This window comes from Exiguobacterium sp. s35 (assembly GCF_018617535.1).
Taxonomy (GTDB): domain Bacteria; phylum Bacillota; class Bacilli; order Exiguobacteriales; family Exiguobacteriaceae; genus Exiguobacterium; species Exiguobacterium aestuarii.
Map to the genome: position 1 here is coordinate 172,581 of NZ_JACSKI010000003.1, position 40,656 is coordinate 213,236.

Genomic DNA, 40,656 nt, shown 5'->3' on the forward strand with positions numbered 1-40,656 from the left:
AATTACAAGTATTTCCTTATGAAATACAGTTTAACAGCTAAATTGTCAAAAGTTCAGCAGAATAAAGAAATATTTTTTGAGAGCTGCAAAGATTAGTGGAAACCTTAAAGTATTTTTTGTTGTAGATTTTTTTTGCACACCTCTCTCCCCACTCTCCTACCCCCTGTTCCCCCTTGGGGAGGGAGGGTCTGTCTCAAAAGGTTGTACTAAAGAGACAACAGAATCTAGGCTGAGTGGAGACACAACAATCAGTGTTCAAGCAGTCTCAAAATCTTGTCTCTTTAAATAAACAGAACACAAAAAGAAAAACAGACAGAGTGCTGAGACTCTGCCTGTGATTATTCTTTATTCAATTCAGCAAGCAGATCAGTAAGTGATTTGTCCTCAACAGTCTGATTAACTTCTTGGACATCTTTAAGTCTGCCTTGGTTCTTCAACACTAACTCAATAGCTTTTAGTTTGTTCCCAGCATTTACTTTGTTGCTGTTGATAACCTTGTTATTTCTAAGGCTGTTTACAGTAAAGTGCAAAGTAGAAACCAATTCACTCAGGGGCTATGAAGTGAGGCGAGGTTTGGAACTGACTTAACCTGCATCTGTTTAAAATGATGTCCCCAGTAACTACTCTTGCATCAACCAATATAGGGTAATTCAATAATTTTTATATGGTACATACTCCTGATTTCTTGGGATTTTCGAACTATTTCCACATAATCAAACTCTTAATTTTTGGCTATATAAAGCCATTTACCAGCACTTTACTTCAATAAAGCAAAATACAGAAAATCCAAGTCCTACTTTGATTATTGTCTTTTTCAGATAGGTTCAGTTTAAATTCTTATCTAATTTACAACAGTCAGGCAGGTGAATAACTATAGTTTATTACAACTTCCAAGGGCATCTCACACCTTCTTAAACCTTCTATAATTCAATGTTATACATCAAGTATCATCTTCATTTGGACAGCCTTATATCGCCTTCTACAGCCTTATAATTTGGTATGGTGATAGCCCTCTTCAGACACAAAAACCCCCCTCCTTTATCCCAATGAACAAAACAGGACAAGGAAGGGGGGCAGAACAAACTAGACTTGGGGAGAACTGACTGTCTAACAAAAGTTAGTTGTAAGGGCATCTATATTAAAATGTTTAATCAGTTACCTGCTCATTCTTATAGGAATCTGAAACAAAAATATTCAAGTGGACATTATGATAGTGATCTGCCAACAGTTTCATGATGTAACAAGTGTCCTAAATATCTTTGGGTAGGATTTAGTCATGAGAAAAGCCCCCCACTCAATTCTAAAGAATAGAGCAGGGGAGAGACAAAATTGTGTAAGGAGATTTAATTAATCTCTTTGTTATTTTTGTTGTTTATAAATATATATATATATTTAACAATGTATATATTATTAGGGGCTTTAGCCCATGAGCTTTAGCTCATCATTGTTTTTAACTGTATCATGATTCTGGAAACAGAATAGACTTATCCTTTATTTACATACCTATTTTTATTTATTTCTTTTTATATCTTTTATCTTTTTAAAACTGTTATTAACTGTTTTTCTCATATATATGTCTGGCTAAAAGGGTGCTATTAAAGTAAATCAAAGTTTAAAATTTTGTTACATTTTTTATAAAGGCTTACAAATGGCTTATTAAAGCCAATTTCAGTGTGTTGATACTTTGCCACTGATGACACCAAAATACTTTAAAGATTTTTGTAAAATTCTTAGTTAAATGGTTCGACTGTATCATATTGATACATAATCTATTTACAGTATCATTTTGAGACATACAGGATTGCAAATGATTCTTAAGTGATTTTATTCGAATGGTTACAATGTAACTTTTACAGAGCGAATCTTTTACTCCATTCTACTCATCCCATCAATTCTTCTCCCTAAAAAAATTTGAGGTAATTTGCACAAGAAAATGAATTAAAGCACTTGATATCCCTGCTCTTAGCTAATCTAGTAACTGCTAAAAAAGACCCTCACATTGAGGGGGGAGGATTTAGCCTTAGAATCTTTTTGGAGGGAACTATAAATGAAAGAAAAATTAGTTGAAGAAGTAGAAGTGAAATTAGAGGCTCTTGAGGCTGTAGCAAAAGCTATTCAAACGCAGGAAGAGGAAATTGAACAGTTGGTCCAACAAGGCAAACAAGAACTTGCAGAACTATCTGCTGAATGGCATAGTCAACAAAATCTTTTAGACAATGCGCCTGATTTAACAACTGCAAGAGAGATTCAAGCTGTTAAAGAAAGCATTGAAAAAGACATTTCACTGTTGAAATCAATCAATGATAATAAGATTAGGACTGCTGTAAATGGTATTGATGATTTAACAGAGGATTTTAGAAATGCTTTTTACTTAGTCCAAAAAGCATATACAGCACTTGATACAGAAGTTTCCCAGACTATTAACCTTAGGACACTTAAAGAGACAGAAGAATTAATGAAGCAGATTAGTAGCAGGGCTGGCAATGTACTAAGGGATTTCAATAGGACACTTATTAGGCAGGGAATCATTAAACAAGGGGAGGTACTCTATAAAGGGTTGCATCTATCACAAGCTCCTTTAAATGCTTATTCTAGCTATCAGAAAGTAATCAGCAGACTCAAAACAATGGTTTAAGAGATATTAATTATTCTTTTAAGGAGGGCTTAGCAGCTCTCCTTTTTGTTTTACATATAAAACTCAAAAAAAGGAGAAGTTATGGTGGAAGATAAGGATATTATTGTGAATGATATTGAATACAACAGAAATATGAATATTGAATTTGATAAGTGGATGGTTTCAAGGGGTGGAGCAGAGAAATATCCTCAAGAACTTTATACTTTACTCAGGGATAGAGTTGGAAGCCCAGTGAGTGGCTTTAACATTGGTGCAGTTATGTACATGCATGAACATGGAATGAAGTTTAATCAGATCAATAAATTAATCCCTGGAATCCCATTGTCAGTTTATAAGAGCATTGTATCAGGCAGGATTAATCTAGAGACTGTACACTTGTATAAGTGGTTAAGAGAGAATTATCCTGAGCAGATTGAGGCTTTGTACAAAATGTATACACACTAAATTAGTTAATCATAGTGCAAAGAAAAAAGCAGTGACTTTTAATAATAGGAGTTACTGCTCATTACTATTCATCCTTTCATAATGCTCAATATAGCTATTTAAAATTTCAATTACCTCAATACCATCATTGATTTCTGTTACAGCACGGCTTTTTGATATGGAATTCAAAGAATTAACAAGAGATATTTTTGTGTAGAATTCTTTGACCCTGTGTAAGGAACTTTGATTTCCCATTACTTCTAACGCATCACTGTGCTTGAACCATTTATTCATATGTATATTAGAAGTAATTTTTAATTCTAAAAAATTTAATGCCCCAAGATTTCTTTCTTCTATTGTGTGAAGCATTCTCTTCAATTGTTCTACATTATGGATGGTTTCTGTTTTTATGGATTTAAGAGCAACTAAATGTCCATTTATTTCTTTTTCATAATCCATTCTTCTTTGTTCTTTGAACTGTCTGCTAATGGTGTAGTGAGAACCAACTAAAGTGAACCCGCCTCCAATAATAGCTCCAAGAATTCCTGAAAGTATTTCGGCTGAATATGTCATGAAAACTCTCTCCTTTTTAGATAACAACTGTAGTTAACAATACCTTAATTAGTCACATGAGGTTTCAAATAAACCAGAGAAAGTTTAGGGATTAAAGAAGTGATCCTTCTCAAAGTTTTAGGTAAGTGAGGTTTGCCTTACAGTAAGATTGCTGAATTGTTGGGAGAAGAACAGCCTGAGAAGATTCAGATCATAAATGGAGTTACTGTAGTGGAAGAAGGGGAACTGAATATTAAGAAGTTTATCCAGTTGGCAGAGAGGCTATAAATGGCTTCACTGCCTTATTTTTTAGGCTTTTCTAATGACATGATATTCCTGTCATCGGATACATAGGGTGCACCTCGTGACGTTGGCAACCGAGTGAGACGATTTCTTCATGAATTTCTTTTAAATGCGGAATTGTCCGTTTGTTAATCATTGTTTCTGCTGACACGATGATCCCTTCAGCGGTAAGGGCGCGGGCGTTATCTTTCATCGTTTGGAGCATTTTTAACCGGGCCTGTTCACTCGGTTTCCGGTCCATCATTGCAAATCCACCTTCAAGGAAATCGGCATCGGTGCCCCAGTTATGCGAAATGTGCAAAACGTCCAAGTAAGGGGTAATAAGATGATAGCGAGATAACGGTAGCGTCAAGTTCGAGTTGATTTGCGTACGTGCCCCACGTTCTTTCGCATAACGCAACAACGGGACGACATAGTTGCGAACCGACTTCATCGATAACATCGGCTCGCCACCTGTAATCGAGAAAGCGCGTAAATGTTCAATTTCATCTAACCGTTGAATCAACAGTTCGAGCGGTACTTCCGGCTCTTCCGTTTGGTCGAGCATATAACCGACTGCACAGTGCTCGCAGCGCATGTTACACAATTTTGTTGTGGTTACTTCGACGTTGGATAAGACGAGTCGACCATGTTCAACTTGGTCGAGATAGGCTTCCCAAGGGTCGAAGGTTGGGGAGATGTTTTGCATGTGGATTCCACCTTTTCATCAAGTTACACGAAATAGTATGCTATAATAGCAACTCTTTGTCACGAACCAAAGGAGCGATTACAAGATGGGTAAATCACGTACAGATACCGCCGGAAAGATGAACGTCCTAAAATCGAGAACGGAATTGCTATGTCTATCGGTCAATACGCTAGATGAGCATACGACACCTGAAGATTTACATCGCCTGTTAGCCGACATTGATTCGTTGCGCGCCAAAGTTGTGCGTTACGCCAAAGACCTAGAACAATCGTCTCGAAAGGATGAATCAGATTGAAATTAATTACAGGAGATTTTAAAGATGTCACAGTCGAACGACTTGGCATCAATGGAGAAGGCATTGCGACAATCAATCGCATGGTTATCTTCATTCCGAACTTATTGCCGGGAGAACGAGCAAAAGTTGAAATCACGCGTGTCGAAAAAAACTACGCGGAGGCACGTGTCGTCAAACGCGATAATGACTCAAAAGATCGCGTTAAAGCACCTTGTCCGATTTACGATGAGTGTGGTGGATGTCAAATCCAACATATGAGTTCACGTCTGCAGATGGAGTATAAGGAAGAAATCGTTCGAAACGCTTTCCGTCAAAAGACAAAACTCAACGTGGACAAATCGGATATCCGTCCGACAATCGGTATGGATGATCCGTGGTATTACCGCAATAAATCACAGTTCCCGCTCGGTACACGCCGTGGGAAAATCGTGTCCGGTCTTTACAAGCCGAATTCGAACCATCTCGTACCAATCGAGCACTGTATGGTTCAACAACGTGACACGACAAACATCAACAATGCGATTGTCCGTATTTTAAACGAACTCGACATTCCCGTCTACGATGCACGTCGTGACACAGGTTATGCTCGGACGGTCGTCGTTCGCTCAGGTTACAAAACGAATGATGTACAAGTCGTTTTGGTCGTCGGACATGAAGATGTTCCGGACTTGGATGAATTAAGTGACCGAATCATGGAATTGCCAAACGTCGTCTCATTCCATATCAACATCAACGCGAATCGTTCAGGTGTGATTTTTGGTTATCGGACAGTCCATATCGCAGGACAAGAGAAGATGGATGAACAACTTGATGATGTGCATTATCATCTATCACCACGTGCATTCTTCCAATTGAACCCGGCGCAAACTGAAAAAATGTATCGCGAAGTCGTTGAAGCGGCAGGGCTCACGGGTGAAGAACGTGTCATCGATGCTTATGCAGGTGTTGGTTCAATCGGTCTTTGGTTGGCACCTTATGCAAAAGAAATTCGCGGGATGGAAGTCGTACCGGAAGCGGTCGAAGATGCGAATGATCATATGCGTGAAAATGGCTATAACCATGTCACGTATGTCGAAGGACGTGCCGAGCACTGGATCCCACGTTGGGTGAAAGATGGCTGGATTCCAGATGTCGTGGTCGTCGATCCGCCACGAACAGGGATGGATCATCAATTGATCAACTCGATTATCTCATCGAAAACGAAACGAATCGTTTACGTATCATGTAACCCGCAAACGCTCGCGCGAGATGCCGATCAGTTGATGAAAGCGGGATATAAGGTCAATTACGTTCAACCGTATGATATGTTCCCGCAGACGTCTCACGTTGAATCGGTCGTCGTGTTCGAGAAAAAGAAAAAGAAAAAATATTGACGAGTCCGTGAAAAGACTTGTCGAGTAAGCGTTTTCACGTTATAGTTCAGATGTCAGACTTCTTCTCAAATTTAGAAGTGGAGGAACATCCAATGATTTCACAAGAACGCGTACAAGAACTCGTGCATAAAGCCATTGAAGCGCGCAAACGCGCCTATACACCGTATTCAAAATTTAACGTCGGAGCCGTTGTCATCGATACTTCTGGTAAAGAGATTACTGGATGTAACGTAGAGAACGCCTCGTACGGACTTTCGATGTGTGCCGAACGGACAGCCATCTTCAAAGCTGTCTCGGAAGGTAGTGACTCGATTGAAACGGTCGTTGTCGTCGGCGACACAGAAGGTCCGATTTCACCGTGTGGAGCGTGCCGTCAAGTCATCGCCGAATTCGCAGGAGAGGACTTTACCTTAATCCTTGCGAACTTGAACGGTGATACAAAAGTGATGACAAAAGAAGAAATGTTGCCTTACGGATTTTCACCAAAGGACTTAACGTAAAAGCTGCGGACGATTGTCCGCAGCTTGTTTATTCGTCTTTATATTTCTTTTCACTCACCGAATTATCTTTGGAGTGACGTTTGTTCTTCTCATCCTTCACCCGCTCATTCAATTCCTCGACGGGAATCGGGTCGACGGTTTGCATGCCGTCCTCGTCAAAAATACTCTCTTTGTCCGTATCGACAGCGTCCGGGTTATCAAACGGACGTTTCGACGTAGGTCGTTTCTTTTCCATCCAATCACCTCCTTCTCACTACAGATTCCACTCCTTGAAAAGTTGTAAACGTTTTCGGTTTGGGTTTTAAGATGATGAAATAGTGGAATGAAGACTTCATAGTGAAGGAGGGGACAGAATGGATCGTAAAGTATTGATGGGGATTGTACTCGGTGTCGCAGGCGCAGCACTTATCGCACCGAAAGTGGCGGCACTGCTTTCGCAACGTGAGGAAGAAGACACGTGGCAGAAGATGGACGAGCGGGAAAGTGTAGATGCGAATCAGGATGAAGCGGAGCAAGGTCTCACGCAACTCGATTCGAGTCACCGTGCCGAATGGCAAGCGAACGGATACCCGCAGACGCATGCAGAACGAGAGCGACTCGAGCAAGAGTCGGTCGATCAATATAAAGGAAAAGACATTTAAAAGGCAGCCTCGCAGCTGCCTTTTTACATATCGAACGCTTCTTCTGGTAAGAGAGGTAAGCCGACCGTAACCGTCGTCCCTTGCCCAACTTCTGAGCTGAAGTGAAGCGATCCTTCATGTCGTTCGATAATATGTTTCGCGATGGCGAGCCCGAGACCGGTACCGCCATCTTTTCGTGTCCGTGATTTATTGACACGATAGAAACGCTCCGTCAATTTATCCAGATCTTCTTTCGGAATGCCTCGACCTTCATCGCGTATTTCTGTGATCGCATAGTTTGTCTCGGCGAATGTCTTCACATAAATCGTTTTGCCCGCCTCGGTGTAGCGGAGTGCATTATCGAGAAGGTTACCGATGACTTGTTCGAGTCGGTCATGGTCGCCAAGAATGATCAAGTCGAAGTCTAAATCGGATTCGATTGTCACTCCTTTTGCCCGGGCAATCGGTTCGAGTCGATAAAGGACATCTTCAAGCACTTGCGAATACACGACGGGTTCTTTCGTCATCGGATACGAATCGCGCTCTAGCTGTGCGAGATCGAGTAAGTCCGTGACAAGACGTTGAAGTCGATTCGTCTCGTTTTCGATGATGTCATAATACTGTGCTCGAGTTTTTTCATCCAACGTGTCATCTTGAAGCATCTCCGTGTACCCGCGAATGTATGAAAGTGGGGTACGGAGTTCGTGACTGACGTTCGCGAGAAACTCTTTTCGCTGTTCTTCGACGAGTCCGAGCGACTCTGCCATCGAGTTGAGCGTGTCCGCCAACTCGCCGATCTCATCATCATACACAATCGGGATGCGGTGTGAGAAGTCACCTTGCGCATACACTTGTGAGGCGCGTTTCATCTGGATGAGCGGCTGGATGATCGTATCGATAATCTGTTTACCGAAAAGGAGCAAGTTCACGATCATGAGGACGAGTAAGAACGTGATCATGAGCCGAATCGGTTGGAACGGTTCGCTGATTTTACTGAGTTCCATATAGAGGATGAGCGCATTATCGAGCTCCCCATCGCGTATGAGCGGGAAGGCGGTCATTAAAATATCGACGTCCTCGGTCGGATGCTTCCGTGTGACAGAAATTGCATATCCATCTTGGAGACGCTCGAGATCTTGTTGCCGTAGGAACGTCTTACCGGAGCCGAGTGTATCTTCTCGAACGGAGGAAAGGAATACTTTCGTTTCGGTCAGTTCGTTCGTATACGTCATACTGTCAGCAAAAGCGTCAGAGAAACCGTCGGCCTTATAGATTGTGACGAGTTTCTCTCCGCGGTTGATGAGCAGTTCTTCTTGCGTTTGGATATAGAATTTGTCGTACAAATAGAACGTCATGATCAGAAACACGAACGCTGAGAAGAGGCTGGCTGTCCAGATGGTAATCCAAATCCGCTTCCGGATCGTGTATCGCTTCATACGTTTGCCTCGAACTTATATCCGATGCCCCAAACAGTTTGAATGTAACCTCCAGCCTCCCCGAGTTTCAGACGTAGCGTCTTAATGTGCGTGTCGACCGTGCGGAGGTTACCGTGGTATTCGGTTCCCCAAATTTGATCGAGCAACTGTTCACGAGAGAACACTTTTTCGTCGTTCGTGATGAAGAGGTAGAGTAAGTCGAACTCTTTTCGTGTCAGGTTGACGGTTTTTCCTTTAACGCTGACGGCGCGACCTTCGATATCGATGGAAAGAATGCCGACATCAAACGTAGCTTCTTGTTCTTTTGAAAAACTATGTGTGCGACGGAGTGTCGCTTCGATACGGGCAAGTAACTCGCGTGGGCTAAACGGCTTCGTGATGTAGTCGTCTGCTCCGATTTTTAGACCGTGAATGCGGTCAAGTTCTTCAGAGCGTGCCGTCAACAGAATGATCGGAACGTTCGAAAACTCACGGATGCGCATGCAGGCCGTCAGTCCATCGAGCTCCGGCATCATCACGTCGAGTAAGACGAGATGGAACGTTTCTTTTTTTAAGCGTTCAATCGCTTCGAGACCGTTTGAGGCGGTGACCGTCTCATACCCTTCTTTTTCTAAATTTGATACAAGTAAATCTCGCATTTGTTCTTCGTCATCAGTTACGAGGATACGAAACATTGATTCTGACATATGTCATTCTCCTTTACGAAACGGTTAACGAGAGTTGTGATGAATCCCTCATACCTTTATCATACCTATCTCTTCGAATTAGAACAGATTTATTCGGCTCCGACAAGTTACCTCCATCAAATCCACACAAAAACGCCACAAAAAAGCCAATTCTTTGACAGAATTGGCTCATGCTTCGAGTTGTGCCTCGTAAGGGACTTCGTATTCCGGGATGTGAAGAGCGTGCAAGTAAAGTTGGAAGCTCGATTTGGATACTTCGTATAATACATATTCCACATCACCTTGGTTGATTTCAGCGAGCAGTTCAGAACGAAGCTCATTCGCGCAAAACGCGTACGGGAGCTTCTCTGCTGCAGCAATCGATCGTTCATTCGACTTACGAATCTTTAAGAACACACTTTCAATATCAAGCTCGAAGAACAGTTCTGAGAAGAACGCCTCTTTCGCAACTTGATTATAACCTTTGCCGTGATACGGCTTGCCAAGCCACGTGCCGAGGAATCCATAGCCGGATTCGACATCGAACAAGCTGATCGTCCCAATCGGGGTGCCATACTCGTTCGTGATGGTACGTGAGATGATATTTCCTTGCTCTTCTAGCTCGATGATTTGCTTCGTGCTAAATAAAAACTCGTCAAAGTGGACCGTCTTTTGACGGACATACGGAAAGACATCTGGGTGTTGCATCAGTTCGAACAACTCCGCGCAGTCGGTGAGCTCACGAAATTTGAGCACCTTTACATTCCTCCTCCTATTTCAGACCGCTGAAGAATAGTCGTAACGAAAGCATACTTCTGGCTTCGCTGTTCGAACCGCCTTGGCTGCTTTATGAAGTTACAAGATAATTTTATATAGTATTTTTAAAAAAGCAAGTAAATTATGCGTAAAATGCTTATGAAAAATAATGAAAATTATTCGACCTCATGATGCGTTTCCGCACGGTCTGTTTTATAGACAACTTCACCATTAACAATCGTCATAATCGGCTTCGCTAAATAGTCGAGCGGGAAGTGATTCCAGAGCACGAGATCGGCGTCTTTTCCGACTTCTAGCGAGCCGATGCGGTCGTCAACACCGAGTGATTCAGCAGGGTTGATGGTGATCCCTCGTAGCGCAATATCGACAGGTAACCCTTCGCGTGCAGCAAGACCAGCACATAAATTTAAATACTGCACCGGCGTGTACGGATGATCGGTTGTAATGGAAACAATCATGTCGTGCTCATGGAGGATGCGGTACGTTTCCCACGTCTTATTTTGAAGTTCGATTTTCGACTTTCGCGTAAAGGTCGGTCCGACGGTGACATGTTTCACACCGAGCTCTTGTAACTTTTCTGCGACGAGGTGACCTTCCGTACAATGTTCGATGCGGTAGTCGAGGTCGAACTCTTTTGCAAAACGGACGACCGAAAGAATATCGTCTGCACGGTGCGCATGAACACGAATCGGCATGTCGCGGTCTAGGGCGAGTTGGATCATCTGACTCCCGAACGTGCCGATCGTCTTCGTTGAACCGACCGTACGAAATGCTTCACGGAGCAAGCCCATGATTCCCATCCGCGTCAGGTCGCCCGTTTTCCCCATACTATGAATTCGTTTCGGGTTTTCGCCGAGTGCCATCTTCAGTCCCGCATGACGGCGGACAATCATATCATCAATATAGCGGCCGTGCGTTTTGATGACACTTGTCACACCGCCGATGACGTTCATACTCCCGGGCATAACCTGGACAGCGGTCACGCCAGCCATCAATGCTTCCTGGAACCCTTCATCGAGTGGGTAGACACCGTCGATGGCACGAGCATGAGGTGTCATCGCTTCGACCGTTTCGTTGGCGTCGTTCCCGACAGAGCCTGTCCCCTCGTCGTATAGACCGAGATGGGTATGCGCGTCGATGAAACCAGGGAATAAAAAGTTTCCTTCCGCTTCGATGACATTCTCGTTGTCTATGGGGTCGAGTAATTCGGCCATTTCGACAATCTTTCCATCACGGACACGGACGTCTCCGTAAAAATGGGGGGCGGTAATCGGATAAATATGGGCGTTTCGAATAAGTAAGTGACTCACGATTCATTCTCCTTAAGCATCTTGTAATAGGTTTTTTAATGCGGGTTCTAATGTGTCATATCGGAAATCAAAGCCATGTTGGAGCGCTTTGGTCGGTACGACTTTTGCTCCTTCTAAAACGATGACACTCTTTTCACCGAGTGCGAGTTTCATCATTGGGGCGGGTGCCGGGATCCAGTGAGGACGATGCATCACCTTCGCGATCGTCTTCCCGAACTCATTCATCGTCACCGGTGTAGGGGCGGTTCCGTTTACAGGACCTTCGATTGTATCCGTTTCGATGATATGCACGAACAACCGCACGAGATCATCTAAATGAATCCATGGAACCCACTGCTTTCCGGATCCAATTTTACCACCGACTCCGAATTGATAGGGGAGTTTCATTAATGGGAACGCACCGCCATCATTGGATAAGACGACGCCTGTACGCATTGTCACGAGACGAACGCCCAAATCGCGAATCGGTTCAGCTTCTTGTTCCCAGAGTACACAAACATTCCCGAGGAAATTGGTTCGTGTCGGTAATGGGGTTTCTTCTGAATACGTGATGGAACGGTCTTCCCCGTATATGCCGATTGCCGAGCCGCTGATGACGACTTGAGGTTTATGTTTTAACTGTTGAATGATCCGGACGACTTCCTTTGTCCCTTCGATTCGACTTTGGAGGATGGCTTGCTTCTGTTTATGGGTCCAGCGTCCGTCGTTGATGGACGCACCTGCCAAATGGATGAATGCGTCTGTTCCTTCGAGCTCTTCTTCTGGCTTGCTATTTGGCGTTAGCCATTCGATGAACGACACCCCGCGATGGCGGGGACGTGGATGTCTTGTCAAGACGACGACTTGGTGACCGGCGTCAGCCAGTGCGCGGACGAGCGGTTGACCGATCAACCCGGTTCCACCGGTGATTGCGATTTTCATGAAATTCCCTCCGATATCATGTGTTGTTTCTAAAATGGGTATAAGTCAGTATATCCAGATGAATACCCTTTCTTCTAACTTATCAAAAATCCTTTCCGATTCCTGAACGTGATATGTTAGAAACATGAAATGGAGGGGAGTCGTTGTGAAAATTGCGAAGTTCACGACCCAACAAAAGAATAAAGACCGATTGAACGTCTTCATCGAACGCGAAGGGAAAGAAGAGTTCGCATTCGCCATCGATGTTGACGTGTTTATCAAGTACGGGCTTACAAAAGGGATGGAGCTCGAAGACGACTTTGTGCAGGATGTGCTCGAGGCGGAAGAGGCACAGAAGGCCTATAAACTAGCCGTCAATTATTTATCGTACCGAATGCGTGCGATTTCAGAGGTGCAGGACTATCTCATGAAGAAGGAGTTAAGCGAAACTGCCATCAAACATGCCATCACGCGACTGAAAGAGCAGCGTTACTTGAATGATGCGGAATTTGCGAAAGCTTATGTCCAAACCAAATTCAATACGAGTCCAAGTGGACCGATCAAAATCAAACGTGAGCTCGAACAGCTCCGCATTCCACCGGACGTTGTTGAATCCGTATTAGCATCAATCACTCACGAAGAACTCGTCGAAAAGGCTGGAAAGTTCGTAAAACGGAAACAATTGGAAACAAATCGTCGTTCTGCCACAGAAGTGCAACAAAGAATTCAACAAACCCTGATGCAAAGGGGGTTTACCTTTGATATTATTTCAGAGGCGATTCAAACTTTTTGGGAAGAAGAGGACGAAGATGTCGAGATTGCAGCATGTCTGAAGCAGGCTGAAAAGTTGAATCGGAAATTCAGCGGGTATGATCCGTTCGAGCGCAAGCAGCGCATGAAGATGCAGCTTCGGCGCAAAGGATTTCCGTATGATGTGATTGAACGTACGTTAGAGAGACTCGTTGAAGAAGAATCGTGATGGGACATCTGTTTACGGTAGGGGAAAACACGAAAAGGTGGGTCTACATTGACGATTTTAGAATGGATTACAGCACTGACACCGATTGTGGCCGTGCTCATCTTATTGGTAATTATGCGTTTACCTGCATCAGTAGCCATGCCCTTGTCACTCGTGACGACGGCGATTTTAGCGTTCTTCGTCTGGCAATTGGATGCAACTCGAATCATGGCGGCGACATTACAAGGACTCGTCATCGCCGTCACGACCGTATGGATCGTCTATGGTGCGATCGGAATGATGAATACGATGAAAGAAGGCGGCGGAATGAATGCAATCCGCTCTGGATTCGTCAACATCACACCCGATCCGCGTATTCAAGTCCTGATTGTCGGTTGGTTGTTCGTTTCATTCATTGAAGGGGCTTCAGGGTTTGGTACACCGGCGACGGTTGCGGCACCGCTTTTGATCGCCCTCGGTTTTCCGCCGATTGCTGCTGTCGTGATCGCACTGTCTGCGGACGTATCAGCTGTCACGTTTGGAGCGGTCGGGACACCGGCGCTCATCGGGATTGGGAATGGTCTTTCGCTAGACGTGAACCAACCTGAGTCAATTGCCTTTTTGACGGAAGTCGTCTTGCAAACCGTATTGATCGATATGGTTGTCGGTCTATTCATCCCGTTCATTTTGATTTTGATGCTGACGCGCTTCTTCAGCAAGGAGAAGTCAATCAAACCGGCGCTCGAAGTATTTCCGATTGCAATCGTGGCAGCGCTATTATATAGCGTACCAGCTTACATTTGGACACTCGTCCTTGGATTTGAATTTGGAGGAATGCTCGGTGGACTAACGGGTCTCGTCATTCTCGTAGCCATGGCGCGTAAAGGGATTCTCATGCCGAAACGCGTATGGACATTCGATGGATATATGGACGAACTGGAACCATCCACTGAAAAAGTAACGTTAACATCGAACAAGCGTGAACTACCGCAGTGGAAAGCGTGGGCGCCTTATCTCATCTTGACAATTTTCTTAGTCCTCACCCGTACGGTTCCGTTTTTGAATGAACTGTCTCGGAGCGTTCGGATCAACCTGCCGAACATTTTGGGCGTAGAAGGAATCTCGACGTCTTGGGAGCCGTTCTACTCACCGGGCTTCATGTTCATCTTGACGATCATCGCAACATTCTTCCTGCACAACATGAGTTGGTCGCAGGTGACGTCAGTCTTTAAAGCGACGACGTTTGGAATCGTCGGGACAGTCATCACATTAGCAGCATCTGTTCCGATGGTGCGTATTTTCATCCACTCTGAAAATGGGGGAGCTGGACTCGCATCGATGCCGGTCGAGCTCGCGACAGCAGCTGCTGACACGTTCGGAGGGGTATGGCCACTTGTCGCACCGTGGATTGGGGCACTCGGTGCCTTCGTCTCAGGTTCGGCGACCTTCTCAAATATGATGTTTTCAAGTTTAACGACAAACGTAGCGGATTCGGTCGGACTTAACGAGACGCTCGCCTTATCGATGCAGATGGCAGGGGCGAATGCGGGGAACATGATCTGTGTGTTGAACGTCGTGGCGGTTGCTTCCGTTGCGGGACTGCTCGGTAAAGAAGGAACCATCATTCGATACACGCTCATGCCGATGATTTATTACGTCACGGCAACAGGGGTCATTGGTCTCATTTTGGGCATGTTTTTCTTAAACTAAATCAAGTTACAATTTTTTTACAAAATAATATTGACAATTTTCAGAACAGTCTGCTAAGGTTTGAGTAGATTTTAAAACTACGAAACGAGAGGAGCCAGAATGATGAACAACATTGCACTCACTAACACACTCAAAACATCATATGGCTACTCGTATTTAACTGCGTGACTTTGGCAGCTGGATAGGGGTAGTGTCCTTTCCCTGACCATGCAAAAGATTGAAGACTACTTCAAGCGCGCTTCATTTGATTGGTTGCACAATCAGGTGGAGTGCGCTTTTTTGCGTGCTTAGGTGGATTGGACGGAAGGGGGAAATCAGTCATGAAGCTGATTAAACAATTAGATTGGTTTATTAAAAAACAGAAGCGGACGTATTTGATTGCCATCATCTTACTCATCATCACGGGAGTTGTAGATATGCTGCCACCGTGGATTATTGGACAGGCGATCGATGCGATTCGTGAAGGAAGTTTGACGACAGAACGATTGATTCTCATTGTGTCATCACTTTTAGGCATCATGGTGTTGTCTTATGTGATGTCGTACTTGTGGATCGCCCGACTATTTGGGACAGCCTTTTTACTTGAAAAGAAATTGAGAGGTCGTTTTTTCGGTCACCTCCTCAAACAAACGCCACGCTTTTATCAACAACATCGTACGGGGGACTTGATGGCACTCGCGACGAATGACTTGAAGGCGGTTGAGCGGACAGCAGGATTTGGGGTTATGACATTGGTCGACTCGTTCAACATGACGCTCATTGCGTTGACAATCATGGGTGTATTCATCGATTGGAAGTTGACACTTGCTGCACTTTTGCCGATGCCGATTCTCGCCTGGTCGATGAATAAACTCGGAAGTCAAATTCATACACGCTTCACGGCGGCCCAAGACTCGTTCGGGGTAATGAACGACCAAGTTGTCGAGTCAATTTCAGGTCTCCGGGTCGTCCGTTCATTCGTTCAAGAAGAGGCGGACACGAAAAAGTTTGATGACATCACAGACGATGTCATGGCGAAAAACATGCACGTCGCAAAAATCGATGTATTGTTTGAACCGGTCATCAAACTCCTTGTCGGACTCAGTTATTTGATTGGGCTATCGTTCGGGACGTATCTCGTCTTTACGAACGACATCACGCTCGGTCAACTTGTCTCGTTCAACATTTATTTAGGAATGCTCATTTGGCCGATGTATGCGTTCGGTGAGCTTATCAACGTCGTACAACGGGGAACGGCGAGTCTCGAACGGATTGAATCGACGATGAACGAAGCTCCGGACGTTGCCTCTACTGGGACGGTCCAGATCGACGTTCCGGAGAAAATCACATTTAAATCGCTCTCATTCCGTTATCCGAATGCGAATCGTGATTCGTTAGAGGACATCGTCCTGCACGTTTCGCGTGGCGAGACGATTGGGGTCGTCGGACCGACCGGGGCCGGGAAGACGACGTTATTGCGTCAGTTACTTCGGGAGTATCCGATTGATGATTCACTTCTCGTGAACGGCGTGCCGATTTCGGACATCAAACTCGAAACCGTTCGTGGCTGGAGTGGTTATGTGTCACAAGAACATCTTCTCTTCTCGAAAACGGTTCGCGATAACATTCGTTTCGGAGTGGATGATGTCTCGAATGAGGCGCTAGAGACGGCGATTCGTCTCGCGGCGTTTGATACAGATATTGAACATTTAGAGAATGGTTTAGATACGGTAGTCGGAGAACAGGGTGTCATGCTGTCAGGCGGACAGAAACAACGTCTGTCGATTGCACGAGCGTTGTTGAAGAATCCTGAGATTCTACTCCTTGACGATTCGCTCTCAGCGGTCGATGCGAAGACAGAATCACGCATCATCGATTCCGTTCGTACGAGCCGCGAAGCGAAAACGACATTCATCGTCGCACACCGTCTTTCTGCGGTGGCGCACGCTGATCAAATCCTCGTCCTTCAAGACGGGCGTGTCACAGAACGTGGCACACATGACCAACTGATGGAACGCCACGGTTGGTACTATGAACAATTTATTCGACAAGGAGAGTCGGAGTAATCCGGGAAAGGGGGAATCTCTCATGATCGATCAATATGAATTAGATCCAGTCCGTCGGAAGAAAACGATCCGTTCACTCGTTGGGTACGCCAAACAAGTGAAACGCTCGATCTTCCTCGGATTGACATTACTCTTTTTAGCGGTCGGTGCAGAACTTGCCGGACCGTATATCGCCAAAATCATTATCGATGAGCATATCGTCGCCATCGAACGTGATTGGGTTCAAGTCGAGTCTGGCGGTAGCGTTTCCTTTAATGGAAACTCGTACGAGAAAGAAACGAGGCTTGATGGGCAAGACGTGGTTCAGCCTGTCTCCATCGTGCAGACGACGGACGGATACTATCTCGTCCCTGATGCTGTGATGAGCGGTGGAATCCGAGACGTCGAAGGAGACGTGTTGACGATCACAAGAGGTGATGAGACGGCGACATATGAAAATATCGTCTCGCTCTCGTCGACCGACGTGTTCCAGTTTTATCAAACAGATTTACGAGCAGTGCTCATGCTGTCTGGTCTCTATGTCGTCCTATTGCTACTCGCAGCCGGATTGAACTGGGGACAACAAATGCTCTTGCAACGCTCGGCGCACAGTATCGTGAAAACGATGCGCCTTGACGTGATGAAGCATCTACAAACGATCCCGGTACGCTATTTTGACCAGACGCCAATCGGGAAAATTGTCAGTCGTGTCACGAACGACACGGAGACGATTCGAGACCTGTATTTAGGGGTGCTTGCCCGCGTCTTCCAAAGCGTCGTCATGATGATTGGGGTACTGATTGCGATGTTCTTCCTAGACGTACGTCTAGGCTTCGTCTCACTCATCATCATCCCGGTCGTCATCGTCTGGATCAAATTGTTCCAGCGCTTCTCGACGAAAAATAACTTCCGCGTCCGTGCGCTCGTCGCGGATATGAATGCACAGTTGAATGAAAGCATTCAGACGATGCCGATCATTCAATCGTACGTCCGCGAAGATCTCGTTTACGACGAGTTTAATGAGAAGAACAGTGACAACTTCCAAACGAGACGAAAACTATTGAAATTGGATGCATTGATGAGTCATAACTTGGTCAACTTCTTCCGAAACATGGCGCTCGCCTTACTCATCTGGTTTGTCGGGGCACAAACACTCGGTGGGGGAAGCATCCTGACACTCGGGATCTTGTATGCCTATATCGATTACGTCTCGCGTATTTTTGAGCCAGTGACACAAATCATGAACCAGTTATCACCGCTTCAACAAGCGCTCGTATCGGCCGACCGGATGTTCCAGTTGCTCGATGAAAAAGGAGAGCCGGTCTCATCGGAGCGTATTCCACGATTTAAAGGGGAAGTTGTCTTTGATGATGTGACATTCAGTTATGAAGCAGGGAAACCGGTATTGCAACAGATTGAACTACACGCGGCTCCAGGCGAGACGATTGCCCTTGTTGGACATACGGGCAGTGGGAAGAGTTCGATCATGAACTTGCTCATGCGTTTTTATGACCCATCGAAAGGCGTTCTCCGCATCGATGGAATGGACGTGACGAAACTGCCGACTCAGGCAGTACGAGACCACCTCGGAATCGTCTTACAAGACCCGTTCCTGTTCACTGGAACGATTCGAACAAACATCACACTTGGAGATGAATCCATTACAGATGACCAAGTATGGAAAGCACTGACAGCCGTAGGGGCGGACCGTTTCGTGAAGCAGTTGCCAAAAGGAATCGATGAACCAGTAATTGAACGCGGTGCTTCCCTTTCGAGTGGGGAACGACAATTGATCAGCTTCGCTCGCGCTCTCGTCTTTGACCCGGCCATCCTCGTCCTCGATGAGGCGACAGCGAGTGTCGACTCAGAGACCGAGGCACTGATTCAAGAGGCACTCAAAACACTCACGTTCGGTCGAACGACGTTTGTCATCGCCCACCGACTCTCTACGATTCGTGAAGCGGACCAGATTCTCGTTCTCGACCACGGTCGGATCATCGAGCGCGGGAATCATCAGTCGCTCATCGAATTCGGTGGCGTCTATGCCCGAATGCACGAATTACAAAGTAAGCAACAAGCGATCAGTTAAGGAGGTCACATGGAAATTACGGGGAAATATAACCGCGCCAAAGTATTCAATGAACGGATCGATGACATGACGCGGAATCAGATTCAAACCCTTCTCGACCAACCGTTCACAGAAGGGGCATCGATTCGCATCATGCCAGATATGCACGCTGGGAAAGGGTCGGTCGTTGGAACGACAATGACGATTCACGATAAAGTCGTACCGAACTTGGTCGGTGTCGATTTAGGATGTGGGATGCTTTGTACTGAAATCAAAGCCAAACGAATCGACTTTCAGCGACTCGATGACGTGATCCGTGAACTTGTACCGAGCGGGATGAACATTCGCGAGACGGTTCATCCGTACGCGTCTGAACTTCCGCTTGAAGCGGTTCGAGCGCCGTATAAACTCGACCGCGCCTTGCGCTCGGTCGGGTCGCTCGGCTCGGGGAACCATTTCATTGAAGTGAACCGGGATGACCAGGGACGTACGTTTCTCGTCATTCATTCGGGTTCGCGTCATCTCGGGGTACAGATTGCCGACCATTATCAAGAGCGCGCGATCCAACACATGATGGAAACGAACGATGTAAAAGAAGCAATCGAGCATTTGAAGATCGCTGGACGGCAGCAAGACATCTCGACGTATCTGGAAGCGGAACGTGAAGCGCGGAAACCATTTAGAGACCTGGCTTATGTCGAAGGGGAGGACATGAACGATTACATGCACGATGTGCGAATCGCCCAACAATACGCAGCGGCTAACCGTCGAGCGATGACAGATGTGATCGTGGAAGCTATGAAGTGGAACGTCGTCGATCAATTCGACACCGTTCACAACTATATCGACCATGACGCGATGATTCTGCGTAAAGGAGCCATCTCTGCGCAAGAAGGAGAGCGTGTCATCATTCCGATGAACATGCGAGACGGTTCGCTCATCTGTACCGGGAAAGGGAACCCGGACTGGAACTTCTCTGGTCCTCACGGAGCAGGTCGGATCATGTCCCGTTCAGCCGCGCGCAAACGCGTCGACTTCAAAGAATTCAAACGTACGATGGAAGGCGTATGGTCGACATCGGTTCGACCGTCTACCGTGGATGAGTCACCATTCGTCTACAAATCGATGAAAGAGATTGTCCGTTACATCGAACCGGCGGTCAGCATCGATCAAGTCATCAAACCGTTGTACAACTTCAAGGCGAACTGAGTGAATTTCACTCAGTCTCGCCTTTTTCTTTTTTTCGCAAAATCTGATACGCTTACATCGAGGTGAACGAAATGGAAAAGCGGTTAAGTGATTTATCGAAATATGAGTTAGAGCAAGAGATTCAAGCCTTACATGAGAGAAAGCGGAAGGCTGAACAGATGGGCATGGTCAGCGAAATCGAAGTTGTCCTTCGACGGATTGCGATTGCCGAAAGCTATTTGGTCGACCCGACATCGTTTCGTCCCGGTGAAACATATGTCGTCAACTACAACGACCAACCGTTCCGCTTAAAATTCGTCAACGGTGTCATGGGTTGGGGTACGTTTGAAGGGGACATGACAGAACGCGCCATCCCGCTCTCTGAACTGTCGGAGGTGAAACGATGAACCGAAACGAACAATATGAGCGACTTGCGGCCATTCTAAAAGAGAAGAATGACGTGCTAAACGATTCGGAAGCGATCACATGGGTCGAAGTGCTATGGGAAGACTTTGAGACGTCACTCGCCAAGGCAGGCGAACCGTATCCTGGGGAAGCGAAGGCGTTCCAATACGTCATTCAACAGATTGATGCATACGGCGCACAGCTTCATTTGTTCCAAACGAAGAACGAGAAGTTTAAGCACTTGATGTCAAAACGAAATTTACATTGAATCACGTCCGTTGTGGCGTGATTTTTTATTTGCAATTCTCATTCAGTTCGTTATAATGAAGGTCGCTAATAGTTTGCTTGTAAGTATAGTATAGATAAACTTTCTTTAGTTGAACTCATGTTTCACTAAACTAGAAGGAGGCGTTCAGTCGTTGGAAGTAGGTCAAAACATTAAGCGACTCCGGATTAAAAAAGGATTGACCCAAGAGGAGTTAGCGGAGCGTACGGATTTGAGTAAAGGATACATCTCTCAAATCGAACGTGATTTAAGCTCTCCTTCATTAGAGACGTTATTTGATTTGTTGAGCGTCCTTGGAAGTTCACCAAAAGAGTTCTTCGATGAAGACTTGAATCAAAAAGTCGTATACACCGTCGATGACCGCACCACGTATACGGATGAAGAACGAAAATATCGAACGGAGTGGCTTATTCCGGAATCGAATGAGAAAGAAATGGAGCCAATTCTCGTCACCTTTTGCAAGAATGGAGAATTCAAACAATATGAACCGTCCCGTTCAGAGACATTGGTATACGTCTTGTCCGGCAAAGTGGCTCTGAAGTTAGGTCATCACACCTATTTTGCCAAGGCGGGAGAAACAATGTATTATGTCGCCTCGGATTCACACCAACTCGTCAACGATCACGATGGCGAAAGTGAATGTCTCATCGTAGCGACCCATTCATATTTATAAGTCAATAGAGGAGGAAACAGCATGAATGCAGAGACAATTATTCGTTTTGACCACGTGTCAAAGCGTTACGACGACACTGTCGTCCTAGAAGATATCAGTTTTGAGATTGAGCGTGGGAAGTTTTATACGCTTCTCGGTCCATCGGGATGTGGGAAGACGACAATCCTACGTCTCATCGCCGGATTTACCGACGCGACTGAAGGTGATATTCACTTCAGTGGGAAGCGAATCAACGATGTACCCGCCAACAAACGACAAGTGAACACCGTGTTTCAAGATTATGCGCTGTTTCCTCATTTGAACGTATTTGAAAATGTCGCGTTTGGTCTCCGCATTAAAAAGTTGAAAGAAGCAGACATTAAAGCAAAAGTGGAGCAAGCTCTCAAGTTTGTTAACTTAGAAGGATACGGCTCGCGCGAAATCGATGAGATGTCAGGTGGACAACGTCAACGTGTCGCCATCGCCCGTGCGATTGTGAACGAGCCAGAGGTCATCCTCCTCGATGAACCGTTGTCTGCCTTAGATTTGAAACTACGTACAGAAATGCAATATGAATTACGTGAGTTGCAACAACGTCTCGGCATCACCTTCATCTTCGTCACACACGACCAGGAAGAGGCGCTCGCGATGTCCGATGAGATTTTCGTCATGAACAACGGGAAAATTGTTCAGAGTGGGACGCCGACTGATATTTACGACGAACCGATTAACCGCTTCGTCGCAGACTTCATCGGAGAATCGAATATCGTACCGGGTGTCATGCCAGAAGACAATGTCGTCACGTTCGCTGGCAAAACGTTCGATTGCGTCGACCAAGGGTTTGACCGTAACGAAAAAGTCGAGGTTATCATTCGTCCGGAAGACTTGGAGATGACATCCATCGATTCTGCGAAATTGATTGTCGATGTTGATTCACAACTGTTCCGCGGCGTTCACTATGAGATTTGCTGTTACGACCAAGAAGGGAACGAGTGGCTCGTTCACTCGACGAAGAAGTCGACCGTCGGATCAAAAATCGGATTGACGTTTGACGAGGAAGCGATTCACGTCATGCGATTAGGAGAGACAGAAGAAGAGTTCGACCGTCGTCTCGAATCCTATGAGGAGGTCCCTCATGAATCAAACTAACCAGACCGCAAAGACGGTATATTTGACGACATATTGGATTTGGATTGCCTTATTCGTCGTCGCGCCACTCGTCCTCGTCGTCTATTACTCGTTTTTTGATATCGACGGGAACTTGAGTTTAGAAAACTATCAGACGTTCTTCTCTTCGACATACTTGTCGATGACGTTATCATCATTTTGGTACGCGTTCCTGATTACGTTCTTCTCGCTACTCGTCGGGTATCCGACGGCGTATTTGTTGACGAAGACGAGGCATAAGCAACTTTGGCTTTTGCTCATCTTGCTTCCGTCATGGATTAACTTGTTATTAAAAGCGTACGCATTCCTTGGGATTTTTGGAACGTACGGCATCACGAATCAGTTTTTAGAGGCGATCGGGATTGGAACGAAACAGATTCTCTTCACGGACTTCAGTTTCGTCTTCGTCTCGGTATACATTTTCATTCCGTTCATGATTTTGCCGATTTACAACGCGATTGAAAAATTACCACCATCTCTCGTCTATGCATCACGCGACTTAGGTGCATCGAACTGGACGACGTTCCGACGTGTCATCTTCCCGTTGACGCTTGACGGTGTCAAGTCAGGGATTCAAATTGTCTTTATTCCGGCGTTGTCACTCTTCATGATCACACGCCTGATCGCAGGAAACCGTGTCATCACGCTCGGTACAGCGATTGAACAACAATTCCTCGTTACGCAAAACTGGGGGATGGGATCTACGATTGCCGTCTTCTTGATTTTGGCGATGGTTCTCGTCATGGTCATCACGCGTGACTGGGGTGCGAAAGGAGCGGTCCGTCGATGAAACGTAAACGATTCAAACTATCAAACCTATACTTGGCGGCCGTGTTCTTCATTTTATACGCGCCAATCTTATATCTCGTCTTCTACTCGTTCAACAGTGGCGGGACAATGAGTAACTTCGAAGGATTCACCCTTGAGTGGTATAAGTCACTCTTCACGGACACGCGACTTCTTGTCATCGTCTTGAACACGATCGTCATCGCCCTATTATCGGCGACAATTTCGACCGTGCTCGGTGTCATCGGGGCGCTCGCCATCTATACGGCGAAACAAAAGTATACGAAGACATCCCTGTTGTCTTTGAACAACGTCTTGATTGTCAGTCCGGACGTTATCATCGGGGCATCGTTCTTGATTCTCTTCACGATGCTCGGGATTCAGTTAGGCTTCTATTCGGTTCTCTTGTCGCACATCGCGTTCTCGGTTCCGATTGTCGTCATCTTGGTGTTGCCGAAACTTCAAGAGATGAGCCCGACGCTGATCGATGCGTCGCGTGATTTAGGGGCAAGTACATGGGATGTGTTGACGAAAGTCATTCTCCCTTATATCACACCAGGTGTGTTCGCCGGATTCTTCACAGCACTCACGTATTCATTAGATGACTTTGCAGTCACGTTCTTCGTGACAGGGAACGGGTTCACGACACTTGCAGTAGAAGTCTACTCGCGGGCTCGTCAAGGAATCTCGCTTGAAATCAATGCGTTATCTGCGATTTTGTTCGTCTTCACCCTCATCCTTGTCATTGGATATTATGTGTTGGCGCAACGAGGAGCAAAGGAGGTTAGACGATGAAAAAATTAATCATCATGCTGGCTGTTCCGTTGATTGTCAGCTTCGGTCTCCTTCTTTGGATTCAGCAATTGAATGCTGCGCAAGGGTTTGGTGGCGACAATACGCTTGTCGTCTATAACTGGGGAGACTATATCGATGAGGATTTGATTGGTGAGTTCGAAGAACAGAGTGGACTAAAAGTTGTCTATCAGACGTTCGATTCGAACGAGGCGATGCTCACGAAAATTGAGCAAGGGGGTACAGCGTTCGATGTAGCTGTCCCTTCAGACTATGCGATTAGTAAGATGATTGAAGAGGATTTGTTGCTTCCAATCGACTACGAGAAGCTTGAGAATTTCGATAACATCGATCCACGCTTTCTCGACAAATCGTTCGACCCAGGTAACAAGTACTCGGTTCCTTACTTCTGGGGAACGGTTGGGATTGTCTATAATCCCGAAATGGTCGATGGTGAAATCACATCGTGGAACGACTTGTGGGAGATGCCGCTTGAAAATGACATCCTTCTTGCAGACGGAACACGAGAAGTGATGGGCTTCGGCTTGAACTCGCTCGGCTATTCGCTCAATACGACGAACAAAGATGAGTTGATTGAAGCGGAACAAAAGCTAGAGACGCTTTGGCCAAACATCAAAGCAATCGTCGGGGATGAAATTAAAATGTTGATGGCAAACCGTGAAGCAGCAGCGGCTGTCGTTTGGTCTGGAGATGCGTCGGAAATCATGTACGAAAATGAAGAACTAACGTATGTCATTCCGGAAGAAGGAACGAATCTTTGGTTCGATAACCTCGTCATTCCAAGTACGGCACAAAATGTGGACGGTGCGCATCAATTCATCGACTTCATGCTAGATGCCGAGATTGCAGCGCGAAATACGGACTATGTCGGCTATTCGACTCCGAACGAAGCAGCACTCGAGTTTTTAGATGAAGAAGTAACGTCAGATGAGCGGTTCTACCCATCTCGCGAAGTGACGCAAGAACTTGAAGTGTATGAAAACTTAGGGAAGCGGATGAACGCTTACTATAACGAATTGTATTTACGCTTTAAAATGCAGAGCAAATAATAAAACATATTATTATTGTTTGAGAGTTAGAAATATAAAAGCGATTGATTCGGTGCTCGTTCCAAATCAATCGCTTTTTTCAACTAGAACGAAATAGGTGTTCACATCATGGATAAAGTTCATTCTCTTCTATAAAATCTAAAAACGTATCTTGCAACTCATTTTCTGTGTCCTGAGAGTCTAGCGACAGACTCAGTTCGAGTTCACTATCGTTTAAAGTAGAGCTGCCATCGATAATACCTAGCATATGAGAAACCGTTTCAATCATAGTCTGTTCTATTATTTTTAACAAAGTCTCTTGACCTTCGCTATCGGATCCCTGATATAGACCGAGTGCTTGTTTCCAATATCCATCCATGTCCGAAGTGATTTCTGATGTTGTGTATATTTCTTTGGATTCAGCCAAACTTTCTTTAATAACCGTCTCATAAATCGCTTTCACGAACTCAATATTTTTTTCTGTCATCGTTTATTCCTCCTATTTTCTTGTATGCAAAATCATCTATGATCTGTTCGTTTAAAAAAGCTTTTTGATGTTTGATATGAATGACTTCAACTATTAGTATCTCATCGATTATTTGATTAAAGAAATAAATTTTAAATATTCTCTTCTTTCGAGATAAGGGTTGATCCTTCTAAAAAATATAGGTTGATTCAATGTTTTCAATTACGAAGTAACGTGACAAGTCATTTATTTATTTTTCGTGATTTAGGATAATCGTTTTTTAATCAGAAAGGACCCATCGAAATGGGTCCTTTCTGTCATGCTTCATGTTTTAACGTGTCACGCTCTTCTTCTGTAAAGACTCGAGAACGTCCTAAAAATCGTTTTCCTTCGACACCTTCGAGGGAAAACATACCGCCTCGACCATCGACCACATCGATAATGAGTTGTGTATGTTTCCAATAATCATATTGTTTCTCGTGGATATAGAATGGGGTGTCGCCGATTTCACCAAGGAGCACATCATGATCGCCCACCATGAACTCGTCGCGTGGAAAGCACATGGGTGAACTTCCATCACAGCATCCTCCCGATTGATGAAACAGAAGTGGACCGTGTTTCGATTTTAGACGTTCAATCAGTTCGAGCGCGGCGGGGGTGGCCTCGACTCGTTTCACCATCTTAGAAGAACCCGAGCTTCTGTTCGCTGTAGCTGACGAGCATGTTTTTCGTCCGTTGATAATGACCAAGCATCATCTTATGGTTCTCGCGTCCAATCCCAGACATTTTATAGCCGCCGAACGCAGCGTGTGCCGGGTATGAATGGTAGCAGTTGATCCAGACGCGGCCTGCTTGGATTTCACGACCGAACCGATAGGCACGGTTCATGTCACGTGTCCAAACACCTGCTCCAAGTCCATAGAGCGTATCGTTCGCGATGGCGAGTGCTTCCGCATCATCTTTGAACGTCGTCACCGATAAGACCGGTCCGAAAATCTCTTCTTGGAAGATGCGCATCTTGTTATGACCTTTAAAGATGGTCGGTTGAATGTAATACCCATCCGCAAGGTCTCCATCCATCATGTTACGTTCTCCACCGATGAGACACTCCGCGCCTTCTTCTTTCCCGATTTCAAGGTAAGAGAGGATTTTCTCCATTTGTTCGTTCGATGCTTGTGCACCCATCATGACGTCCGAATCGAGCGGATTGCCGAGTTTAATCGCTTTGACGCGCTCGAGCACACGCTCCATGAATTTGTCATAGATGGATTCTTGGATCAATGCACGAGACGGACACGTACACACTTCACCTTGGTTTAAGGCGAACATGACGAGGCCTTCAATCGCTTTATCGAAGAAATCATCATCGGCTTCCATGATATCTGCGAAGAAGATGTTTGGAGATTTCCCACCAAGCTCGAGTGTGACCGGGATGATGTTTTGTGAAGCGTACTGCATGATCAAGCGACCCGTTGTTGTCTCGCCTGTGAAGGCGACTTTATCGACACGATCACTCGATGCGAGCGGTTTACCTGCCTCAAGACCGAAACCGTTTACGATGTTCACGACACCTGGTGGCAATAAATCTTCAATCAGTTCCATAAGGACCATGATCGAAGAAGGTGTTTGTTCGGCTGGTTTTAAGACGACACAGTTTCCAGCTGCGAGTGCCGGAGCGAGTTTCCATACCGCCATCAAGATTGGGAAGTTCCACGGAATGATTTGAGCGACGACGCCGAGCGGCTCATGGAAGTGATAGGCGACTGTATCGTTGTCGAGTTCACTGATTCCGCCTTCCTGTGAACGAATCACACCGGCGAAGTAACGGAAGTGATCAATCGCGAGCGGAAGGTCGGCATTGAGCGTTTCCCGAACTGCTTTACCATTCTCCCATGTTTCTGCATATGCGAGCATCTCTAAATTTTCTTCCATGCGATCTGCAATTTTATTTAAGATGATAGAACGTTCCGCGACGGACGTTTTGCCCCAATCGTCTTTTGCTGCATGTGCAGCATCCAATGCGAGTTCAATATCCTCTTTCGTTGAGCGGGCGACTTCACATAATACTTTCCCATTTACAGGAGATGTGTTTTCAAAGTATTCCCCACCAGCCGGTGCGGTCCATTTTCCGTTAATGAAATTCTCGTAACGGTCCTTAAACTGTACTTTCGTTCCTGCTGAGTTCGGTACTTCATAAATCATGTTCGTTCCTCCCTTTTCATACGAGATAGAGGAGTTATGTATGCGCTTACATTTTTCGGTAAGCGAACGACTCCCTTTTTTCATCGTAACGGTATGTTGTGATAAAAGTCAAAATTTTTTGACAATAATTTGTCAATCTTTTGTAAAAACGTTTTGAAGTCAAGATTTGTGGTAATCAGTACATTGTGTACATTATTCAATTACGCATAAGGAGTGAATCAAGATGGCAAAGACATATCAAGTTGACCCAGCGCATAGTTCCATCACATTTACTGTCAAGCATATGATGATTTCAAAAGTGAAAGGTGAATTTAAAGAATTCGATATCGAAGCAAACGGTGATCCGAACGACTTGGCAAATGCGAGCGTAAAAGTGACGATTCAGGCGGCGTCCGTGGATACGAATAATTCAGATCGAGACAACCATCTCCGCTCAGGAGACTTCTTCAATGCGGAAGAATATCCACATATCGTGTTTCAATCGACATCATTCCACTCCAAAGGGGGCGGAGAGTTCGAATTGACAGGAGATTTAACGATTCGAGGAACGACTCGGGAAGAAACGTTCGAAGTGGAGTATGAGGGAAGCGCAAAAGATCCATGGGGAAACATGAAGCATGCTTTCTCTGGAGAAGGCTCTCTCAACCGAGAAGATTATGGATTGACGTGGAACCAAGCGCTCGAAGCGGGGGGCGTCCTCGTCGACAAGAAAGTCAAATTCGAGTTCGAGCTTCAATTTACAGAATCCGAGGCATAAGAAAAGTCGCTCGTGAGAGCGACTTTTTATTGTTCATACACTAATTTTTTCTGAAGACTGTCTTCGCTGAATACCCATCCAGTGAATGAAGACAAGACTTCATTCGACTGCTCGTCTACGATGACGACAGCGACGAACGGATACATATTTTTCGAGAAATACCGTAAGTTCGTGAAACGGTATTCAATCATTCCGTTATGGCGTGTCACAGTATACGTGTGAATTTTGGAAAACTCGAGGAACGCCTGTAAATCTGCATTTTTCCGAGCTTCGACGAAATGAAGGTCTTCTTCCCCTGGCATCGGTTTATCGCGGAAGCGACCACACTCGATGACTTTCCCTTTCTTCACTTTCACCGCTCCGAGCCCATCGCGGAAACGAACAGCAACGTGCCAGTCATCCCAACCGATTCCTGGTGAGATGAATAATTCGTGTGCACCAGCAAAGTGTCGTGCCACAGTGGCGAGCGCACGGTTACGCAATTTAAACTGAATTGCATAGTAACTAATGACAAGCGCAATAAGCAATGCAAAAATAGGGACAGTCGCACCGGTAATCATCCATAATGCATATGCACCGTAATAAGCGGAGAACAAGTACGGATCAAACGTTCCGATGACACCCCAGCCGATCCATTTCTTCGAAAACGGCTGTAGCGCTTGCGTCCCGTAAGCATTGAACAAGTCGACCGTGACATGTAACAAGACGGCGATTTGAGCCATTACCCATAGGGAGGCGGGATTGACGCCAAGAACCGTACCGATGACGGCGCTGACGATAATCGGCCAAGCAAGAAGTGCGGTGATTCCGTGTGAACGACCGCGATGCTGGCGTAAATACGTACTATTTCCTTTTAACTTAAAGACGGTGTCGAAGTCTGGTGCATGCGAGCCGACGAGAGCCGTGGCTGTCATGGCCAGAAACATCTGTGCATCACCTGACACCTCCGGGCTGAGCGTCGCGATGGCACTTAAACCAAGTCCCATACCAATGTGTGTCGCAGTATCCAATGTGCTTCAGCACCTCCATCAATAAACACAATATAACGTCATCTATTCCTATTTATCATACAATATTTTTAAAACGAGGGGAAACACAATGCTTAATCTTGATAAATTGTTCACAAATTATAATATTCATCAATTCAATGAGGAATTGGTTACATGGTTCAATCGTGAAAAACGTGATTTACCTTGGCGTCATGCGAAAAATCCATATCGCGTCTGGGTGAGTGAGGTCATGTTACAACAGACGCGAGTCGATACCGTCATCCCTTATTACAACCGCTTTATGGAACGATTCCCGACGCTTGAGGCGCTCGCTTCTGCTGAAACAGACGAAGTCGTCAAATATTGGGAAGGGCTCGGTTATTACTCACGCATCCGAAACTTACATGAAGCGGTCAAAGAAGTCGCTTCCGTGTACGATGGGATTGTCCCAGAAGAAAAAGAACGATTTGAAAAATTAAAAGGAGTCGGTCCGTATACGACGGGAGCGGTGCTGTCGATCGCGTACAATCAACCGGAGCCAGCAGTCGATGGAAACGTCATGCGCGTGATGTCACGTCAATTCGGAATCTATGACGACATCGCTGTACCGAAGACGCGTAAACTGTTTGAACAGGTTGTTCGGCGCTTGATGGACCCGCGCCATGCGTCTGATTTTAATGAAGGCGTCATGGAGTTAGGGGCAACGGTCTGTACACCGAAAAATCCGATGTGCTCGCTCTGTCCTGTTCAAGACACCTGTTACGCATATGCCCATCATGTACAAGATGAGCTGCCGGTCAAAACGAAAAAAGGGGCAGCACGTGTCGAAATGTATGATGCGTTATGCATCGAGAAAGACGGGAAAGTTGCCTATGAACAGCGACCGGAAAAAGGATTACTTGCTGGGATGTGGCAATACCCGCTTACCGAACGAGGAACGGGGGAACAGGTAAACGGAACTTATCTCGGGCAAGTGAAACACGTCTTCTCCCATATCGTCTGGTATATCGATTTATATCGAGTCGATACGCTCCCGAACGATGATGTCGTCTGGTTAGATGCTTCGGAGCGAGAAGTGAAGACGGTTTCTGTGGCTCAACAAAAACTAGAGCGATTGGCAGGTGGTGAAAGTGAGACGATTTGATGTAGAATCGACATACGATACGACGGTCGATACGCTATGGGATTTATTGCAGGATGCTTCGCTTTTAACGAAACTGACGAAGTTTCCCAAAGTACGTCTAGTGGGGGATGGTGCCTCGGTCGAAGGTAATGAAGTGAAGTTGTTCGTCGGAGTCGGTCCTATCGAGCTGCCGTGGAATAGTGCCATTACGATTTCAGGAAGACAGGCATTCTGCGATCAAGGGAAGAGATTGCCGTTTCCGTTTAAACGGTTTACGCACGTGCACCGGGTCGAGTCACGTGACGGAAAAGCGGTTATGATTGACGAAGTGACGTTTGATAGCTATGTTCCGAACATACTCGTCGAATATTTCGTGCTTCGTCCAATGTTTCAGGAACGGGCACGAGCCTTCCAAAAAACACTAAATTCATGAAAATAAGAGATTTCCTTTTTCATTGGTTCTGAAAGTCGCTATAATTAAATATGAGAATTGTATAGCATCATAGCGGAAAGGAGGAGCTTATGAGCTTATTTCCCAAAGCAGGTAGCAAAATCGAGATACAGAGCTACAAGCACAACGGAACTTTGCATCGCGTTTGGGAAGAAACGCTCGTCCTTCAGTCGTCAAAAACGGATATGATCGGATTCAATGACCGCATCATGGTCAGCGAGTCAGACGGTCGGCAATGGAGAACGCGAGAGCCGGCAATTTGCTACTTTTCATCTGAGTATTGGTTCAATGTCATCTGTATGATTCGCGAAGACGGGATTTACTACTATTGTAATCTAGGTTCGCCGACTACATTTGATGGGGATGAACGTGCCATCAAATACATCGATTACGATTTGGACATCAAGGTGTTCCCGGATATGTCGTATACGATTTTAGATGAAGATGAATATGAGCGGCATCGTCGCGAGATGAATTATCCGAAAGCGATTGATCGAATCTTGAAGCAGAACGTGCAAGAGCTGATCAACTGGATTCGAGGACGGAAAGGGCCGTTCAACCCAACATTCGTCGATGAATGGTATCGCGAATACGAAGCACGTTATCGGAGATGATTCCTCATCTCCGCTTTTTTTCTTAAAGAAGGAGGCACTATGGGTAGTATTAAACGTTATATGCAATTTGTTAAGCCGTATAAAAAACAAATTGCCCTAACGATTTTCGTCGGGATTTTAAAGTTTTCAATCCCGCTCGGATTACCGTTACTGTATAGATATGTCATCGATAATTATTTGGTAGAAGACGCGCCGAAACAGGACTACACGACACTCGTCTGGCTGTTCAGCATCGTGTTCTTCATTTTCCTAGTCTTCAAGCCGCCGATTGAATACTTGCGTCAATATTTGGCACAGTGGGCCGCAACACGTGTCTTGTTCGATGTGCGGAACCGACTGTTCGACCACGTCCAAAAGTTGTCGCTTCGCTATTATTCAAACAATAAGACGGGTCAAATTATTTCTCGGATCATCAACGACGTGGAACAGACGAAAGACTTCGTCATCACCGGTCTGATGAATATATGGCTAGACATGGTCACCATCCTCATCGCCATTGGGATCATGTATACGATTGACCCACAACTCACATTGATTGCCGTGTTACCACTTCCGTTTTATGCAATCGCAGTCCGTTATTTTTACGGACGGTTGCGTCGTTTGACGCGCGAGCGGTCAGCGGCGCTTGCTGACCTTCAAGGTCATTTGACAGAGCGTGTGAACGGCATGGCGGTCATTCGGAGTTTTGCGTTAGAACCGTACGAAAACAAGGCGTTCGAACAACAGAACGGTGGATTCTTAAATGCGGCACTTAAACATACGAGTTGGAATGCCAAGACGTATGTCGTCGTATCGACGATCACCGATATCGCACCGATTCTAATCTTCACGACGGCATCATGGCTCGTCCTTCAAGAGGCGGTATCGCTCGGTACGCTCGTCGCGTTCATCGCTTATATCGATCGTCTTTACGCACCGCTCGGTCGACTCGTCAACTCAGCGACGACACTCACGCAATCGGTCGCTTCGATGGACCGTGTCTTTGAGTTTTTAGATGAGACGTATGATATCGAGGAGAAACCGAACGGATTCGTTCCATTATCGACAGCGGGTAAAATCGACCTTGAGCATGTGAGTTTTTCTTATGAACAGGATGGGACACGGGCGTTGAACGACGTGAACCTTCAAATTCGCTCTGGGGAACGCGTGGCGTTCGTCGGGATGTCCGGTGGTGGAAAGTCGACACTCGTCAGCTTGATTCCACGTTTCTATGACGTGACGGATGGAAGCATCAAAATCGACGGGGTCGATGTGCGCGATTTCAAATTACGTGCACTTCGTGATCAAATCGGAATGGTGATGCAGGACTCGGTCCTCTTCAGTGAATCGGTCGCGATGAACATCCGCATGGGGAAACCGGATGCGACGGACGAAGAAGTCATTGCAGCGGCGAAGGCAGCAAACGCTCATGAATTTATTTCTAAGTTGCAAGAGGGATATGCGACGCCGGTCGGGGAAAAGGGTGTCAAACTCTCTGGAGGACAAAAGCAACGACTCGCGATCGCGCGTGTGTTCTTAAAAAATCCTCCGATTCTGATTTTAGATGAAGCGACGAGTGCGCTTGATTTAGAGAGTGAAGCGATGATTCAAGACTCGCTTGCTCGTCTGACGAAGGGGCGGACGACGTTAATCGTTGCTCATCGCTTGTCGACCATCACCGACGCCGATCAAATCGTTGTCGTCGAGAACGGTCAAATCATGGAGACGGGGACGCACGAAGAACTGATGCGTCGTCGTGGAGCGTATTACGACCTGTATATGATTCAAGATTTAGCTGTAGTGGAATAACGAAAAAGTCCAGTCCTTGTGGGCTCGACTTTTTTAGCGGTCTAAAAATCGTTTACGAACATCCGGGGAAGGGAGCGTGCACACTTCCTTCTTCCCGAATAGACGTGTCCGATGTTTGGCGAAGAAATCATAGCCGCGATCACGAATCAGTTTAGGTACGAATCGGATGAACCGGAGCAGGCGCCAACGGCCATCAAGGTGCTCGGCAATCCGAATCGCTGCATCTGATTTCAAGTAAGGAACACCTTCTTCAATGTAGACGATACTGTCGACTGATTCTGGAATCCGGTGTCGTGTTCTATACAACTGCCCGACCTCGCTTTGAAGTGATGCGAAGTGGATCGAGGCATGTCGGTCATGACGAATAATGAACTGGACACTGGCGTCGCAGAAGTTACAGTCTCCATCGAATAACACAATCGCAGGCAAGTGCTTCGCCTCCTTCATCGTACTGTTTTACCGTTTTGTCTTCATGGTAAACCTCAAGCCGCAAGTTGGCGAGCTGCTTGCATCTTGTAGAGGGAAACATAATACAAATATGCACCAAGTGCCCCGAAGATAAAGATATACCCACTCATCAAAACAGGACCGATGAAAGCACCGACGACAATGCCGGCCGCCGCCACGAGTTTGGCTCCATGGAACGTCAGTCCACCGAATGCGAGATACGAAGCACGCCGCTCAGGATCGAGCAAATCGACTTGTTTCACTTGTCGAATCGGAGAGTAGAGAAGCTCACCAATTGTAAAGACAATTGCGAGCGCGGCGAGAACGATAAATGAGTTCATCGATGTGATGGCGGCATAAGCCGTCACGTATAACGATAATCCGACGAAAAAGACGGCCTTCTCTTTAAACCGCTTGACGAATGCGGTGACGGCGAACGTGATGGCAACGACGAGCAATGTGTTTTCAAGTTGCATAAACGCCATCATGCGAACACCATCAAATGGTATTCTGAGAATTTGTCGACTTTCAAATGACTCGGCTAAATGGACACCGATGTAATTCGCCATATGGAACTCGGTCGAAAAGACGAGCATACTTCCGAGGACGAACGTGATCCAACGACGATCGCGCAACGCAATTTTATAGTTTTCGATGACTCCGTGAATCGGGTTTGATGGAGTTGAGCGGTTACCCTTATACGTATCGACCAAATAGCGTTGAAGTACGATAGTTGTAATCGTGAGCACGATTGTCATACCGATAAAGAGGCCGAACCGATGATCTCGATAAAAGGCACCCCCAAGCATGACACCTCCGGCAATCGCCAAATTGACGAGCCAATAGTCATACACATAGATGGCTTTTCGATTCGACTCTTCCATCGAATCGATGACGATGGCTTCGAGTGCCGGATAGTTCAAACCGTTCGACACAGCGTGTCCGAAGTAAAGGATGGCAACGACGAGTGCCCAGTTGTTCGATGGGTGAATGGCAACAGTCATGCCAAGGAAGCAGATGATTTGAATCACCTGACCAATTTGTAAGACAACCTTCCGATTGAACCGATCGGAAAAGTACCCACCAAATAGACCGGTCAAGTAACCGACGATCACGAATGAGGTCATGATGATTCCAGCGGACACTTTGCCTAATTCCTCCGAGAAATAGAGCGCCATGAATGGGAAGATGGCGGAGCCGACGATTCGAATGCAAAATCCGCAAATAAGCCTTAAGCGGACGTTTAATGGAAAATCCTTAAATTTCATAATGTGAGCACCTCCTTGGTTCTACTGTAATGGGGGACGATGCAAGATAAAAAGAGACACTTTTGATGAAGATGTCCCCTTTTAGACAATAAAAAAGAGATGCTCGCGCATCTCATTCTTACAGTTGGGCAAACGAGCGATTGACCGCTTCGATTGTCTCGTCGATATCTTGTTCGCTATGCTCTGTTGTCAGGAACCAAGCTTCATATTTCGATGGAGCCAGGTTCACACCGTTTTCAAGCATCAACTTGAAGAATCGTCCGAATGTCTCACCGTCCGACTTTTCTGCACCATCGTAATCAGTGACGATTTCATCCGTGAAGTAAACGGTGAGTGCACCCTTCAAGCGGTTGATTGTGATCGTCACGTCATGTTTCTCTGCCGCTTCACGAATTCCTGCCTCAAGTCGTGCACCAAGCGTATCTAATTTTTCATAAACACCAGGTTGCTCGAGTACTTCGAGACAAGCGATTCCTGTCGCCATCGAGGCAGGGTTTCCTGCCATTGTGCCTGCTTGATACGCAGGTCCGAGTGGTGCGACCGTCTCCATGATTTCAGCTTTTCCGCCATAAGCGCCGATTGGTAGACCACCACCGATAATCTTTCCGAGTGCCGTCATATCCGGTTCGATGCCATACACTTGCTGTGCACTTCCGTATGTGAAGCGGAATGCAGTGATGACTTCATCATAGATGACGAGAGCGCCATGTTCATGCGTGATGTCATTGACGGCCTGAAGGAAGCCTGGCTTCGGTTCTACAATCCCGAAGTTCCCGACAATCGGTTCGACGAGGACACATGCGACCTGGTCTCCCCATTCTTTCATCATCTCACGGTACGCTTCGACGTCGTTGAACGGGACGGTGATGACTTCTTTAGCTGTGGCTTTTGTCACACCTGCCGAGTCAGGAGAACCGAGTGTTGCCGGACCACTACCTGCTGCAATCAGCATGAGATCCGAATGTCCATGGTAACAGCCACTGAATTTCACGACGAGTTCACGACCGGTGTAAGCACGGGCGACTCGGACTGTCGTCATAACAGCTTCCGTTCCGGAGTTGGTGAAGCGTACTTTATCCATAGAAGGAATAGCTTGTTTTAATTTCTTCGCAAACTCGACTTCAAGGCGGTGGGGTGTCCCGTAAAGTAAGCCTTTAGAAGAAGCGTTCATGAGTGCTTCATGAATGTGAGGGTGGGCATGGCCGGTAATGATTGGGCCGTATGCCGCCAAATAATCGATGTAGCGATTGCCGTCTACATCATAGAAATAGGCACCTTCGCCACGTTCCATATAAACAGGAGCGCCGCCGCCAACCGCTTTGAATGAGCGAGATGGGCTGTTGACACCTCCGACGATGTGAGTGATTGCATCTTGATATAATGCATCGGATGACTGACGATTTGATGAAGTAGTCATATGTATTGCCTCCTTATTCAAATTCGCACTTATTGTATCATAGCCGTCAACCGCATAAGCTCAGTGTTTGACGAGTAGTTGAGAAATCAGTACACTATTTATAAAGATTACTATGTAAGAAATAAGTTAATGTTCAAAACTATTTCGCATGAATTTTATAGAAGAAATGAGGGATTGACGTGGGAAGCGAAATGCTTGACCATGCTGTTCAGTCGCTCCGGGAACATGGAGTCAGAATGACGCCTCAGCGCCAGGCCATTTTGGAGTACCTCGTCACGGAGCATAGTCACCCAACAGCGGATGACATTTATAAGGCACTTGCCGCACGGTTTCCAAACATGAGTGTGGCTACTGTATACAACAACTTGCGCGTCTTTAAAGAAGTAGGGCTTGTTCAAGAGATGAATTACGGAGACGCCTCAAGTCGCTTTGACTTTGTGACGTCGAAGCACTATCACATCATTTGTGACACGTGTGGAAAAGTCGTCGACTTCAACTACCCGGTATTAGATGAAATCGAATCGGTTGCATCTCAATTGACTGGATTCAAAGTTGATCGTCACCGTCTTGAAGTGTATGGAACGTGCCCATCTTGCCAATCTGAACAATCGCAGACACATTAAAAACCACATCCGAGCTCTCGGATGTGGTTTTTTGTGTCAGTCGGTTTGTTGTGACTGACGTTTGTTGTATTTTTCATCGAACTCTTTACCTTCGAGTGAGCGGTCAATCGTTAGTGGTTCGTCACAATGCATACATAAGTCGACGCGCCCGAGCATCTTCGTTTCTTTTTCGCAGTTCGGGCAGGTCACGATAATCGCTTTCGTAGATGCCATACCTACAATGAAGTAAAGGGCAGAGCTTGCGAGTACCATAACAAATCCTAGAAGCATGAAGATGATCATCAGCCACGTGATGGATTTTGCGAGAAGTCCGAGATACATGACGCCGATCCCGCCGAAGATTAAGAGTAATGCTATATTACGTGCGCGGTTGATTTTGTTCCCCTGTTTTTTCATGAGTGAATCCCTCCAATAGTCTGTCTCTATCATAGCTCATCTTCAAACGAGTGAGAAGTTCCTGCACTTTTTCGGCAGGAGTTTTTTGAAAAGAGGGCGAATCTTGTTCGTATCGAAAATGACAATCGTCATATATAGTCAACTTACGATTGGGAGAGAAGGGGTCCAGATGACGATGGAATATGCGACTCGCACTATTTATTCAGAATATGCTGCACTAAAAACGACACTCGGTATTATTGAAGTGAAGAAGAAACGAGCACGTGATCCTTTGACGGATCAGTCAGACCGTCTGCTCATTGTAATTGAAGCGAGACAGGAACCGTTTTGGACGGTGAAGCATTATCAGGTTGGTCAAGAAAGAATCGTCTTGCACGTCGTGAGTGATTCGATGATGGACAGATGGATTGTTTTAAATGAGAACCGACGCGCCATTCATTGGATTGAGGATGGGATTGTTCTATTTGAGCGGAATGAATACATCTTAGAATTACGACAACGGAATCGTAATTTGACGAATAGAGAGCAACGCCTACAATTATCACTTTCATTTGCGAAACTATTGCGCCGTTTTGAAGATGGTCGGTATTTATTTTTAGAAGGGGAATTCCAAGACGCCTTTACCCAGATTCACCATGCGCTTACACACTTGGCGCGGCTATCGATTCTCGAAGCGGGGATTCATCCTGAAATCGTGATGTGGGAACAAGTTCGGGCAATCGACCTTGAGATTTATAAGTTGCATGAAGAACTGGTTGGAGGACAGGAGACGCTCGAACAACGAATCCACCTTGTTGTGATTGGAATGGAACACTTGATTCAATCAAAAGTGTTGCCGGGAACACTTTTGTTACTTCAGACGATGCAAGAGAAAGAAGGAGCTTGGACATTCTCGGAATTGATGGATCACCCGAACTTAAATGAACTTCGTGTCGACCTCGGAAGTATCATCGGATTTTTAGTGAAAAAAGGATATGTTCGTACGGTCACGAGACCGACAAAGGGAGTTGGAGTAGAAGCAGTACTTTATGAGATTGCCTAATCCCTACACGAAAGCATGATGAGGAGACGATACGTCGCATGAAATTTTTGAAGTTTAGCATCGGAACGATTTTTATTCTATTTGTCACGTTTATGATTTCCGTTGTTGTCGCTCTCTTTACGATGGGAGAACCAATCACGCAAGGACGCCCCATTCTTTGGACGATTTGGTATATAGCGGCTCTGTTGATTGTATGTATGGGGCTTTATGATTTTTCGCCTCTCTCAAATCGGAAAGTGAAACGGATACTTGGTTTGGGAGCTTTGTCAGGCGTGATGGTATTCGCTTCTGTCAAAGGGTACTACATGTATCAGGATTACTTAAAAATTGAAGAGCGTGGTGTAGAGTTGATCGATTATCAGCCATTTACAAATTCGGAGCGATTGGCAAAATTGAATCATCAAACATCGGTTTCGTTCGTAAATGGTGTGCCGCGATTGGACGGCGCGACAGCCCTCTATCCAATGTATGCTTCATTTGTAGAAGCGGTATATCCGAACTCCGGAACATATGACCCATATAATGATCAGGCGAGTAAAGTCGTCTCGACGACAACGCCAGAAGCGTACAGTCGATTGATGAATGATCAAACTGACTTGATTTTTGTAGCGGGTCCGTCCGATCGTCAATTGCAAGTCGCAAAGCAAAAGGACGTATCTCTACATATGACACCGATTGGTAGAGAAGCATTTGTTTTCTTCGTTCATGAAGATAATCCGATCGAGTCTTTGACGATGGAACAAGTCCGTGGAATTTATGCGGGGGACATTCGCAATTGGCAAGAGGTCGGTGGTCACTCTGAAACCATTCGTGCTTTTCAACGACCAGAAGATAGCGGTAGTCAAACGGCATTGCAAAAGATGATGGGTGAACGAAAACTGATGGAGGCGCCAGTCGAAGATGTTCCTGAAGGAATGGGCGGAATCATTCAACAAACTTCATCGTATCGAAACCATAAAAATGCAATTGGATTCTCATTCCGATACTATGCGACAGAAATGGTCAATGATCATAAGATCAAGTTACTTCGTATAGAAGGAATCGAACCGACCGTTGAAACGATTCAAGATGGATCATATCCATTGACCTCTGAATTCTACGCGGTCACGACTAAAGAAAAAGCAGAACAATTTGCTGAATTTCTAGAATGGCTAGGAAGCGAGGATGGGCAGACTTTGGTCGAAAAGACCGGTTACGTCCGTCTCAAATAAATTAGGTGATAGAGGTCTACTTTTCGTCATATAAACGGAAAGTAGATTTTTTTTAAAATTTTATCGTTTTTTGTATTGACGAAGTGGTAAATAGAGATTATAGTTATAAACGTTGTCACGGCAAAAGATTATTTCAGAAAAACAATTTGTGAAAAAAGTTGTTGACGGAAATGGTTGAAACGTGATAGATTAATGAAGTCGCCAAGAGCGACAGACGAACTTTGAAAACTGAACGATGAGGCAAAAATAAGTTTTACAATTTTTGAATGAAGCGCAAGCTTCGTCAATTTAAGAGCTATA

Annotated in this window: 41 protein-coding genes and 1 pseudogene; 26 read left to right on the forward strand and 16 right to left on the reverse strand. The window is 45.7% G+C overall.

Features of this window, described 5'->3' with window-relative positions; translation table 11 throughout:
* Positions 1-2,047 precede the first annotated feature (2,047 nt).
* Both KNO75_RS12920 and KNO75_RS12925 read left to right on the forward strand, forming a co-directional pair.
* A complete protein-coding gene (locus KNO75_RS12920) occupies positions 2,048-2,635 on the forward strand; it encodes a WXG100 family type VII secretion target (RefSeq protein ID WP_214822206.1) in 588 nt (195 codons plus the stop codon).
* A gap of 84 nt (positions 2,636-2,719) precedes the next feature.
* Complete coding sequence (locus KNO75_RS12925) at positions 2,720-3,079, forward strand: hypothetical protein (protein WP_214822208.1); 360 nt, start codon at positions 2,720-2,722, stop codon at positions 3,077-3,079.
* A gap of 51 nt (positions 3,080-3,130) precedes the next feature.
* Here KNO75_RS12925 and KNO75_RS12930 read toward each other — a convergent pair whose 3' ends face one another.
* On the reverse strand, positions 3,131-3,631 hold the full coding sequence (locus tag KNO75_RS12930) for a hypothetical protein (RefSeq protein ID WP_214822211.1): 501 nt from the start codon (positions 3,629-3,631) through the stop codon (positions 3,131-3,133).
* Positions 3,632-3,953: 322 nt separating this feature from the next.
* Positions 3,954-4,601 (reverse strand): annotated as a pseudogene (yfkAB, locus tag KNO75_RS12935) (radical SAM/CxCxxxxC motif protein YfkAB); the annotation flags it as partial.
* An 85-nt stretch (positions 4,602-4,686) separates the two neighbouring features.
* Here yfkAB and KNO75_RS12940 point away from each other — a divergent pair.
* From KNO75_RS12940 to KNO75_RS12950, 3 genes are read left to right on the forward strand one after another with little or no spacing between them, the layout of a single operon-like run.
* Positions 4,687-4,896: a hypothetical protein gene (locus KNO75_RS12940; RefSeq protein ID WP_015880867.1), complete on the forward strand. Its 210-nt coding sequence runs from the start codon at positions 4,687-4,689 to the stop codon at positions 4,894-4,896.
* Positions 4,893-6,269: a 23S rRNA (uracil(1939)-C(5))-methyltransferase RlmD gene (gene rlmD / locus KNO75_RS12945; protein WP_214822212.1), complete on the forward strand. Its 1,377-nt coding sequence runs from the start codon at positions 4,893-4,895 to the stop codon at positions 6,267-6,269. Before KNO75_RS12940 ends, rlmD begins: the two co-directional genes overlap by 4 nt.
* A 50-nt stretch (positions 6,270-6,319) precedes the next feature.
* Positions 6,320-6,769 carry a cytidine deaminase gene (locus KNO75_RS12950; RefSeq protein WP_214822214.1) on the forward strand — a complete coding sequence of 150 codons (450 nt, stop codon included), beginning with the start codon at positions 6,320-6,322 and terminating at the stop codon, positions 6,767-6,769.
* A 28-nt stretch (positions 6,770-6,797) separates the two neighbouring features.
* Here the strand turns inward: KNO75_RS12950 and KNO75_RS12955 are convergent, their stop codons facing one another.
* Positions 6,798-7,004 carry a hypothetical protein gene (locus tag KNO75_RS12955; RefSeq protein ID WP_214822223.1) on the reverse strand — a complete coding sequence of 69 codons (207 nt, stop codon included), beginning with the start codon at positions 7,002-7,004 and terminating at the stop codon, positions 6,798-6,800.
* Between the two features lie 118 nt (positions 7,005-7,122).
* On the opposite strand from KNO75_RS12955, the gene KNO75_RS12960 reads away from it, so the two are divergent.
* Positions 7,123-7,410: a hypothetical protein gene (locus tag KNO75_RS12960; RefSeq protein WP_214822225.1), complete on the forward strand. Its 288-nt coding sequence runs from the start codon at positions 7,123-7,125 to the stop codon at positions 7,408-7,410.
* 23 nt (positions 7,411-7,433) lie between these two features.
* On the opposite strand, the gene KNO75_RS12965 is transcribed toward KNO75_RS12960, so the two are convergent.
* The 5 genes from KNO75_RS12965 to KNO75_RS12985 form a co-directional block, all read right to left on the reverse strand.
* Positions 7,434-8,825: a sensor histidine kinase gene (locus KNO75_RS12965; RefSeq protein ID WP_214747166.1), complete on the reverse strand. Its 1,392-nt coding sequence runs from the start codon at positions 8,823-8,825 to the stop codon at positions 7,434-7,436.
* On the reverse strand, positions 8,822-9,511 hold the full coding sequence (locus KNO75_RS12970) for a response regulator transcription factor (RefSeq protein ID WP_214822227.1): 690 nt from the start codon (positions 9,509-9,511) through the stop codon (positions 8,822-8,824). Before KNO75_RS12970 ends, KNO75_RS12965 begins: the two co-directional genes overlap by 4 nt.
* A 168-nt stretch (positions 9,512-9,679) precedes the next feature.
* Positions 9,680-10,246, reverse strand: coding sequence for a GNAT family N-acetyltransferase (locus tag KNO75_RS12975; RefSeq protein WP_074033096.1), 567 nt, complete (start codon positions 10,244-10,246; stop codon positions 9,680-9,682).
* A gap of 176 nt (positions 10,247-10,422) precedes the next feature.
* The gene (locus KNO75_RS12980) at positions 10,423-11,577 is read right to left on the reverse strand and encodes an amidohydrolase (RefSeq protein WP_214822229.1); all 1,155 of its coding nucleotides are present in this window, start codon (positions 11,575-11,577) and stop codon (positions 10,423-10,425) included.
* A 12-nt stretch (positions 11,578-11,589) separates the two neighbouring features.
* Positions 11,590-12,498, reverse strand: a complete 909-nt coding sequence (locus KNO75_RS12985) for a TIGR01777 family oxidoreductase (protein WP_214822231.1) — start codon at positions 12,496-12,498, stop codon at positions 11,590-11,592.
* 145 nt (positions 12,499-12,643) lie between these two features.
* On the opposite strand from KNO75_RS12985, the gene recX reads away from it, so the two are divergent.
* The 12 genes from recX to KNO75_RS13045 all read left to right on the forward strand — a co-directional run bounded on the left by recX (position 12,644) and on the right by KNO75_RS13045 (position 25,583).
* Entirely contained in the window at positions 12,644-13,456 is an 813-nt protein-coding gene (gene recX / locus KNO75_RS12990) for a recombination regulator RecX (protein WP_214822233.1), read from the forward strand.
* 48 nt (positions 13,457-13,504) lie between these two features.
* Complete coding sequence (locus KNO75_RS12995; protein WP_214822235.1) at positions 13,505-15,145, forward strand: L-lactate permease; 1,641 nt, start codon at positions 13,505-13,507, stop codon at positions 15,143-15,145.
* 320 nt (positions 15,146-15,465) lie between these two features.
* On the forward strand, positions 15,466-17,190 hold the full coding sequence (locus KNO75_RS13000; protein ID WP_214822237.1) for an ABC transporter ATP-binding protein: 1,725 nt from the start codon (positions 15,466-15,468) through the stop codon (positions 17,188-17,190).
* A gap of 22 nt (positions 17,191-17,212) precedes the next feature.
* The gene (locus KNO75_RS13005; protein ID WP_214822238.1) at positions 17,213-19,258 is read left to right on the forward strand and encodes an ABC transporter ATP-binding protein; all 2,046 of its coding nucleotides are present in this window, start codon (positions 17,213-17,215) and stop codon (positions 19,256-19,258) included.
* A 9-nt stretch (positions 19,259-19,267) separates the two neighbouring features.
* A complete protein-coding gene (locus tag KNO75_RS13010; protein WP_214822240.1) occupies positions 19,268-20,446 on the forward strand; it encodes an RtcB family protein in 1,179 nt (392 codons plus the stop codon).
* A 71-nt stretch (positions 20,447-20,517) separates the two neighbouring features.
* Entirely contained in the window at positions 20,518-20,832 is a 315-nt protein-coding gene (locus tag KNO75_RS13015) for a YfhH family protein (RefSeq protein ID WP_074033104.1), read from the forward strand.
* A complete protein-coding gene (locus tag KNO75_RS13020) occupies positions 20,829-21,098 on the forward strand; it encodes a YfhJ family protein (RefSeq protein ID WP_074033105.1) in 270 nt (89 codons plus the stop codon). The genes KNO75_RS13015 and KNO75_RS13020 overlap by 4 nt, the downstream gene beginning before the upstream one ends.
* A 151-nt stretch (positions 21,099-21,249) precedes the next feature.
* Complete coding sequence (locus tag KNO75_RS13025; protein ID WP_074033106.1) at positions 21,250-21,789, forward strand: helix-turn-helix domain-containing protein; 540 nt, start codon at positions 21,250-21,252, stop codon at positions 21,787-21,789.
* Positions 21,790-21,810: 21 nt separating this feature from the next.
* Complete coding sequence (locus KNO75_RS13030; protein ID WP_214785666.1) at positions 21,811-22,917, forward strand: ABC transporter ATP-binding protein; 1,107 nt, start codon at positions 21,811-21,813, stop codon at positions 22,915-22,917.
* Positions 22,904-23,725 carry an ABC transporter permease gene (locus tag KNO75_RS13035; protein WP_214822242.1) on the forward strand — a complete coding sequence of 274 codons (822 nt, stop codon included), beginning with the start codon at positions 22,904-22,906 and terminating at the stop codon, positions 23,723-23,725. The genes KNO75_RS13030 and KNO75_RS13035 overlap by 14 nt, the downstream gene beginning before the upstream one ends.
* Positions 23,722-24,516, forward strand: coding sequence for an ABC transporter permease (locus tag KNO75_RS13040; RefSeq protein WP_074033109.1), 795 nt, complete (start codon positions 23,722-23,724; stop codon positions 24,514-24,516). Before KNO75_RS13035 ends, KNO75_RS13040 begins: the two co-directional genes overlap by 4 nt.
* Positions 24,513-25,583, forward strand: coding sequence for an ABC transporter substrate-binding protein (locus KNO75_RS13045; protein WP_214822244.1), 1,071 nt, complete (start codon positions 24,513-24,515; stop codon positions 25,581-25,583). The genes KNO75_RS13040 and KNO75_RS13045 overlap by 4 nt, the downstream gene beginning before the upstream one ends.
* Positions 25,584-25,689: 106 nt before the next feature.
* Here KNO75_RS13045 and KNO75_RS13050 read toward each other — a convergent pair whose 3' ends face one another.
* The 3 genes from KNO75_RS13050 to adh all read right to left on the reverse strand — a co-directional run bounded on the left by KNO75_RS13050 (position 25,690) and on the right by adh (position 28,230).
* A complete protein-coding gene (locus KNO75_RS13050; protein WP_214822246.1) occupies positions 25,690-26,049 on the reverse strand; it encodes a transposase in 360 nt (119 codons plus the stop codon).
* 296 nt (positions 26,050-26,345) lie between these two features.
* Complete coding sequence (locus tag KNO75_RS13055; protein WP_214822248.1) at positions 26,346-26,708, reverse strand: DUF779 domain-containing protein; 363 nt, start codon at positions 26,706-26,708, stop codon at positions 26,346-26,348.
* Between the two features lies 1 nt (position 26,709).
* Positions 26,710-28,230, reverse strand: a complete 1,521-nt coding sequence (gene adh, locus KNO75_RS13060; RefSeq protein ID WP_214822250.1) for an aldehyde dehydrogenase — start codon at positions 28,228-28,230, stop codon at positions 26,710-26,712.
* Positions 28,231-28,453: 223 nt separating this feature from the next.
* On the opposite strand from adh, the gene KNO75_RS13065 reads away from it, so the two are divergent.
* On the forward strand, positions 28,454-28,987 hold the full coding sequence (locus tag KNO75_RS13065) for a YceI family protein (RefSeq protein WP_214790487.1): 534 nt from the start codon (positions 28,454-28,456) through the stop codon (positions 28,985-28,987).
* A 26-nt stretch (positions 28,988-29,013) separates the two neighbouring features.
* Here the strand turns inward: KNO75_RS13065 and KNO75_RS13070 are convergent, their stop codons facing one another.
* Positions 29,014-29,997 carry a metal-dependent hydrolase gene (locus tag KNO75_RS13070; RefSeq protein WP_026826711.1) on the reverse strand — a complete coding sequence of 328 codons (984 nt, stop codon included), beginning with the start codon at positions 29,995-29,997 and terminating at the stop codon, positions 29,014-29,016.
* A gap of 88 nt (positions 29,998-30,085) precedes the next feature.
* Here KNO75_RS13070 and mutY point away from each other — a divergent pair, with 88 nt between their 5' ends.
* The 4 genes from mutY to KNO75_RS13090 all read left to right on the forward strand — a co-directional run bounded on the left by mutY (position 30,086) and on the right by KNO75_RS13090 (position 33,952).
* A complete protein-coding gene (gene mutY, locus KNO75_RS13075; RefSeq protein ID WP_214796454.1) occupies positions 30,086-31,120 on the forward strand; it encodes an A/G-specific adenine glycosylase in 1,035 nt (344 codons plus the stop codon).
* Positions 31,107-31,532, forward strand: a complete 426-nt coding sequence (locus tag KNO75_RS13080; protein ID WP_214790484.1) for a hypothetical protein — start codon at positions 31,107-31,109, stop codon at positions 31,530-31,532. Before mutY ends, KNO75_RS13080 begins: the two co-directional genes overlap by 14 nt.
* Before the next feature lie 89 nt (positions 31,533-31,621).
* The gene (gene ntdP, locus KNO75_RS13085; protein WP_015880896.1) at positions 31,622-32,164 is read left to right on the forward strand and encodes a nucleoside tri-diphosphate phosphatase; all 543 of its coding nucleotides are present in this window, start codon (positions 31,622-31,624) and stop codon (positions 32,162-32,164) included.
* A 39-nt stretch (positions 32,165-32,203) separates the two neighbouring features.
* The gene (locus KNO75_RS13090; protein WP_214822252.1) at positions 32,204-33,952 is read left to right on the forward strand and encodes an ABC transporter ATP-binding protein; all 1,749 of its coding nucleotides are present in this window, start codon (positions 32,204-32,206) and stop codon (positions 33,950-33,952) included.
* A 33-nt stretch (positions 33,953-33,985) separates the two neighbouring features.
* Here the strand turns inward: KNO75_RS13090 and KNO75_RS13095 are convergent, their stop codons facing one another.
* The 3 genes from KNO75_RS13095 to KNO75_RS13105 form a co-directional block, all read right to left on the reverse strand.
* Positions 33,986-34,381 (reverse strand): thiol-disulfide oxidoreductase DCC family protein, encoded by a 396-nt coding sequence (locus KNO75_RS13095; RefSeq protein ID WP_214796458.1) that lies wholly within the window; start codon positions 34,379-34,381, stop codon positions 33,986-33,988.
* 53 nt (positions 34,382-34,434) lie between these two features.
* The gene (locus KNO75_RS13100; RefSeq protein WP_214822254.1) at positions 34,435-35,667 is read right to left on the reverse strand and encodes an MFS transporter; all 1,233 of its coding nucleotides are present in this window, start codon (positions 35,665-35,667) and stop codon (positions 34,435-34,437) included.
* A gap of 118 nt (positions 35,668-35,785) precedes the next feature.
* A complete protein-coding gene (locus KNO75_RS13105) occupies positions 35,786-37,084 on the reverse strand; it encodes a glutamate-1-semialdehyde 2,1-aminomutase (RefSeq protein ID WP_214822256.1) in 1,299 nt (432 codons plus the stop codon).
* Between the two features lie 191 nt (positions 37,085-37,275).
* On the opposite strand from KNO75_RS13105, the gene perR reads away from it, so the two are divergent.
* Positions 37,276-37,707 (forward strand): peroxide-responsive transcriptional repressor PerR, encoded by a 432-nt coding sequence (gene perR, locus KNO75_RS13110; protein WP_031421138.1) that lies wholly within the window; start codon positions 37,276-37,278, stop codon positions 37,705-37,707.
* A gap of 36 nt (positions 37,708-37,743) precedes the next feature.
* Here the strand turns inward: perR and KNO75_RS13115 are convergent, their stop codons facing one another.
* Positions 37,744-38,103 carry a YgzB family protein gene (locus tag KNO75_RS13115; protein WP_214822258.1) on the reverse strand — a complete coding sequence of 120 codons (360 nt, stop codon included), beginning with the start codon at positions 38,101-38,103 and terminating at the stop codon, positions 37,744-37,746.
* Positions 38,104-38,206: 103 nt separating this feature from the next.
* Here KNO75_RS13115 and KNO75_RS13120 point away from each other — a divergent pair, with 103 nt between their 5' ends.
* Together KNO75_RS13120 and KNO75_RS13125 are read left to right on the forward strand one after the other, a co-directional pair.
* Positions 38,207-39,145, forward strand: coding sequence for a nucleotidyltransferase-like protein (locus KNO75_RS13120; protein WP_251126198.1), 939 nt, complete (start codon positions 38,207-38,209; stop codon positions 39,143-39,145).
* A gap of 38 nt (positions 39,146-39,183) precedes the next feature.
* The gene (locus tag KNO75_RS13125) at positions 39,184-40,356 is read left to right on the forward strand and encodes a substrate-binding domain-containing protein (protein ID WP_214822260.1); all 1,173 of its coding nucleotides are present in this window, start codon (positions 39,184-39,186) and stop codon (positions 40,354-40,356) included.
* Positions 40,357-40,656: the final 300 nt, after the last annotated feature.

What these genes read in the sequence shown, in the direction of transcription:
- KNO75_RS13100 (WP_214822254.1), bottom strand. Translation starts at nt 35,667, where the DNA reads ATGAAATTTAAGGATTTTCCATTAAACGTCCGCTTAAGGCTTATTTGC.
- KNO75_RS13030 (WP_214785666.1), top strand. Translation starts at nt 21,811, where the DNA reads ATGAATGCAGAGACAATTATTCGTTTTGACCACGTGTCAAAGCGTTAC.
- KNO75_RS13010 (WP_214822240.1), top strand. Translation starts at nt 19,268, where the DNA reads ATGGAAATTACGGGGAAATATAACCGCGCCAAAGTATTCAATGAACGG.
- KNO75_RS13015 (WP_074033104.1), top strand. Translation starts at nt 20,518, where the DNA reads ATGGAAAAGCGGTTAAGTGATTTATCGAAATATGAGTTAGAGCAAGAG.
- KNO75_RS13005 (WP_214822238.1), top strand. Translation starts at nt 17,213, where the DNA reads ATGATCGATCAATATGAATTAGATCCAGTCCGTCGGAAGAAAACGATC.
- KNO75_RS13040 (WP_074033109.1), top strand. Translation starts at nt 23,722, where the DNA reads ATGAAACGTAAACGATTCAAACTATCAAACCTATACTTGGCGGCCGTG.
- KNO75_RS13065 (WP_214790487.1), top strand. Translation starts at nt 28,454, where the DNA reads ATGGCAAAGACATATCAAGTTGACCCAGCGCATAGTTCCATCACATTT.
- KNO75_RS13090 (WP_214822252.1), top strand. Translation starts at nt 32,204, where the DNA reads ATGGGTAGTATTAAACGTTATATGCAATTTGTTAAGCCGTATAAAAAA.
- KNO75_RS13020 (WP_074033105.1), top strand. Translation starts at nt 20,829, where the DNA reads ATGAACCGAAACGAACAATATGAGCGACTTGCGGCCATTCTAAAAGAG.
- KNO75_RS12970 (WP_214822227.1), bottom strand. Translation starts at nt 9,511, where the DNA reads ATGTCAGAATCAATGTTTCGTATCCTCGTAACTGATGACGAAGAACAA.
- KNO75_RS12985 (WP_214822231.1), bottom strand. Translation starts at nt 12,498, where the DNA reads ATGAAAATCGCAATCACCGGTGGAACCGGGTTGATCGGTCAACCGCTC.
- KNO75_RS13035 (WP_214822242.1), top strand. Translation starts at nt 22,904, where the DNA reads ATGAATCAAACTAACCAGACCGCAAAGACGGTATATTTGACGACATAT.
- KNO75_RS13055 (WP_214822248.1), bottom strand. Translation starts at nt 26,708, where the DNA reads ATGGTGAAACGAGTCGAGGCCACCCCCGCCGCGCTCGAACTGATTGAA.
- KNO75_RS12930 (WP_214822211.1), bottom strand. Translation starts at nt 3,631, where the DNA reads ATGACATATTCAGCCGAAATACTTTCAGGAATTCTTGGAGCTATTATT.
- KNO75_RS12950 (WP_214822214.1), top strand. Translation starts at nt 6,320, where the DNA reads ATGTCAGACTTCTTCTCAAATTTAGAAGTGGAGGAACATCCAATGATT.
- KNO75_RS12965 (WP_214747166.1), bottom strand. Translation starts at nt 8,825, where the DNA reads ATGAAGCGATACACGATCCGGAAGCGGATTTGGATTACCATCTGGACA.
- KNO75_RS12960 (WP_214822225.1), top strand. Translation starts at nt 7,123, where the DNA reads ATGGATCGTAAAGTATTGATGGGGATTGTACTCGGTGTCGCAGGCGCA.
- KNO75_RS12920 (WP_214822206.1), top strand. Translation starts at nt 2,048, where the DNA reads ATGAAAGAAAAATTAGTTGAAGAAGTAGAAGTGAAATTAGAGGCTCTT.
- KNO75_RS13000 (WP_214822237.1), top strand. Translation starts at nt 15,466, where the DNA reads ATGAAGCTGATTAAACAATTAGATTGGTTTATTAAAAAACAGAAGCGG.
- KNO75_RS13105 (WP_214822256.1), bottom strand. Translation starts at nt 37,084, where the DNA reads ATGACTACTTCATCAAATCGTCAGTCATCCGATGCATTATATCAAGAT.
- KNO75_RS12955 (WP_214822223.1), bottom strand. Translation starts at nt 7,004, where the DNA reads ATGGAAAAGAAACGACCTACGTCGAAACGTCCGTTTGATAACCCGGAC.
- ntdP (WP_015880896.1), top strand. Translation starts at nt 31,622, where the DNA reads ATGAGCTTATTTCCCAAAGCAGGTAGCAAAATCGAGATACAGAGCTAC.
- KNO75_RS13125 (WP_214822260.1), top strand. Translation starts at nt 39,184, where the DNA reads ATGAAATTTTTGAAGTTTAGCATCGGAACGATTTTTATTCTATTTGTC.
- KNO75_RS13045 (WP_214822244.1), top strand. Translation starts at nt 24,513, where the DNA reads ATGAAAAAATTAATCATCATGCTGGCTGTTCCGTTGATTGTCAGCTTC.
- KNO75_RS13050 (WP_214822246.1), bottom strand. Translation starts at nt 26,049, where the DNA reads ATGACAGAAAAAAATATTGAGTTCGTGAAAGCGATTTATGAGACGGTT.
- KNO75_RS12940 (WP_015880867.1), top strand. Translation starts at nt 4,687, where the DNA reads ATGGGTAAATCACGTACAGATACCGCCGGAAAGATGAACGTCCTAAAA.
- perR (WP_031421138.1), top strand. Translation starts at nt 37,276, where the DNA reads ATGCTTGACCATGCTGTTCAGTCGCTCCGGGAACATGGAGTCAGAATG.
- adh (WP_214822250.1), bottom strand. Translation starts at nt 28,230, where the DNA reads ATGATTTATGAAGTACCGAACTCAGCAGGAACGAAAGTACAGTTTAAG.
- mutY (WP_214796454.1), top strand. Translation starts at nt 30,086, where the DNA reads ATGCTTAATCTTGATAAATTGTTCACAAATTATAATATTCATCAATTC.
- KNO75_RS13115 (WP_214822258.1), bottom strand. Translation starts at nt 38,103, where the DNA reads ATGAAAAAACAGGGGAACAAAATCAACCGCGCACGTAATATAGCATTA.